The following is a 55,044-nucleotide window of genomic DNA, read 5'->3' as shown; positions in this document are numbered from 1 at the left end:
CGGCGATCCGGCCTGGCGCGCGTGCCTGGCCGGGATGCCGGCCGGCGACATTCCGGGGCGGCGCCGCTACGACCCGCCCGAGGACATTCCGGACGCCATGGTGATCCATGGCGAGCAGGACGAGCGTGTGCCCCTGCCCCTGGTTTTCGACTGGGCGCGGCCGCGGACGCAGCCGGTGGTCGTGGTCCCGGGCGCGGACCATTTCTTCTCGGGCCGGCTGCCGGTGCTGCGTGCGCTGGTCATGGCGCACCTGGCCGGCTGAGCGGTCAGGACCGCCGCTGCGTGATGGCTACCCCGGCGATGCAAAGGAACATGCCGCCCACCAGCGTGACGGTCAGGGGTTCGTCCAGGAACAGCGTGGCGGTAATGACGGCGAATGCCGTCTGCAGCAATCCATACGGCGCGACCCGCGCCATCGAGTAGCGGCCGATCAGCCAGAACCAGAGTCCGAAGCCGGCGATGCCTCCCAGGAACACGGTGTAGGCCAGGGCCAGCCAGGCCGAGCCGGGGGCGGACCGCAGCGCGTCGATCTGGCCGGTTTCCATTGCCAGCGACATGACGAAGATCTGCGGCAGCGCCAGCGTGGACATCCAGGCAACCAGCATGAACGGATCGAAGGGGCCGTAGCGCTTGGTCAGCACGCCGCCCATGGCCAGGCCGAAGGCCGCGCCGACGAACATGAGCGTGGGCAGCAGCGCGACCTGCGCGCCGGGATCGACGGTGGCCAGGGCCACGCCTCCGAACGCGATGACCACCCCCAGCAGGACGCGCACCGGCGGCCGCTCGCCCAGCAGCGGCCAGGCCAGCAGCACCGTGAACGGCGTCGCCAGCTGGATGGCCACGCCCGCCAGGCTGGCCTGGCCCTGCCCCAGGCCCATGAAGATCAGCGAGAAGTTCAGGCCGCCCATGAAGATGGAGATCAGCACGACGGGCCACACCTGGTCGCGCCGTGGCCTGGGCACGAAGGGCAGCAGGATGGCGGAGAGGATGGCGAAGCGCAGCGACACGAAGAACAGCGGCGGGAAGGCCGCGAGGCCGACCTTGATGACGACGAGCTGCGCACCCCAGATCAGCGGAGCCAGGATGGCGCAGGCAATGGCAATGGGAGGCATGGACGGAATCTACTGTGCGAGGTAGCCGCCGTCCACCGGAAGGATGTGTCCCGTGATCATCGAGGCGGCGGGGCTGGCCAGGAACAGCATGGCCTCGGCCACGTCCTCGGGTTCGGCCAGCCTGCCGAGGGGTGTCAGGGCATCGATGCGGGTACGGACATCGGCGGACAGTTCGCCGATGAACGAGGTGCGGGTCCAGGTCGGCGCCACGGCGTTGACCCGGATCCGGCGCGGCGCCCACTCGATCGCCAGCGACCGCGTCATGTTGACTACCGCGCCCTTGGCCGTATGGTAGGCCGCGTTGGGATACAGGCTCCCGCCGGACAGCCCCATGATGGACGCGGTATTGACGATGCAGCCGCCCGTCGCGTCCATGTTGCGCACCGCTTCCCGCGCGCACAGGAACGCGCCGGTCACGTTGATGTCCAGGACCTGTTTCCACATCTCCAGTTCCAGCTCCAGGGCGCCCTTGCGGATCGAGATGCCGGCGTTGTTGATCAGGATGCCGATGGGGCCGTGCTGCGCGCGGATGGAGGCGAACACGGGACCGATGCCGCCCGCATCCTGGACATCCAGTTCCCGGGCATCGCCGTTGCCCAGCGCCCGCGCGGCGGCCTGGGCGGCGGGGCCGTCGCGGTCGACGATCACCACCCGGGCTCCAGCTTCGCGCAGCAGTCCGGCGCATGCGAGGCCGATGCCGTGGGCGCCGCCGGTCACGACGGCAAGCTGGCCTTCCACCCGGTACCGATCCATCGTTCCCGGCCTTGACTTCGATTGCATGAAGAACGTCCCTTTCTCGTTGCGTTTGTGGTCAGTCGTCCAGCCGCAGGCCCGCCTGCTTGATGACGGCGCCCCAGGCGTCCGTGTCGCGCTGGATCCGGGCGGCGAACTGCCCGGGATCGAGGTCCGGATTCTCGTAGCCGAGCAGCCGGTAGCGTTCGACGATCTGCGGTGACTTCAGGACGGCGGCGACGTCGTCGCTGATGCGCTGCTTGATCGCCTCGGGCGTGCCGGGCGGCGCGAACAGGCCGACCCAGGCCTGCACGTCGTACCCCTTGGTGTCCGGGCTCTCGTCCACGGACGGCACCTGCGGATGGGTGGGCGAGCGCGCGGGCGCGGCGATGGCGAGATAGCGCAGCTTGCCCGCCTTCTCCAGCGGCCCGGCGCTGGCGTCGCTGCCCAGCGTCCATCCGACTTCTCCGGCGGCGACGGCGGCCATCAACTGGCCCATGTCCTTGAACGGCACGTGCAGCATTTCGATGCCTTTGAGCGATTGCAGCCGCAGTCCGCCCAGGTGTCCCGGGCTGCCCACGAACCACGATCCATAGGTCACCCGGCCGGGTTGCTCCCTGGCGGCCCGGACGATGTCCCCCAACGTCTTGTAGGGGCTGTTCGCGCCGACCACGACGAAGAACGCCGTGTTCAGGATCGGCCGTATCGGTTCGAAGTCCTTCCGCGGGTCGTAGGGCAGCTTGCGGAAGGTGTGCGGATGCGTCGCGATGTGGCTGCTGTCCGGCGCGATCAATTCGTAGCCGTCGGGCCTGGCCTGCTTGAACAGGCCGGTGGCGACGAAGCCGTTGCCGCCGGGGCGGTTGTCGACGATCACGGGCTGTCCCCATTTCCTGCCGAGCTGTTCGGCGATGGCCCGCAGCGCGACGTCGGGGCCGCTGCCCACGGAAGAGGGCGTGAGGATGCGGACGGGCTTCGTGGGAAAGGACTGCGCGTTCGCCGCCGTGGCGGCCATGGAAAAGATGCCGGCCAGGACGGCCAGCCGTATGTACAGGTTCATGGTATTGCCTCCCTTGGCGCTGCTACTCTAGGGGACGGGTACTCATTTGAGAAATTAAAAGATAAGATTTGTGATATCGAATCCACTGATGACTGAACATGCGCCCGACGGCCCGGCCCCTGACCCGGCAGATCGACCTCAACCTGCTTGAGCTATTCGACACCATCTACCAGACGCGCAACCTGACCGCCTGCGGGCAGCGGCTGGGCCTGTCGCAGCCGGCGGTCAGCTACGGTCTGGCCAAGCTGCGCGAGACCTACGGCGATCCGCTGTTCGTGCGCATGCAGCGGGGCGTCGTGCCGACGCCCTTTGCCGAACAACTGTCGATACCCGTCGCGTCCGCGCTGCAGACCGTGCGGACCACCATCGAAAGGACGGAGTTCAATCCCAGGGATGCCCATCGTTCATTCCGCATCGCCATGAGCGATGCCGGCGAGCGCTACTTCCTGCCCAAGCTGCTGGCCTACCTGGGCGACCATGCCCCCGGCATCACGGTGGAAAGCCTTTCGGCGGACCTGCGGGAACTGGGCGAGGGCCTGGCCTCGGGCGACATCGACATGGCCATGGGCTTCATTCCCGGCCTGGGCAAGCAGATACACCAGCAAACGCTGTTTCCCGAGCACTTCGTCTATGTGCGGCGCAAGAGCCGCGCCACCCAGGGCATGCCGTTGACGCTCAGCCAGTTGCGCAACTCGCGGCATATCCTTGCCGCTCCGCCCGCGACGCATCACCTGGCGGCGGTGGAGGGCGTGCTGCTCAGCCGGGCGGTGCGCGCCGAGATCGCGCTGCGCGTGCGCAGTTTCCTGTCGGTGCTTCCCATCGTGGCCGACACCAATCTCATCGCGCCCGTGCCCAGCAACTTCGGCCGGCTGGCCGTGCGCGAATCCAGGCTCGAGATCTGCGAGTCCCCGGTGAAATTCCCGGTGTTCGACCTGAACATGTACTGGCATCACCGCTATCACGCGGACCCCGCGCTGACCTGGCTGCGCGAGAGCCTGGTCGAACTGTTCGGCAGCAAGGAAGGCAAGCGTGGCCGGAAAAATAGCGCCTAGCGCCGCGCCGTCCTGCCGAACAGCGACACGATGCCATTCCTTAGCCACCGGTGGCCCGGATCGTTGTTCCAGCGCTTGTGCCAAAACTGCCGGATCGCCAGGGGCTCCAGCTTGAAGGGCAGCGGCAGGGCCGCCAGCCGGTTGGGCCCGGCAAGTTCCGCCGCCACCGAGGTCGACACCACCGCCAGGAAGGGGCTGTCGCGCAGGATCATGGGCACCGACAGATAGTGCTGGACCTCGGCCACGATCTTGCGCCGGCTGGCCCGCTCGCCCAGTGCCTTGACCACGAACCGGTCGCCCATCGCCGGCGCGCGGATGACCACGTGCGGCAGCGACAGGAAGGCTTCCATCGTCAGGCGCTTGCGCGCGGCGGGGTTGCCGGCGCAGGCCAGGCAGACCAGGGTCTCGTCCTTGAGCCGCTGCTGCACGAAGTCCCGTTCGCCCAGCGGCAGCATGCCCAGGGCCAGGTCGGCGCCGCCGGTCTCGAGTTCGGCGCCGTACTGGTCGCGCGGAACCTGCCGGCAGCTCAGGCGCACGCCGGGCGCATGTTCGTGCACCCAGGCCGTCAGCCGCGGCAGGAACATCAGTTCGCCCACGTCCGTCATCAATAACCGGAACTCCCGCACGGTCGTCCGTGCATCGAAGCCGCGCGATTCCTCCAGCGCATCGCGGATCAATCCCAGCGCGTTGCCCACGGGCGTGGCCAGCGCGGTGGCCAGGCTGGTCGGCTCCATGCCCTGGCGCGTGCGCACGAACAACTGGTCGTTCAGCTGCTGGCGCAGGCGGTTGACGGCCGCGCTGGTGGCGGACTGCGTCAGGCCCAGCCGCGATCCGGCCAGGGTGATGCTGCGTTCCTGCATCACGGCCATGAAGACCCGCAGGAGGTTCAGGTCCAGCCGGCCCGCCAGGACATCTACATCATCAATAGTGGACATGACGAAAATTTGTTTGAGCAATTCTGTCCGTATCAATAGCATGTTTTCTCACCCGATAGAAGCCGACAAGAAGGGGCAGGAGACATGTGGAGACGAAGCATGGTGTATGCGGTGTGCGCGGCCGCCTGTTCGAGCGCGCTGGCCGGGCCGGCGCGCGCCGATGAATTTCCGTCGCGGCCGGTGTCCATCTATGTGGCCAACGCGCCGGGCAGCCAGGCGGACCTGCTGGGCCGGATCCTGGCGCAGGGCATGGCCGCGCGCCTGGGGCAAAGCGTCATCGTCGAGAACCGCGTGGGCGCCAGCGGCTTCATCGCGGCGCGGGCCACGGCGCAGGCGGCGGCCGATGGCTATACGGTCATGCTGGGCAGCTCGGGCGTGATGGCCATCAACCCGCACGTGTACGCCAGCGTTCCCTACGACGCCCGGAAGGATTTCGCGGCCGTGGCCTACGTGGCGTCATCGCCCAGCGTCTTCCTGGTGTCCGCCGAGACCCCGGCCGGCAACCTGCGCGACTTCGCCGCGGCGGCGGCGAAGGCCGGGCGGCCGATCAATTTCGGATCGCTGGGCACGGGGGCGACGACCAACATCGTGTCGCAGCTCTTCGGGCACGCGGCCTCGCTGCCGGTGACCGAGATCGCCTACAAGAGCGAGCCCGCCATCATCAACGATCTGGTCGCCGGCCGGCTCGATTTCTCGATCCTGCCCATCGCGTCGACCGTTACCTACATCCGTTCGGGCAAGCTCAAGGCGCTGGCGGTCACCGCCAGGAAGCGGACCGATTTCCTGGCCGAACTGCCCACCACCATCGAGGCGGGCTATGCGCCGGTGCAGATGACGCAATGGTTCGGCCTGTTCGCGCCGGCCGCCACGCCCCAGCGGGCCGTGGACAAGCTGGCCGCCGCGGCCCAGGCCACGCTGGCCGATCCCGACACCCGGCGGCGCATCGCCCAACTGGGGGTCGAGCCCGGCGGGCTGGACCGGCCGACCTTCCTGCGCTTCTTCGCCTCGCAGTACGAGGAATACGGAACGATCGTCAAACAACTCGGCATCAAGGTCGATTGATACGGAGCAGTGCATGTTCTTGCGCAATACCTGGTACATGGCGGGCTGGTCGGGCGAGATCGAGGGCCGCATGCTGGCCCGGCGCATCGCCGATACGCCGCTGGTGTTCTACCGGCGGGAAGACGGCCGCCCGGCCGCCCTGCATGATCGATGTCCCCATCGCTTCGCGCCGCTGAGCCGGGGCAGGGTGGATGGCGGCGTCGTCGAATGCGGCTATCACGGGCTGCGCTTCGATGGCAGCGGAAAATGCGTGGGCAATCCGCATGGCGACGGCAGGATTCCGCTGGCGGCCGAGGTGCGCGCCTTTCCCGCCGTCGAGCGATACACGCTGCTATGGGTATGGCTGGGCGAGCCGGCGCTGGCCGACCCGTCCGCCATCCCGGACTTCTCCTTCCTGGACGATCCGGCGCGGCGCCGCGTGGACGGCTACCTGCACGTGCGGGCCAACTACCTGCTGGAGACCGACAACCTGCTGGACCTCAGCCACACCCAGTTCGTGCATGCCAACTTCCATTCCAGCGAAGCCATCCTGAAGGGCCGGCACGAGGTCAGGCAGGATGGGCGCACCGTGCACAGCAACCTGTGGTGCCCGGACGGCGAGGCCTCGCCCATGTTCGCCAAGCGCCTGCCCGGCTACGATGGGCGGTCGCCGGTGGACCAGTGGCTGGACATGCGCTGGGACCCGCCCTGCCTGCTGCGCCTGGACACCGGCGTCACACCCGCCGGGAGGCCCCGGGAAGAAGGGGGGCAGAGCTTCACCGCCCACATCGTGACGCCGGAGACGGAAACGTCCACGCACTACTTCTTCGCCCACAGCCGCAACTTCCGCGTCGCCGACGAAGAGATGGACCAGGCCATCGCGCAGTGGCAGCAGGTGGGCTTCGGCGAGCAGGACAAGCCCATGCTGGAGGCGGTCCAGCAGGCCATGGGCACGGCCGACTTGATGAGCCTGAAGCCTGTCCTGCTGCCCATCGACACGGCGGCGGTGCGGGCCAGGCGGGTGGTCAGGCAGTTGCTGGAGGAAGAGGCGGACGGCGGCGCGCCCGCCGCCGTCAGGGCAGGTGGCGCTTGAGGTCCGCTCCAAGGAACTCGATGAAGCGGCGGGTCTTGGCCGGCGCGCGCAGGCCGCCGGACCATACGGCATGGATGGGCACGGGCGGGACTTCGTAGCTTTCCAGCAGGGGCCGCACGCTTCCCGCCGCGATGAGGTCGCGCAGCTGCCAGATCGGCGCGAAGCCCAGCCCCAGGCCCTCGGCCACGGCGCTGGTGACGGCGGCCGTGTGGTTGGCGCGGAAGCGTCCGCCGACGCGCACCATGCGCACCTTGCCGTCGATGAGAAAGGGCCACCGGCCATCGGCATCCGAGGTGGTGCGCAGCACGCAGGCATGCTGGCGCAGCTCGTCCGGATGCCCGGGGGTGCCGGCCCGGTCCAGGTAGGACGGCGCGCCGTACACGACGCGGCGCAGCGCCCCCAGGCGCCGGACCCGCAGCCCGGAATCGCCCAGTTCGCCTATGCGCAGCGCCAGGTCGAGATTGGCGTCGATCAGATCGACGAAGCTGTCGGACAGCGCCAGCTCGACTTCGACCTTCGGATAGCGCTGCATGAAAGCCGCCACCACGGGCACCAGGTAGGCGGGTGCGAACTGCACGGAAGCGCCGATGCGCAACAGGCCGGCGGGCTCCACGCGGCGGTCGGCGGCGTCCAGCTTGGCGGCGCGCAGCGCCTCGAAGGCCGGCTTGGCCTTTTCATAGAACGCCGTCCCGGCTTCGGTGGGCGTGCAGCGGCGGGTAGTGCGGTGGATCAGTTCCACGCCCAGTTCGCGTTCCAGCGCCAGCAGTGACCGGCTGGTCGATTGCAGCGACCGGTTCAGCCGCGCCGCGGCGGCCGTCAGGCTGCCGTGTTCGTACACGCCCAGGAAGGCGGCAATGCCATCGGCGTTTTCCATGTGGATTATCCCGATAAACGTGATAGTGGCTGTGAAAACCAGTGTCTTATCATGAAATATGCACGAATGTAGCATCGACGCTTCGATATCCGTTTCGACGAGGACTGAGCGATGCAAGACGATTTCAAGGTGTTGAGCGTGGGCGGAGCGGGGCGCTTCGCGGGCATGGTCGTGCCGGAACTGGCGCGCCGGGGCGTGTCGGTGCGCGCCATGGTGCGCGGCGAGGCCGAGGCGCGCCTGGCGCGGGCCAACGGGGCGGCCGAGACGGTGGAGGCCGACCTGCGCGACCCGACCAGCCTGGACCGGGCCCTTCGCGGCGTGCGGGGCGTGTTCCACATCGGCCCGGTGTTCGCCGCCGACGAGGCGCAAATGGGCCTGAACATGGTCGCGGCCGCCCGGCGGGCGGGCGTGCGCAAGTTCGTGTTTTCCTCGGTCATTCAGCCCACCAACGCGGACCTGGATAACCATGCGAGCAAGATTCCGGTGGAAACCGCGCTGTTCGCCTCCGGCATGGAATACACCATCCTGCAGCCGGCCAACCTGTTCCAGAATCTGGCCGCCGCCTGGCCGGCCATCGCGGCGCATGGGCAGTACGTCGAGTCGACGCCGGTGGATCGTCCGCTGGCACGCGTCGACTACCGGGACGTGGCCGAGGTGGCCGCGATCGCGCTGACCGGGGACCGGCTGGCCCATGGCACCTTCGAGCTGTGCGCGGAAGGTATGTGGACGCGGGCGCAGATAGGCGAGATGGCGGCAAGGGCGCTGGGGCGGCCGGTGCAGGTCGCGCAGCTGGGATTCGACGAATGGGCCGAACGCGTGGCGTTGCCGCTCGATGCGCGGGAACGCGGCCAGCTGGCCGCCGTGCACGCGTACATCGGGGAACACGGGATGAGCGGCAACAGCCTCGTGCTGCGCGCCATCCTGGGCCGGCTGGCGCGTTCCATGCAGGCCTACGTCGAGGAGCTGGCCGCCGCCGGGCGCAAGGACCGCCGGGACGCGTGACGGCGGAAAAGGCGGCGCGGACTTGTGCTAACTTTCCCGCTCCGCCGCCCCTTTCTCCGCTCATGAACATACGCACGCAAAGCCTGGGTTTCGTCGTCGGCACGCTGAACCGGCGCGTGGTCTGGCGCCTGGCGCAACTGACCGGCCCGCACGGCGTGATGCCCGGGCAGTTTCCGGTGCTGCGCTGCCTGCGGGACGTGCGGGTCTCGACCCAGATGGAGCTGGCGCGCATGGTCGGCGTCGAGCAGCCGTCCATGGCCGCGACGCTGACCCGCATGGAGAAGAACGGCCTGATCGCGCGCGTGTCGGATGAACAGGACGCGCGCCGACGGTTGGTGTCCCTGACCGAGCGCGGAAGGGAAATGCTGGCCTTGATGACCGATTCGGCGATGGAGGTCTACAAGGACGCGTGCGAGGGCCTGACGCCCGACGAGGTGGCCGAGTTCCTGCGCATAGGCGCGAAGATGATCGAGAACCTGGAAGAGGACAAGTAGGGCGGCGGCCGCCGCCCCCGGCCATGGCTGCCGCTATTGCAGCTTGATCCCCGCCTCGTTCACCACCCGTTTCCACTTCGCCGATTCTTCCTGCAGGAAGCGCTGCAGTTCGGCCGGCGTGCTGCCGGCCACTTCCAGGCCCTGCGTCTGGGCGCGGGCGCGCAGCTCGGGCAGCGCCAGCGCGGTCTTCATTTCCGCGCTGAGTTTTTCGACGATGGCCTGGGGCGTGCCCTTGGGCGCGAAGATGCCCACCCAGGTATCGGCCGCGAATCCCGGCACGCCCGCTTCGGCCACGGTGGGCACGTCGGGCAGCGCGGGCGTGCGCCTGGTGCCGGTGGTGGCCAGCGCCTTCAGCTTGCCCGAGGCGATCAGCGGGATGGAGGCGGTCAGGTCCATGAAGCCCAGCGGCACGCGTCCGCCGATGATGTCCTGCAAGGCCTCCGGCGTGCCCTTGTACGGCACGTTGCGCATGTCCAGGCCGGCTGCCTGGCGGAACAGTTCGGCCGCCAGGTGGTGGCTGGTGCCCACGCCATTGGTGGCGTAGGTCAGCATGCCGGGCTTGGCCTTGGCCTGTTCGATCAGCTGCTTGATGCTGGCTATGCCGGCCTGCGGGTCGGCCACGACGACGACCGGCGCGCGCGCCACCATCGAGACCGCCACGAAGTCCTTGGCGGGATCGTAGTCCAGCGTGTAGAGGTTGGGATTGATGGCCATGGCGCCGGTCACGCCCACCAGCAGGTTGTAGCCGTCCGCCGGCGCCTTGGCGATGTAGCGGGTGGCGACGTTGCCCGCCGCCCCGGGCCGGTTCTCGATCAGGAAGGGCTGGTGCAGCTGGGCCTGGAGCCGTTCGGCCATGCTGCGCGTGATGGTGTCGGCCGAGCCGCCGGGCGGGAAGGGCAGCGCCAGCTTGACCGGCCGCTCGGGGTAGCCGGCCGCGGTGTCGGCCACGGCGGCGGGGGCCAGCAGGACGCCCGTCAGCGCCAGCCAGGGCGCGAGGGTGCGCGATAGCGTGTAAGCCATGTATCTGTCTCCTCCTTGTTGACCGCTCAGGCGGCGTCTTTGAAGTGCGGGATGATTTCCTGCGCGATGGCCTGCATGTTGGCGCGGACCATGCCGTCGGGCATGGTGCCGAACTGGGTCTTGGTCAGGGTGGTGCCGAAGCCCGCCAGGTCCTCGTACTCGGCCAGCTTCTCGCGCACGGTGGCGGGGCTGCCGATGATGACCAGTCCGGATTTCACCAGGTCTTCCACCGACTGCGGCTTGGCGCCGACCGCGCGCGTGGACTTGATGCGCTTCATGGCCTCGATGTTGGTGTAGCCCGGCGGCAGCAGCATTTCCATGGGCATCTTCAGGAGGCGGGTCATCAGGGCCTCCAGGTGCGGCTTGGCCTCGGCCATCGCGCGCTCGTCGGTCTCGGCCACGTAGATGCAGTTGGACCAGGCAAGCTGGTCGCGGCCCGCTTCGTAGCCGGCCTTGCGCGCTTCCTCGCGGTACATGTCGAAGAATTTCTTGACCGTGGCGATGGGACTCAGGGTCTGGCAATAGGTGTAGCGCAGTCCCGCCGCCCAGCGGATGGTGCTGCTGGACCCCTGCGACGGCACCCAGATCGGCGGGTGCGGGTCCTGGTAGGGACGCGGCCACGGGTTCACGTAGTTGAACTGGTAGTGCTTGCCCGTGTACGAGAAGGGGCCGGGCTGGGTCCATGCGCGCACGATCAGGTCGTGGGCCTCGGCGAAGCGCGCCTGCGACTCGGCCGGGTTGATGCCCATGGCGTGGTATTCGGCGCCGATGCCGCGCACGAAGCCGGCGATGAAGCGGCCGCGCGTCAGGTTGTCCAGCATGGCGAATTCCTCGGCCACCATCAGCGGGTTGTTCAGGAGCGGCAGCGCGCGGCCCAGCACGGCGATGCGCGCGCGCTTGACGCTGCGAGCCAGCGCGCCGGCCAGCACGCCCGGAATCGGCATCAGGCCGTATGCCGTCTGGTGGTGCTCGTTCAGGCAGACGCCGTCGAAGCCCAGCTGGTCGGCGTATTCCATCTGGTCCAGGTACTCGTGGTACAGCTCGGCGCCCAGCTGCGGATCGTAGTGGCGGTTGGAGAAGGTCACCCAGGCCGAGCCGTTCTTCTGGATCGCTTCCAGGTCCGCATGGCGATAGGGCATCAGGTGGAAATTGAAGAACTTCATGCGGGGCTCCCGGTCGAGGCGGTGAAACGGGTCAGCGCGGCCAGGGTCTCGGCCGGGCGTTCCAGGTGGGGCGCGTGGCCGCAATCGCCCATCTCGGCCAGCGTGGCGCGGGCGATGCGATCGCGCCAGGCGCGGCCGTATTCGGCGGGCAGGATGCGGTCGTTGGCGCCCCATACCACCAGCGTAGGCACGGCGATGCGATGCAGCCACTTGGCCAGGTCGGGATCGTGGCCGCGCGGCTGCCAGGTCAGGCGGGCGGTGACTTCCTTGTTGCGCACGGCCACGTCCAGCTCTTCCTCGGTGGGCGCGCGTTCGAGCACGCGCGCGGCCAGCGCGGGGTCGTGGTAGGTGTCGCGCACGAGATCGTCGTCGGTGCGCAGGAAGACGTCGGTGGCGGGCACGTCCGGCACGTGGATGCCCTGGGCCGAGATCAGGGTGAGCGAAGCCAGCGCGTGGCTGTTGCGCACCGCCAGTTCGGCCGCGATCCAGCCGCCCAGGTCGTAGCCGACCAGGTGCACGCCGCGCAGCTTCTGCTGGTCCAGGTAGTCCAGGTAGAAGTTGGCAAGGTCGCGCACGTTGTCCAGCCAGGCCGGCACGGCGGCGCCGCCGTAGCCGGGATGCTCGGGGGCGTGGCAGTCGTAGTGTTCGGCCAGCGCCGGCAGCCAGGCCTGCGATTCGGCCAGCCCGCCGGGGCCGTGCAGGAACAGGAGCGGCTGGCCTTGGCCGGCGCGCGCGACGCGCAGCGCGGTATCGCGTATGCGCAGGGTGGACGCATTCATGGCGGTCATGATGTCTCCTAGGTGGAAAAGGGGGCGCGTCAGGCGGCGGCGCGCATCGCGATGCCGGGCTGCGGCGCGCGCATGCGGTGGGCGAAGTCGGCCACCTCGCGGCCCAGCGTGCGCAGTTGTTCGTCCACGCGTGCGTCGATGCAGCGGCCGTCGGGCGCGAAGGCGGGATCGGTGCCGCCTATGCACACGCCCAGCGGCGTGGGCCAGCCGCGCAGCGCGTGCACGATGTCGCGCAGCGCGCCCAGCGTGGTGACGGCCGCCTGCCAGCCGGCGGCGTTGGCGATGCAGCCCACCGCCCGGCCGCTCAGGTAGGGCCGGGCGTCGGTGCGCAGGTCCTCGGTGTAGTCCAGCGCGTTCTTGACCAGGCCCGACAGGCTGCCGTGGTAGCCGGGCGAGGCCAGGATGACGCCGTCGGCCCGGCGCAGCTCGGCCACCAGGCGCAGTGCCGCCGGCGTGCGGCCGGGTTCGTGCGGGGCGTACATGGGCAGGACCAGGTCGTCGCCGGCCAGCAGGACGACCTGCGCGCCGGTGGCGGCCACGGCATCCAGCGCGTGCCGCAGCGCGCGCTCGGTGGACGAGTCGGGGCGCGTGGTGCCGCCCAGTGCCACCACGCGGGGCGGGGAGGTGTTCATGCCTGTCTCCGTTAATACATAGCTAGCTATGTATTACGCGCGCAAGTGGCCGGAATGTCAAGAGGCGGGTTATTCCATGCTCTTGCTCCAGGACTTGGGTGTCCGGGCCCATTCCTTCAGGAATTCCAGGAAGACCTGCACCCGCATGGGCAGGTTCTTGCGCGACGAGTAGATGGCGTAGACGTCCAGCCCCGAGGGGACGTAGTCGGGCAGGACGACCCGCAGTTCGCCGCGCTCGAGCTCGTCGGCGATCATGTAGTAGGGGTGCATGGAGATCCCCATGCCGGTCAGCGCGGCTTCCTTCAGGGCGTCGCCGAAGTCCGAGCGTAGCGGCCCCTGGACCCGGACGGACACCGGCCCCTCGGGACCGGTGAAGTTCCAGGTGGCGGTGGGCGATTTGTTCCAGTTGACCAGGCACTTGCAATGCTGGAGGTCGCGGGGATGGATGATGGGCGGGACCTTGGCCAGATAGGCCGGCGAGGCGACCAGCGCCTGGCGCGCCTCGGCCAGCGGAATGGCGATGAAGCTGGCATCCTTGAGCACCGGGACGATGATGATGCCCACGTCCAGTCCCTGTTCGACGAAGGTTTCCTGCTTGCGGACGGTCAGCAGGCTAAGGGCTATCTGGACGTCGGGATAGCGCTCGTGGAATTCGCCGATCACCGGCAAGAGGCGCTGCGTGCCGAAGGCGGGCGGCACGCCCACCCGCACCACGCCCGCCACGTCGCGCGACAGGTCGTGCACGGATTCGCGCAAGTCGTCGTAGCGCTGCAGGAGGTCGGTGCCGTTCTCCAGTACCTGCAGGCCGGCCGGCGTCAGCCCCAGCTGCTTGGTCGTGCGGTTGAGCAGCTTGACGCCCAGCGAGCGTTCCAGCCAGGCCACCTGCTTGGTGCAGGTGGCGCGCGATACGCCGAAGTGCTGCGCGGCGCCGGCGAAGCTGTTGCGCCGGGCCACCTCCAGGAACATGCGCAGGCAACTGAGCTGGTCCACGTGCTTGTCCTTGCCGGTTTCTCTTTAGGAAATTTCAAATTTAGCACCGCCGCCTTGTTGAGCAGGCGGGGCGAACGAATAATGCCCCCATCCATTGTTTCGCATTCGATACGAAAATCCGGAGACCTCCTATGACCCGACTCCCTTCGTCCCCCACCCGCCGCCGGCTGACCGCGCTGGCGCTCGTGCTTGCCGCCACCGGTCCCTGGGCCGCCGCGCCGGCCGGCGCGCAGGGTTTTCCGTCGCACCCGCTGCGCCTGGTCGTGGCCTATGCCCCGGGCGGCGCGACCGACATCGTCGGGCGGATGTTCGCCCAGGAGATGTCCGAAAGCCTGGGACAGACGGTGGTGCTGGAGAACCGCGCGGGCGGCGGCACCCTGGTCGGGACCGAGTCGGTCCGGCGTTCGCCGGCCGACGGCTATACGCTGCTTTTCGGCACCAACGCCTTCGTGATCACGCCGCTGCTGCATGACACCAAGACCTACGATCCCGTGGCCGATTTCCAGCCCATCGGCCAGGCCACCGTGCAATCGTTGGGCATCCTGGTGACGCCGGGGCTGAAGATCCGCACGGTCCAGGAATTCATCGCCTACGCCAAGGCCAACCCGGGCAAGGTGAACTTCGCCTCGTCGGGCAACGGCTCGGCGCAGCACCTGGCGGGCGAGGCCTTCGCCAAGGCGGCCGGCATCAAGATGGTGCACGTCCCCTACAAGGGTACGGGGCCGGCCATGGCCGACCTGCTGGCCGGGCGCGTGGACGTCATGTTCAGCTCCCTGGTGGGGAACATGGAGCACGTGGCCGAAGGCCGGCTGGCGCTGATCGCGACCACCGGCGCCAAGCGCTCGCCCGCCACGCCCGGCGTGCCCACGGTGGATGAAAGCGGCGTCAAGGGCTTCCAGGCCGAGACCTGGCAGGCCGTGCTGGCGCCGGCCGGTACGCCCGCGCCGGTGGTCGATCGGCTGAACGCCGCGCTGGCCAAGGCCGGCAAGTCGCCGAAGATCATCGAGACGCTGGCGGCGCAGGGCATGGAGGTGCGGACCACCGCGCCGGCCGAGCTGCGCGAACTGCTGGTGCGGGACACCACCCAGTACAAGGCCCTGCTGCAGCAGGCCAAGAACACGCTGCAATAGTCAGTTCCCGAACCGGCGCTGGCCCTGCTTCTCGTCCACCAGCCAGCGCCCGTCCGGTGTCCGGGACAGGCGCTCGTGGTGCAGGGAAATGGACAGGGGCGGCGGCATCGGGACCGGCCCCGCCTGCGGAGCCGCCGCGTCGACGCGGTAGACCAGCGTCATGTACCGCGCCGTGGCCCGGTCCGGGCCATCCAGGTCGATCACGAGGTTCTGCACCAGATGGGCCGTGGTGCGTCCGGCGGGCCGGTCGGCCAGCGCCGCGCGGACCTCGGCCGGGCCTTGCAGCGCCCGGCCCTGGCGATGCCAGACGCCGTGTGCGGACATGCAGGCGGCGACCGCGTCGAAGTCGCCGCCGTCCAGCGCCAGGTAGAAGCCATGGATGGCCTGCTGGCAGCCGGTCACCGCGGCCCAGTGTTCCAGATCGGTCATGGTGTCATCCTTGCACGAAAGTGTTGCGCAGCGTGCCCAGCCCGGTGATCTCGATCTCCACCACGTCGCCGGCACGCAGGTCGGGCGACTGGCCGTCGGTGCCCATCCAGACCACGTCGCCGGGGTACAGGGTCAGGTACTTCGTCATGGCGCACAGGAAGGTGGGCACGTCGAAGATCATCGCCGCGGTGGCGAAGTCGATGGTGGTCCGGCCGTTCACGCGCACCTGGGTGCGGGCCCGGGACGGATCGAAATCGGTGTCTATCCAGGGGCCCATGGGCTTGAAGGTGTCCGAGTTCTTGGCGCGCCAGAAGGTGCGGTCCGACCGCTGCCAGTTGCGCTCGCTGACGTCGTTGCCGATGGTGTAGCCCAGCACGCAGTCCAGCGCGTTCTCGGGCGTCAGGTGGCGGGCTTCCTTGCCGATGACCGCGACCAGTTCGCCTTCGTAGTGGATGGTGCGGGCATCGGGCGGCATCACCACGTCGTGGCCGTGCGGCACCAGGGCGTTGTTGGCGCGGTAGCCGATGTCCGCCTGCTTGGGCAACTGCGGCTCCTGGCCCCGTTTGCGGGCCGCCTCGATGGCGTGCTCGGCGTAGTTCAGGCCGGCGCAATAGAAGGTGCGAGGGACCACCGGCACTTCCAGCCGCACTTGGTCCAGACGGGTCCAGTCGTTCGTCGGCGCATAGCCGTCGAAGGGCGAGCCCTCGACCCGCCGTATGCGGTCGCCCTCGGCCAGTCCGTAGTGGGTGCCCGTCGAATCCGTGTATCTCAGCCAGCGCATGTCCGTCCTTCGTGGGTTGCCTGGCGCGGCGGGCGCGCCAGGAGGGTTTCGTCGATGTCCTCGATGCGGGGCGCGCCGCACAGCTTCATCGCGCGCACCAGTTCTTCGGTCAGGATCTGCAAGGCCCGGTTCGCGCCCGGTTCGCCGCCCGCGACCGCGCCGTACAGCGTCGCGCGTCCGACCAGCACGCCTTCGGCGCCCAGCGCCCGCGCCTTCAGGATGTCCACGCCGCGCCGCACGCCGCCGTCCAGCCAGACCGGGATGCGGCCGCCCACCGCGTCCGCCACGCCGGGCAATGCGTCCAGCGTCGCGCAGGCGCCGTCGAGCTGGCGTCCGCCATGATTGGACACCACCACGGCGTCGGCGCCCAGCCGCACCAGCCGGTCGGCGTCGTCCGGGCGCAGGATGCCCTTGACGATCAGCTTGCGCGGCCAGCGGTCGCGTACCTGCGCCAGGCGGTCCCAGTCGAACGAGGGATCGTAGTTGCGCCCCACCGCCGAGGCCAGTCCCGCCACCGAGGTCACGTCGCGCTGCAGGCCGATCAGGTTCTTGTTCACCGGCATGCCGTGGCGCAGCAGCGCCAGCGCCCAGCGGGGGTGAGCCGCGACGTCGCCAAAGCTGCGGTATGTGAGCCGGAAGGGAGTGCGGAAACCGTTGCGCACGTCGCGCTCGCGCTTGCCGCCCACCGGCAGGTCGACGGTGATGACCAGCGCCTCGTAGTCCGCCGCCCGCGCGCGCTCGATCAGGCCGTGGAAGAAGTCCTGGTTCTTCAGCACGTAGGCCTGGAACCACAGGCGGCCGGGCGCCTCGCGCGCGACTTCCTCGATCGACGCCGTGGCGCTGGTCGACAGGGTATAGGGGATGCCGTGCCGCGCGGCGGCCTTGGCGATGGCCAGGTCGCCGCCGTGGCGGCCGTAGCCGACGCCGCCTGTGGGGGCGATGGCCAGCGGGTAGTCGGCCGGCGCGCCCAGCACGGTGCAGCGGGTGGAAACCCGGGATACGTCCACCAGGGCGCGCGGCAGCAGGCGCACGCGCTCAAAGGCCTGGCGGTTGTCGGCCAGCGTGGCTTCGCTCTCGGCGCCGCCGTCGAAGAAATCGAACACCAGCCTGGGCAGGCGGCGGCGCGCCGCCGCCCGCAGGTCGTCGATGGACTGGGCGCGGCCGATGCCGCGATCGAACAGGGCCATGGCGCGCTCAGTGCGCGGCCGCGGCGCGCGCGGGGCGGATCGCGGCCGGCAGGAAGGACGGATCGAAGATGCGGTCGGCCATGACCTGGCAGCGCTTGATCAGCCGGTGCTCGTGGGGCAGGTAGTCGGGCCAGGCGTTGTGCAGCGTTCCGATGTGGTCCCACATCAGCACGTCGCCCTCGGTCCATTCGTGGGTGCACTGGTACTTGGCCTGCAACTGGTGCGCGAACAGGAATTCCAGCATCTCGTCGCTGCGGCGCGCATCGAGTTCGTTGATCCGGATGGCGTAGCCGGGATTGCAGTACAGCACCTTGCGTCCGGTGATCGGGTGGGTCAGGAACACCGGGTGCGTCGACGGCGGCCGCTTGGCGCGCTGCTCGGGCGTGAGCGGCGGCCGCTCGCTGCCGGGCCGCGCCCGCATGTTTTCCCAGAACTTGTTGAAGTCGTGGACCGCGGTGGCGCCCTCCAGCTCGCGCTTGACGTCGGCGGGCAGGTCCTCGCAGGCGGCGTGCATGTTGGCGAAGCTGGTCGATCCCAGCGCGCGGCCGTCGCGGCGCGGCACCTTCAGGGCGTGCAGCACGTTCACGAAACCCACGGTCGGGTTGTAGGACATGTCGGTGTGCCAGTCCTGGCCGGCGTCGGCGATGCCGATCAGCCGGCCGTTCTCGACGATATTGGAAAGAATGCTGACCTCGGGAATGCCGGGCTCGTTGGCGTCCGACACCGTCCGCTGCAGGCCGCCGAAACGGGCCGAGAAATCCCGCAGCTGCGCCGGCGTGATCGATTGCGCCGGAAAGCGCAGGACGCCGTGCGTGCCCAGCGCCGCCAGCAGCGTGGCGAAATCCTGCTCCGAAAGCGGCCGGGAAAGGTCCAGGCCGCGCACCGTGGCCCCGAGTATCTTTCCGGTGGGGACGATATCCGTCATCTTGAGTCCTGTCTGGCTGATCGATGGCGAAATGGTAGGCATCGACGGCCGGTTTGGACACCCCGCCGGGCGCAAACTTGTTATTTCCTGAACGGAAACAACGGGGAGGATCAGGCGCCCTGGGGCCGCAGGCTGCGGCTGATGCTGTGGATGGCCGAATACAGCGCCTGCCCCGCCGGGCTCAGGATCTTCTGCACCGGCATGAACGCGGAAATCGTCAGCGACGGCAGGGTCTCGGCCACCGGCACGATGGCCAGCATGCCCCCGGCCTGCGCTTCCTCGGCCAGGTAGCGCGGCACGAAGCTGGCGATGTTGCCGTGCTCGATGATCTGGATGGCGCCGCCCACGGATTCGCAATGCATGACGCACTGGGGCGGCGGCAGGCCGGCGTCGACGAAGGACCGCTCGATGACCATGCCCGGTCCGTCGGCAGGCCCGGTAACGAGCCAGGGCACGTCGGCCAGTGCCCGCAGCGACTTCGCCCGCGCCTTGGGGTGGCCATGCCGCACCGCCACCACCAGGTCCAGTGTGAACAGCGGATCGTGCCTATAGCCTTCGCCGGGGCCGCCCGCGGGCAGCGGGCCGATGGCGAAGTCCAGGCCCTTCTCGCGGAACAGGTCCATGACCGTGGGGTAGGTGGCTTCCTGCAGATGGATGTAAACGTCGGGGAAGCGCAGCCGCATGATCTCGATCGCCCGCGGCACCACCAGCGCGAACGGCGCCGCCGACGAGGCGATGGACAGCTTGCCCGACAGGTCGCCGACCAGTTGCCGGATGTGGGTGTGGGCGTCGGCCGCCGCGCGCACGATGAAACGGGCGTGTTCCAGCAGGGCCTGTCCGTAGGGGGTCAGCTCGACGCCGTGCGCCGACCGCGTCAGCAGCGTGGCGCCCACCGACAGCTCCAGTTGCTGCAAGGCCCGCGTGATGGCGGGCTGGGTCAGGTCCAGCAGCTTGGCCGCGGCGCTGATGCTGCCCGCCTCGGCCACCGCCGCGAAGGCCCGGAGCTGGTGGAGCTGCATGTTCAGGCCGGACGCGGCGTCGGCCGGGCGCCGCCGGCCTGGTTCCGGCAGTCATGCGGGAGCGCGGACGGCGCGGCGGCGGGGGCGGAATCCAGGTTCATGATCGTCTCGCGGGGTAGGCGCCAGATACAGTCAGGAGGGCGAGGATACGCGCCCGCGCGACTCAGGTAAACACGCTCAGGAATTTCTCGTTGAGCTTGCGGTCGTGGTAGAAGATGCCCGTGCCCAGCTCCTCGGCCGTCCACTTGATCACCGGTTTGTCCGGGTACCAGGTATAGCCGCCGGCGAACACCTCGTTGCGGTTGCCGCTCGGATCGAAGAAGTACACCGTTTCGCCGCGCGTGATGCCATGGCGCGTCGGCCCGATGTCCAGCGATACGCGCCGCTTGGAGATGATGTCGGCCGCCTTCAGCACTTCGCCCCAGTTGTCCAGCAGGAACGAAACGTGATGTAGCTTGTTCTTGACCGGCTGCTGGATGAAGGCCACGTCGTGGGCCTTGGTCGCGCAGCTCAGGAAGGCGCCTATCATCTGCTCGTCCGGCCCGGCCACGACCGCCTCGGTAAGGTTGAAGCCCAGCACCTCGGTGAACAGCTTGAACGTGCCGGCCAGGTCGTCGCCGTACAGCAGGCAGTGGTCGAAGCGGCGTGCGCCCATGCCGTGCATGTCGTCCGGCCACGGATCGGGGTTCAGATAGCCTACCGCGCACCCGGGCGTCTCGCGGTGCGCGTACAGTTCCATCACGTGTCCGGTCGGAACGGTGAAGCGAAAACGCCGTCCCGTCATCGGATGCTCGCCTTCCCTCATCCAAACCATGTCGGTCGCCAGGCCGCTGGCTTCGACATCGGCCGAGAGTTTGTCCAGCGTGGCTTCCGAGTCCACTTTCCAGCCCATGTAATCCATGCCGGCTTCATCGGCCTCGCGCAGCACCACGCTGTGGTGGTCGGCTTCGTCCCAGGCTTTCAGGAACACCCGCGCGCTGCCGTCGGCGGCGGTGTCGCGCATGACTTCCCTGAGCCCGATGGTATCGACGTAATGCCGTACCGCCGGCTCGATCTCCAGAACCCGTATGCAAACGTGTCCCGGCCGCATCACTCCTGTGATCGCCATGATGGTCTCCTTGCTGTCGTTGTCAGGTAGGGGGTACAGGCGGTCGGGCCGCCGGCGTCAAATGACGGGTCACGCAGCGCCGCATCCTGTCCAGCGCTTCGATCTCGATGTCGCTGCGCGGCACGACGCGGCAGGCCAGTACCACGCCGGCCGCCTGCTCGTCGGCGCTGACGCAGGCGCGGCTCATCTTCGCGGCGTGGTAGTCGCCCCGGACGATCCGGCTCTTGCATACGCCGCACCCGCCGCCGCGGCAGCCGACCGGAATGCCCTTGCGGCCGAGCGCCTCCATGCCGGCCAGCAGTGTCTGCGAGCCGCCGCAGGCATAGCGTTCGCCTGTATCGAGGATATGGACTTCGAAGCGCTGCTCGGCCGGATGCATGGGATTCCTTGCGAGAGGTTTACCACTGGCCGATGTGTATGCCGGGCGGCAGGTTGTCGGTCATGGCCTCGATGCGGTCGAGGTCGACGGCGATGCGGCGCTTGAGCGTCAACTGATGCGCCAGCAGCCGCGCCGACATCGATTGCCGCACCGGCTCGAAGGCGGGGTCCGCGCCCAGGTCGTGGAACTCGTCCGGATCCTCGGCCAGGTGAAAGAGCTGCGGGCGGTAGCCGTTCCAGGCCACCAGCTTCCAGTCGGCGGTGCGCACCATCCAGCCCCGGCAGTCGGCGTCGCGGGGCCGGCCCAGGACATGGCGCGCGCGCCGCGTCGCATAGTCCAGTTCGCTGAAGACGCAGTCGCGCCAGTCGTGCGCGGCTTCACCGCGCACCAGCGGCAGCAGCGAGCGGCCTTCCACCCGATGGGCCTGCGCGGGCAGGCCGAGCGCGTCCAGGATGGTGGGAACGACGTCCACCGCGGCGGCGAAACGGCCATCGCGCGTGCCGCGCGTGGCGTCGGCGGCGGGCGACGGATCGACCACGATCAGCGGTACGCGCTGGACGACGTCGTGGAACAGTTCCTTTTCGCCGAAGCCGTAGTCGCCCAGGAAATCGCCGTGATCGGAGGTGAAGACGATCAGCGTCTGGTCCGTCTGGCCGGTCTGCTCCAGGACTTCCAGCACCCGGCCCAGGTGGTCGTCGATCTGCCGGATCAGGCCCATGTAGGCCGGACGCACGTGGCGCACCACGTCCTCCTGGTCGAAGCTGCGGCATTCGTCATGCGAGCGGTAGGCGGCCAGCACCGGATGCTCGTTGGCTTCGGAGGCGCGATTGCGCCGGATGGGCGCCTGCTCGGCGCGGCGGTACATGTCGTGATAGGGCGCCGGCGCGATGTAGGGCCAGTGGGGCTTGATGTACGACAGGTGCAGCGACCAGGGTTCGTCGCGATGCCGGCGGATGAAATCGATGGCGGCGTTCGAGACGTAGGCGGTTTCCGAGTGCGGCTCGGCCACGTGGGCAGCCAGGTGCGCGTGGCGCATCTGCCAGCCGCTGGCGACCGAGCCGTCCGGATGACGGCCGGAGTTGGCGTGCTGCAGCCACGGGTCGTCGCCCGCGTAGCCGGCCGACTCCAGGTAGCGCCGGTAGTCCTCCTTGCCGGTGGGCAGGTCGCCCTCGTGCCGGCAGACCACCTCGAAGCCGCCTTGCAGCAGGCTGGCGGCGGAACGATCGGCGGCGCCGCCGCGCCAGGCCGCCGTCGCCTCGGCCGACGGCTCGAAGTGGGTCTTGCCCGCCAGGTGGAGCGCGCGGCCGGCCTGCGACAGGTAGTCGCCCACCGTCAGCTCGCTCATCGGCATGGGGATGAAGTTCCAGGTCGCGCCGTGGGAGGACGGATAGCGGCCGGTATAGAAGGACATGCGTGACGGTCCGCATACGCCCGACTGCACGTAGGCCTGGGTGAAGACCACGCCGCGCGCGGCCAGGGCGTCCATGTTGGGCGTGCGCAGCCAGGGGCTGCCGTAGCAGGACAGGTAGTCCGCCCGCAGTTGGTCGCACATGATGAAAAGGACGTTGCGCATCCTGGTATCCGGAAGAAGTCGGTCGTTCGGCAGTCAGTCGATCTTGATGGCGGTCTGGCGCACCAGGTCCGTCAGCCGGGCCTGTTCGCTGGCAATCAGCGCGCCGAACTGCTCGGCCGTGGTGCTCGGGACCGGCTCGGCGCCCGCGTCGGCCAGCGCCTTGCGCGTCTCGGGATCGGCCAGGATCTGGTTCAGCGCCCGCGTGAATCCGGCGATAGCGTCCTTGGGCGTTTCCTTGCGCATGACGAAGCCGTCCCAGTTGCGCACGTCGAAGCCCTTGAAGCCCTGTTCCTCCATGGTCGGCACGTCAGGCAGGCCGGGCAGCCGGCTGTCGCGCGAAGCGATGGCCAGCGCCTTGACCTTGCCGCCCTGGATCTGCGCCGCCGCCACCGTGCTGGTCAGGAACATGAAGTTCACCCGGCCCGCCACCAGGTCGGCCAGCCCGGCCGTGAACTGGTTGTAGGGCACGTGGGTGGCCGTGACGCCGTAGCGCTGCTTGAAGAGCTCGCCCGCCAGGTGCGCCGGCGTGCCGTAGCCGCCCGAGGGAAAGCTGTAGGCATCGGGCTTGGCGCGCAGCAGCTCGATCAATCCCTTCACGTCGTGCACGGGCAGGGACGGCGTGACGACCAGCACGCTGTAGGTCCAGTCGTACTGCCCGACGGGCGCGTAGTCGCGGGCGAAGTCCTTGTTGAACGAGGACAGCAGCGCGGGGCCGACCACCACGGGCGTGAGCAGCGTCATCGCGGTATAGCCGTCGGCGGGATAGCGGTCGAGGTCGCCCGCGGCCAGGCTGCCAGAGGCGCCGGGCTTGTTGTCGACGTAGAAGGTCTGGCCCAGCTTGACGGTCAGCTTCTGCGCGATGATGCGGCTGCTGATGTCGGGCGGCGTGCCGGCGTTGTACGGCACGATGATGCGCACCGGGCGGGCCGGCCAGGTTTCCGCCTGCGCGCCGATGGCGGCCAGGCCGAGCGTGGCGGCCAGCGCCAGTTTCCCGAACGTGAAGGTCATGGATGTCTCCTGTGCTTGAACCGTGGTCTTCTTGGGTTGGCCCGGCAAGTCGTTGGCGGGACTTTCGCAGTCCGCCGCGGGCCCGGCAAGTCGTTGTGCGCATGGGCCATAACCGGAAGACATGGTTGACAAGTCCTCGCCTTCTCCGGAGAATTTGATAATGATTTTCATTATCAATTGATTGGCGGGTGCGTTATCCGCCTCTTGTTCCCTTCTTCCCGTGTCGTCAGAAGTCATTTCCCCGTTCACCGTGGACCTGCTCTATCGCGAGCACCACGGATGGCTGCAGCGCTGGCTGGCCCGCCGGCTCGGCAATCCGGCGCAGGCCGATGACCTGGCCCAGGACACCTTCATCCGGGTGCTGGGCCATGAACAGGACCTGGTGCAGTTGCGTGAGCCACGCGCCTACCTGGCGACCATCGCGCGCCGGCTGGTGATCAACCTGCGCGAACGGCAGACCCTGGAGCAGGCGTATCTGGAGGCCCTGGCCAACATGGGCGAGGCGCTGGCGCTGTCGCCGGAAGAGCGCTGCCTGTTGCTCGAAACCCTGTGCCAGATCGATGCCATGCTGAGCGAGCTGCCCGCCGCGGTGCGCCGTGCCTTCCTGCTGTCGCAGGTCGAGGGCCTGGAGTATGGCGCGATCGCCGGCATGCTGGGCGTCTCGGTCAGGACCGTGCAGCGCTACGTGTTGCGCGGCCTGGAGCAATGCATTCTTGCCGCGCCATGAGGCGCCCGGGCGGCGCGTCGTGAGCGCTGGCGCGCGGCCTGCTTCCATCCAGCTCATCGATCGCCGCGCCGCCCGCGAGGCGGCGCGCTGGCTGCTGCGCCTGCGCGGCGCGGGTGCCGGCGAGGGCGACCATGTCGCCTGCCTGGCCTGGCGCTCGGCACGGCCCGAGAACGAGGCGGCCTGGCAGAAGGCGCAGCGCCTGGGCCAGCAGCTCGACGCGATGCCGTCCGGCCTGGCCATGCCCGTCCTGGACCGGACCAGCCGCCAGCGGCGCGCCGCGCTCAAGAAGCTCGCCCTGCTCCTGGCCGGCGTGCCGGCGGGGTGGCTGGCCTATCGCGAAACGCCCTGGCGCGCCTGGGCCGCCGACTATCGCACGGCGGTCGGCGAACGGCGGCGCGTGGTGCTGGCGGACGGCAGCATCCTCGACCTGAACACCGCAACGGCGGTGGACGCGGTGTTTGGCGCCGAGCGCCGGCTGCGCCTGCGCGGCGGCGAGATCATGATCGCGACGGCGCCGGATCCGCAGGCGCCGCCCAGGCCTTTCGTGGTCGATACCGGCGCCGGGCGGGTACGCGCCATCGGTACGCGCTTCATCGTCAGGCAGGCAGCGCGCGATACGTTCGTGGCCGTATTCGAGGGAGCGGTAATGATCCAGCCCGCCGCGCCGGATGCGTCGGCGCTGAGACTGGAGGCGGGGCAGGAAACCTCGTTCGGCGCGCAGGGCGCCCGGGCGCCCGTGCCGCGGGATCCGCGCCGGGGCGACTGGTCGCGGGGCGTCCTGCGCGCCAGCGGCATGCGGCTGGCCGATTTCTGCGAAGAATTGGGCAGGCACATGCACGGCGTGCTGCGGTGCGAACCGGAGGTCGCCGACCTGCGCATTTCCGGCGTGTTCCAGTTGGCCGACCGCGAGGCCGCGCTGGCCGCCGTGCCCACCATCCTGCCGGTCCGCATCCGAAGGCTGACCCGGTATTGGGTTTCCATCGGGCCGCGCGATTGATGTTGTCCGGTTTTCGTTTCTGGCTGGTCCTACCAGACAAGAGGTGAGCATTTTGTCGCTCACGACCCGCCAGAAAGGACCCCGATGGCCGTTCGCCGCCCCGCCGTACCCGTAGCCCTGACGCCGGCCGTCTATCGCCTCCCGCATCCGGCATGCCTCGCGCCTTCCATGCTGGCATTCGCCGTGGCGTGCTCCGGCCTGCTGTCGGGGCCAGCCTGGGCGCAGTCCGTGACGGCCCCGGGCACGGCCGTCACGGCGGCCGCGCCGCGCGAGTACCGCGTGCCGGCCGGAGCGCTGGACGCGGCGCTGGCGCAGTTCGCCGAAGCCGCCGGGGTCACGGTGCTGTTCGAGCAGGCCAGCGTCGCCAGCCTGAGGTCGACCGGATTGAACGGACGCTACACGGTGCGGGAGGCCATCGAGCTGCTGTTGCAGGGGACGGGGCTCGAAGCGATCGAACGCGGCGCCGGCGTCTACGCGCTGCGGCCCGTGTCCGGCGCGCCGTTGTGGGCGTTGCCGACGATCGAGGTGATCGGCCAGGCGGAGCACGATCCCAAGGACGAGGCCTACCGGACCGCGGGATCGCGCAGCGTGCTGACGCGCGACGACATCGAACGGTTCCGGGGCACCTCGGTGGGCGACATCTTCCAGGGCATGCCCGGCGTGCTGGTCGGCGAGAACCGCAACAGCGGCGGGCTGGACGTCAACATCCGCGGCATGCAGGGCCAGGGCCGGGTGCCGGTACTGGTGGACGGTACGCGCCAGGAAACCACGGTGTATCGCGGCTACGCGGGCGTGGCGTCGCGCAGCTACATCGATCCCGACCTGATCGGCGGCCTGTCCGTCGAGAAGGGGCCGACCATGAACGCCCAGGGTACGGGAGCGACCGGCGGCCTGGTCATCATGCGCACGATCGAGGCCGACGACATCGTGCGCGACGGCAAGGATTTCGGCATCCGGCTGCGCGGTACCGCGATCGGCAACAACAGCGGCTCGGTGCCCGCACCGGGTACGCCGGCGGGCTACAACACCGGTTCGGCGTCCGGCCAGACCAGCGGGGTGTTCCGTACCGATTGCGTGATCGCCAGCCTGTGCGAGGGCCCGTTCGACCTCGCCAATGCCGACGGCCCGAAGGAAAGCATGAACCGTCCGTCCATGCTCAAGCCGCGTGGCTGGGCCGGCAGCCTGGCATTGGCCAAGCGCTTCGAGATGGTGGACGTGGTCGCCGCCTATGCGCGGCGCCAGCAGGGCAATTACTACGCGGGCACGAAAGGGCCGGTGCCCCGCCTGGACCTGTCCGACCGGCTGAACCGGGGGTTCTACACCGAAGTGCGTCCCAGGCTGGAGGGGGCCACGCGCTTTCGCGCGGGCGAGCAGGTGGTCAACACCAACTTCGAGAGCGAATCCTATCTGCTCAAGAGCCGCTTCTATCTGCCCGGCGACCACGAAACGGAGCTGAGCTTCATGCGCTACGACAGCACCTACGGCGAGATGATGCCGTCGCAGCTGCTGTGGCTGGGGCAGGTCCGGCAGACCGAAGGCAGCCGCGTCGATGCCAGAACCTACGCCATCCGCCATCGCTGGAATCCCGAGGGCAATCCGCTGTACGACGTCAAGGTCAATCTCTGGCACACCGATACCAAGAGCCTGAACCGGAACTACTCGGACGAGGACCTGAACCTGGGCTTCGGCGCGGGCGCGGAAAAGTACCGGCGCTGGGGGCTGGACCTGAGCAACGCCATGCGCTTGGATCGCCTGGGCGGCATCCGCCTGGAGTACGGGCTGTCGCTGCAACGCGAGACCGTGAACGGCACGGCGCAGGGAAACGAACTGGTCGGCAGCGGCGGCCGCTCCGGCAATCGGCGCGAGGTCAGCGCCTTCGGCAACATGCAATGGCGCGTGCTGCCCACCGTTACCCTGGACGCCGGCCTGCGCTATACGCGTTTCCGGTCGGCCGACGACAAACCGCGCATCGTCGACGCCGAGAGCGCCTACTGCGTCAATCCCGGCGCCGACGGGTACTGCGACCCCGTCATGATGACCAGCAAGGAGAGCGGCGCCGCGCCCCAGCTAAGCCTGCTATGGGAGCCGCGACCGGGCCTGCAGTTCTATGCGCGCCATGCCGAGGCGCTGCGCATGCCCAGCCTGTTCGAGACCACGTCGGGGTTCTCGGTCTCTCCATCGCAGGACATCCACCTCAAGCCCGAGCACGCGACCAGCCGGGAAGTCGGCATCAACCTGCTCAAGGACGGGCTTTGGCGGCCCAGCGACAAGTTCCGCCTGAAGGCCGCCTACTTCCGCAACCATACCAGGGACTATCTGACGCGCACGTTTCCCAACACCTGGGAGGAAGGCTCGGGCAAGCAGTTCTTCAGCCTGCGCAACATCGAGAGCGTGAGCTTCCACGGCTTCGAGCTGTCGGGTTCGTATGACGCCGGCACGTTCTTCATCAGCGGCGGCGCCACCCGGTACACCTTCATCGAGACCTGCCATTTCGGCAGCTACCGGCGCTACACCTGCACCGACTACGGCATCGCCAACAGCTACGTCAACAACATGATTCCGCCGAACTGGCACGCCTCGGCCACCGCCGGGGTGCGCCTGCTGGACCGGCGGCTGACCATGGGCCTGCGCGGCACGTTCATGGGCAAGCGCAACCAGGTGCCGGAATTCAACGACGACACCCAGCAGGGCCTGAACGCCGTCGTGCCGTGGCACGGCTACCAGATCTGGGACCTGTTCGCGAGCTACCGCATCAACGACCGGGTCAGCGTCGATTTCAACATCGACAACCTGACCGACCGCTACTACCTCGATGCGCTCAGCCTCGGGCTGGTGCCGGCGCCGGGCCGCACCGCGCGGCTCAGCGTCACCATGCAGTTTTGATTTCACGCTGTTCCTTAAAAAAGGAAAACCTTGTCATGATTCTTTTCCGCAATCTTCTGCTGGGCGTCGGCGCATCGCTGCTGATGGCCTCGTGCGGAGGCGGTGGCGGCGGCGACGATGGCGGCACCGCCACGCCGGCCGACCGGCCCACCGCCGTGGCCCGGGCCGATGCCACCAGCGTTCCTGCAGGCCAGGCCGTCATGCTGGACGGGTCGGCCAGCTCGACGCCCAACGGCGGCAACCTGGCCTATCTGTGGAGCATCGACCAGCGGCCGGACGGCAGTACCGCCATGCTGTCCGACGAGCGGGCCGCGCAGCCCGTCTTCACGCCCGACAGGGCGGGCGCCTACCGGATCAGCCTGGTCGTCGACGACGGCAAGGCACGCAGCGCGCCGGCGCTGCTCGACCTGCGCGCCACCAGCGTCGACCCGGTGGCGGTGGTGACGCCCCAGATCAGCCAGTTGTTGGCCTCCACCGTGCAGCTCGACGGCTCGGCCAGCCTGCCTCCCGAGGGCGGCAGCAGCGCGGGGCTCGCCTATGCATGGACCCTGGCCGAGAAGCCCGAGGGCAGCAAGGCGGCGCTGGACGATTCCAGGATCGCGCAGCCGCGCTTCGTGGCCGACAAGATCGGCATCTATCGCGCCGTGTTGACGGTGTCCTACGGCAGCCGCGTCAGCGCGTCTGCCACGACGACGGTCACCATAGGCGTGGCCAACTCCCGGCCGGTACCGAACGCCGGCAGCGACATCGCCGGCGCCGTGCGCGGCACGCGCGTCGCGCTGGACGGCAGCGCCAGTACCGACGCCGATGGCGATGCCCTGCAATACCGCTGGCGCTTCGCGTCCCGGCCCTATGGCTCGCGGGCCGTGATCGACGATGTCTCGAGCGTGCGGGCCTCGTTCGTGCCGGATTTCGCCGGCACCTACCGGATCAACCTGAGCCTGTTCGACGGCCAGTCGACCAGCCTGAGCCCGGCCACCCTTACCGTGCAGGTCGCTCCGCCGGCCGGCGCGCCGAACGCCAAGCCGATCGCCGTCATCACGGCGCCGTTCGGCAAGACCTTCGAGGCCGAGCGGGGCACTGCCATCAGCCTGACCGGCGCCTATTCGATCGATGCCGACGACGGCATGATCGCCTACGCCGCGCGCGAGTGGACGCTGCTGTCGGCGCCCGAGGGCTTCGATCGCGCCGCCAACTGGAAAGGCACTTCGTTCGTCGGTACGCACTATGGCAACTACCTGGTGCAATTGCGCGTCCAGGACTCGCACGGCGCATGGAGCGACGCGGTCACCCAGGCCTATACCGTCGTCAATGGCGCCAACCGCCCGCCGCGCGCCATCGCCAAGGTGGCGGGCGCGGGCAACTCGGTGGGCGTGGGCGGCACCGTCACGCTGACCGGCGAGGACAGCACCGATCCGGACGGCAACCGCCTGGCCTACCAGTGGACCCTGCTCGATCGCCCCGACGGCAGCGCGGCGACGCTGGGCAACGCCAATGCGGTCAACGCCAGCTTCGTGGCCGACAAGGCCGGACCCTATCTGTTCAGCCTGCTGGTGACCGACGAACACGGCTTTCCCAGCTCGGACGGCATTTCGGTCAACCCGGTCGAGCTCACGGTGGTGGCGCGGACGCGGAACCAGCCCCCGATCGCGCGCCTGGTAGCCAAGGAGTTCCTGGGCAACGCCAACAGCGCGATCCTGGCGACGGCGAACTACAGCGCGGAGCAGCCGATGGTGCTGGGCGAGTTCATGGCCGCCAACCCGTGGAGCGCGGGCGAGTTCATGCAATGGAATTCATTCCTGCTCGAGCCCAACGGCTATGATCCGGACGGCGATGCGATCACCTACCTGTGGACGCTGCCGCAGTTGCCCGCCGATGCGCGTTTCGCCATGCCGCTGGCGAATTACTTCTGCGCCGCCAACGCCGGCAATTATCCCGGCGCTTCGGTGATCGCGTTCGAGGACTGGATGAATGCGGGGCTGGCCCTGCGGCAATGGTCGTGCAACCGCCTGGGGCTGGCGCCGATGACGGCCGGCAAGTATCAGGTGCAGTTGGCCATCAGCGACGGCATCGACATCGCCGGTCCGTACACCCTGGACCTGTACGCGGCCGCCCGCGCGAACTACCCCAGCCTGCTGCTGGAAGACCTGCGCACGCACCACCAGTGGTCCAACGACGACCAGATGCTGGTCAACAGGCAGGACGCGGACGCCAAGGCCTTCCAGCGGCTCTTCCCGTTCGACGGCTTCGGCCCCACCTTGCCGGGCGCATTGGGGCTGGACAGCTTCCGCGGCGACCTGGTGGTCAAGACCTTCCGGTTGACGGCCTATGGGGGCGACTACGCCATCGCCGACCTGCGGGCGGTCGACGCCGGGGGCACCGAGACGCCGAAGTTCGTGGGCCTGGCCGATAACCAGGTCATCCGCCGCGGCGAAAGCGTGGAGTTCCAGCTGGTGTGGCCCATCACGGCAACGCCGCCTGGAGCCGGCGGGCTGGTCACCGGCCGGGACGGCATGACGTGGTCCTTCCGCGTCGCCGGGAAGGACGGGTGGACGTTCAGCTACAACCCGACGAACAACTACAACAACAATTATTGAAGGGGGGCCGCTTCAGATCGTGGCGAGCTTCGGATATCCGTGGCCTGAAGCGGCGAGACCGGCCCGGGGGCCGCTGCCTATAGTTCGGCATCGGCATCAAGCGAGGCGGCCCCATGAAGCACCAGACCACGATTCCCATGACCCGCCAGGACGGATCGGCGACGTCGGGGTATTGCGCGATGCCGGCCTCCGGCCACGGCCCCGGGCTGGTGCTGTGCCATGAGATCTTCGGCATCAACGAGACGATGCGCAAGCTGGCCGAGCGCTATGCCGAAGAGGGATACGTGGTGCTGGTTCCGGACCTGTTCTCGCAGATCCGGCCGGGAGTCGACCTGGGCTACGGCGAAGAGGACCACGCCCAGGCTTTCGCGCTGCTGGAACGATTCGACGTGGGCGTCGGCCTGGCCGACGTCGCGCTGGCCGCGCGGATACTGCGGGAATCGCCCGCCACGACGGGGCAGGTGGCGGCGGTGGGCTACTGCCTGGGCGGGCGGCTGGCCTATCTGGCCGCCGCCGGGGCGCTGGTCGACTGCGCCGCGGGTTTCTACGGCGTGGGCATCGAGGCGCACCTGGACCATCCGCCGGCGCGGCCGCTCATGCTGCATTTCGGCGACGCCGACCGCTACTGTCCGCCCGAGACCGTGGCGCGCATCGCCGCGCACCTGGCCGGATCGCCGGATGCCCGGGTGCACCGCTATCCGGACGCCGACCACGCCTTCGCCCGCCAGGGCAGCGCGCTCTATCGCAAGCCCGCGGCCCTGGTCAGCTACGAGCGCACGATCGCCTTCCTGCATGAGCACATCGGGCCCCGCTACGACCTGTCGTCGCTGTGGGATCGCCACACCGAGCTGGAGTTCGACGTGCGCGACGCGGCCGAAACCATGCGCACCATGGTGGCCGAGCCCTACGTCAACCATATCCCCACCCTGACCGGCGGCGTCGGCGCCCGTCAGCTCTACCGCTTCTACAAGCACCATTTCATCCCGTCCACGCCCCGGGACACCCGGCTCATTCCCATCTCGCGCACCGTGGGAGCGACCCAGATCGTGGACGAGCAGCTGTTCTGCTTCACCCACGACGAAGAGATCGAATGGATGCTGCCCGGGATCGCGCCCACCGGCCGCCGTGTGGAGATCCCGCTGGTCGCGGTCGTCAAGTTCCGCGGCGACAAGCTCTGCCACGAACACATCTACTGGGACCAGGCGTCGGTGCTGGTGCAGATCGGCGTGCTGGATCCCGCGGGCCTGCCCGTGGCGGGCCGGGAAACGGCGGCGAAGCTGCTGGATGAAAGCCTGCCGTCGAACGTCCTGATGCGGTCCTGGGCGCGTAGCGAAGGGATGGACTGACAGGGATCCTTGCGTAAGGAGGTTGTGTTGTACACGAACGAACAATTGGCGGACATGGTGAAGCCGGACAAGGTGCACCGCGCGGTCTACGTGGACCCCGGCATATTCGACCTGGAGATGGAGCGCATCTACGGCCGCGTGTGGGTCTACGTCGGGCACGAAAGCCAGATCCCGCAAACCGGCGACTACGTGACGAGCCGCATCGGCAGGCAGGACGTGATCCTGGTCCGGGCGGCGGACGGCAAACCCCATGTGCTGTACAACCGCTGTCCGCACAAGGGGGCGCAGATCGTGCCGCCAGGAGACGGGCACGTGGACCGGCACTTTCGCTGCCCCTACCACGCCTGGACGTTCCGGCTCCACGGCCCGATGCTGTCGGCGCCGCTGCGGGCCGGCTACGAAGGCACGGCCTTCGATCCCGCCGACGAGGCGTTCTGGCTGCGGCGCGTTGCCCGCGTGGCCAGCTATCGGGGCTTCGTCTTCGCCAGCCTGTCCGAGGGCGGCGATGACCTGGTGGATTTCCTGGGCGGCGCCAAGGCAGCGATCGACAACCTGTGCGATCGTTCCCCCGTGGGCGAGGTGGAGGTGGCCGGCGGCGTGTTCCGCGTCTGGCAGAACTCCAACTGGAAGATCTTCTACGAGAATCTGCACGACACCATGCATGCCGCCGTCACGCACGAGTCTTCCGTCGTCGCGGCCCGGGACGAGTACGAGGCTTCGATGGCCGGCCAGGACATGCCGTTCGTGCTGCACATCATGGCGGGCAACGGCGAGCCCTATCAGTTCTGGGAAAAACTCGCGGTGCACGCCTTCGACCATGGGCACGGCTACATGGAAGGGATCTTCGATCCCGGCGGCACGGACCGGGATCCGACCAGCCGCGCCCACCACGAAAGCCTGGCCGCCGCGGTGGGCGAGGCGCGGGCCCGGGAAATACTGGGCATGAACCTGCACAACACCATCATCTACGGCAGCGGGTCGCCCCATACGGTGTTCCAGCAGTTCCGCGTCATCCGGCCCGTCGCGGTCGATCGCACCATGGTCGAGATCATTACCTTCCGGCTCAAGGGGGCGCCCGAGGCCGTGTTCGAACGCGCCGTCACCTACGCCAATACCATCAACTCCCCGTCGTCCAACGTGATGCCCGACGACGTGGAGCTGTACACCCGGGTGCAGAAAGGCAACCGGCTCGACGGCGGGGACTGGGTCAGCATGCACCGCTACTGCGGTACCGACCGGGACATCCCGGGCGGGAAGGTCGCGGTCAACGGCACGAGCGAGCTGCCCATACGCAACCAGTTCGCGGCCTGGAAGGCCTTGATGACCGAGGGCGGGACAGGATGCGGGGAGGCGGCATGAACGGGATCGGCGCGGTGGAAATGGACGAGGCGATCCGGCTCAAGCATCGGGTCGAGCAGTTCCTGTTCCTGGAGGCGCGGCTGCTCGACGCCAATGCCTGGGACGAGTGGCTGCGGCTGTTCACCCCCACGGGCATGTACTGGGTCCCGCGCATGCGCGGCCAGCAGGACGCCCGGACCCAGGTTTCGCTGTTCCACGAGGACGCGCTGCTGCGCAGCGTGCGCGCGCGCCGGCTGGCCAACCACCGGAACTGGTCGCAGCAGCCGCCGACGCATGGGGCGAGGACGATAGGCAACGTATCGGTTACCGACCCGGGCCCCGGGACGATCGTGGTCCGCTCGTCGTTCCAGATGCTTGAATGGCGGGCCGACAACCCGCGCGCGTTCGGCGGCAGCTATACGCATACGCTGCGCGAGGATCCCGCCGCGGCCGGGTCGTTCCGGATCGAGATGAAACGGGTGGACCTGGTCAACTGCGACGCGATCCACGAGAACCTCCAGGTGTTCCTGTGACGTCTCTCGATTTCTCGCGCCCCGTCGTCCTGGCGCTGCACTACCAGAACGAGGTCCTGCACCCGGATGGCAGGTTCGCCTTCGGCGTGGCCGGCGACGGCGCCGCGCAGCCGGCCGTGGTGCGCGGCGCGCGCGGCCTGCTGGCGCTGGGGCGCCGGAGGCGGTGGCCGGTGGTGCACGTGCGCATCGCCTATCGCCCGGATTTTTCCGACGTGACGCAGAACTGCGCCATCTTCAGGACGGTGGTGGCGCAGGCGGTCATGGCCGACGGGAGCTGGGGCGCGGAATTCCTGGAGGAGCTCGCGCCCATGCCGGGCGAACCGGTGGTGACGCACAACCGCATCAATGCATTCTTCCGCTCCGGCCTGGAGCCGATGCTCGATGCGATGCGGCCCTCGCTGCTGCTCGTGGGCGGGGTGGCGACCAACTCGGTGGTGGAGCACACCGTCCGGCACGCGACCGACCTGGGCTGGCAGTCGGCCGTGGTCGAGGACGCTTGCGGCGCGGCCAGCCAGGCGGTGCACGCGGCCGCGCTGCACAACCTGCGGCTGCTGGCCGAGGTGTGCCGGCTGGACGAGATCCAGAAGCTGGCCGAAGCATGAAGGAGGAAGGCGCGATGAACGACCTGCATGGCAAGGTCGCCCTGGTGACGGGCGGCGCAAGAAGCCTGGGGGCTGGTATCGCCGGGGCGTTCCTGCGGGCCGGCGCGTCGGTGGTGGTGGCCGACATCGACGCCCGGGCCGGCGAGGCGCTGGCCACCCGGCTGCGCACGCAGGCCAGGTCCGGCCAGGCGGCCGGCTTCGTCCACACGAACCTGGCCGAGGATGGCGATCTGGTCCGGCTGGTGGAGAGCCTGGATCGCGAGTTCGGCCGGCTCGACTGCCTGGTCAACAACGCCTGCATCTACGACGACGCGGGGCTGGCCTCGACCCGGGAGCAATGGCTGCGTTCGCTGAACGTGAACGTGGTCAGCGGGGCGCTGCTGGTCGGGCACGCGGTGCCCTTGCTGCGCCGGGCCGAGCATCCGGCCGTCGTGAACCTGTCCAGCGTCGCGGGCAAGGTCGGCCAACTGGGCCGGCTGCTGTATCCCGCGTGCAAGGCCGCCATCCTGCAGGTGACCCGCAGCATGGCGGTGAACCTGGCGCCGGAGGGCATACGCGTGAACGCCGTGACGCCCGCATGGACGTGGTCCGAGGCCCTGGTTGCCCAGGTGGCCGGAGACCGCGAGCTGGCCGATCGCGTCGCGTCCACCTTCCACCCGCTGGCGCGGGTGGGGAACATCGAGGACGTGGCCGCGGCCGTGCTGTTCCTGTGCTCCGGCGCGGCGGGCTTCGTGACCGGCGCCGACCTGCCGGTGGACGGCGGCTACGCGGTGCTGGGCCCCGACCAGGGGCGGTCCCCCGCCTATTGGTTCCAGGCCGCGCGCCAGGCGGAGTGAGGGCCGGGGCGGCCCGCTCAGGGTTGCCCGCGCGCCTGCCGGCGCAAGGTCTCGTTGGGGGATTCGCCGTAACGTTCCCGATAGGCCGCGGCGAAGCGACCCAGGTGCGGATAGCCCCAGCGATACGCCACTTCCGACACGCTGTCCGCCCTGCCGCCCTTGAGTTCGTCGCGGATCCTTTGCAGGCGCATGGCGCGCAGCGCGGCCATGGGGCTGACGCCGTGCTGGTCCTGGTAAGCCCGGGAAAGCGTGCGTACGCTGACCCCGGCATGGTTGGCGATGTCCTGCAGGGAGACGGCGTCCTGTACGCAGGATTCCATGAATTCCTGGGCGCGCCGCACGCAGCGCGGCAATACCCGGCGGGCATCCGGCGCCGGCCGGTCGCGCAAGCCCTGGACCTGCGAGTTCAGCAGGTGCCCGACCAGGGCCTGCTGTGCGATCTTCAGCCCCATCGGGCCGCCCGGCGCGGCCAGGTGGGAACAGAAATACTCGATCAGCGTGCGCAGCCCCTGGGCGGGCGCGGTGTCCAGGGGGATCTCGCGGGCGAAGTCGATCGGATCGTCGACCGGCCTGCCGGTCAGATGTTCATACACCTCGTACAGCAGCGCCTTGGGAATCTTGATCAGCAACTGCGTGGTCGCAGTTCCCCACTCCAGCTCCAGGGAAACGTTCGAGGGCATGATCAGAGTGTCGCCCGGCCGCAGGGACCATTGCCCTTCCCGGCACCGGACGCTTACTTCGCCGCGCAGCGCGGACTGGACCAGCAGGAAGTCGCGCGACGGCGCGGTTTCCACCGCCACGGCGCCGCCGTATTCCAGCAGGCACATCTGCAGGCCGGCCGTGACGGCGCCGTACAGGCGCGCGTCCAGGTGGCTGGCGCGCGGGGTCAGCCGGTGTTCGTTCAGCACGCCGGCCACGCCCGAGCGGACCTCGTCCAGGTCCGACGAGGACAGCAGGACGTGGTTCTTGAGCACGTTTTCCGAGTGGGCGAGAAATCCGCCTGCCATGTCTTGCTCCCTTGCGCCGGCGCCGCGCCGATCGCCTTCGAGCCTACTCCATCTTGATGCCGGCGTCGCGTATCAGTTTCGTGAAGCGCTCCTGCTCCCGGGCCATGGCCTGAGCGACCTTGTCCGGGTTGCTGGGCGCCACGATCAGCCCGCGTTCGGCGAAGCGGTCGATGAGCGCGCGGTTGCGCAGGGCCTCGGCTACTTTCTCCTGCATGCGGTCCACCGTGCTCCGGGGCGTGGCGGCATGGACGAACAGGGTGAAGTGGGTGGGGATCAGGAGATCGTCCGGCGCACCCACTTCGCGCAGGGTGGGAACGTCGGGCAGCAGCGGCGATCGCTGCGCGGCGCCGATGGCCAGCGCCCGCAGCCTGCCCGAACGGATGTGCTCGAGCACGGTTTCCTGGCCGGTGATGACACAGCCGAGTTCGCCTCCCAGCAGGCCGGCCACGGCCGGCGCGATGCCCCGGTAGGGGACGTCGACCATGCCGATGCCGTAGTGCCGCTTGATCAGTTCCAGGCTGAGGTGATGCACGCTGCCGATGCCCGCCGTGCCCACCGTCAGCGCGCCGGCCTTGCCACGGGCGAACGCCAGCATCTCGTCCCAGGTCTTGTAGGGCGCGTTCGCGCGGCAGACGAATACCAGGTCGACGCTGGCGACGTCGGTGACGCCGACGAGATCCCTGGGGTTGTAGGGAAGCTTGGCCAGCAGCGCGGGGTTGACCGTCAGGGTCAGGCGATCGTAAAGCAGCAGCGCGGCGCCGTTGGGCGGCGCGTTGGCCACGGCGGCGGTGCCGATCACGCCGTTGGCGCCGGGCTTGTTCTCGACGATGACGGTCGATTGCGTGGCCGCGGCCAGCCGCTCGCCCAGGCTGCGCGCGAGCACGTCGGGGCCGCTGCCGGGGGATGAGGGCACGATGATGCTGACGGGGCCGGTGGGCCATCCCTGGGCGCGGCTGCCGTTGGCGGCCAGCGCGAAGGCGCCGATCGATGTCCAGAGCAGGAGGCGTCCCAGCCGGGGGAAGGTAAGGGGCCAGACCATGGTGAATCTCCGTGTGAGGTTCCTACGGGGTTGTCGGGGCCGCCCGCCATCCGGCGGGGCGGTCTACGCGATGCGGGTGGGCAGGGGGGAACGGCTGGCCAGGGCCATCATTTTCCGGACGAGGGCTTCCATCAAGCCCGCGCGGGTATCCGCGTGGCGCGGGTCGTGCCACAGGTTCACGCGTTCGTGCGGATCGTTCTCGAGGTCGTACAGCTCTCCCCACTCGGCGCCCAGGTAGACGCTCAGCCGCCACCGGCGGGTGATCAGCGTGCGCAGCCGGACCGGGCTGTCGAAGCCGCCGAACACGCGCTGGATCTCGTCCTCGATCAGGACGGCGTCGTGTCCTTGCCAGCCGGGGTCGTCCAGCGCGGGCAGCAGGCTGATGCCCTGGATGTCGTGGTAGGGCGCCGTGTCGGTGCGGTGCAGCAGGGTCTGCGCCAGGTCCAGCGTGCCGTGCAGGGCGGCGCTGCGCCGTCCTCCCGGGACGCGCGGGTCGGCCCAGATGAAGGGCACGCGCACCAGCCCCTGGTAATGCAGCGGGCCCTTGAACAGCAGGCCGTGGTCGCCCATGAAATCGCCGTGGTCGCTGGTGAAGACCACGATGGTGTCGCCGGCCTGCCCGGTGGCTTCCAGCGCTTGCAGGATCTGGCCGATGCAGTCGTCCACCAGCGTGATCATGCCGTAGCTCAGCGCGATGGCTTCCCGCGCCTCGCGCGGTGTGACGGCCACCACGCGCGGCGTGTCCAGGTTCGCCCGGCCGGCGGCGCGCTCGTCGTGCAGCCAGCGCAGATGAGGCGGCGCGTCGGCCGCCGGCGGGGCACAGGTGGGCGGAACGGCGATGTCCCGGGGGTCGTACATATCCCAGTACCGGCCGGGCGGCGTGAAGGGATGGTGCGGGTCCGGGAACGAACATTTCAGGAAGAAGGGCTGCGCCGCGCCGCGCGCCGCGTGCGCTTCCAGATAGGCGGCGCCGCGCTCGGCGATGTAGCGGCTGGGGTAGCACGCTTCGGGCAGGCGCGTGCGCCAGGCCTGGGGAGTGACGTAGCGGTCGTCGGCCTGGGCGTGCCGGCGGCCGCGCAGGCTTTCGGCACCGGGCAGGCGCTGCGCCAGCCAGCGCTGGTAGTCGCCGAAGGCCTCGTCGCCGTGCTCCATGCACAGCTCGACGTGATCGAAGCCGTAGTAGGGCAGCCGGATGCGATGCGCCGGGTCCCGCCAGCGGCTGGCGAGTTCCTGTTCGTAGGCCGCGCCGTCGCGGCGGTCGCCGGTGGCGTCGGGATGGGCCTCGACCACGGTCCGGCCCTCGTGCGGCGCGCGCTGGACCAGCGGCGGGATGTCCTGCATGTTCTGCAGATGGCTCTTGCCGATCAGCGCGGTGCGGTAGCCGCGCGCGCCCAGCAGGGTGGCGAAGGTCGTGTCGTCCAGGCGCAGCGGGATGCCGTTATGTCGGACGCCGTGCAGCGACGGCATGCGGCCGGTCATCAGCGTGCTGCGGTTGGGCATGCAGATCGGCGAGGCGACGTAGAAGCGGTCGAACAGCGTTCCCTTCGCGGCGATGCCGTCGATGTGGGGCGTGCGGACCTGCCGGTTGCCGTAGCACCCGAGGTGGTCGGCCCGGTGCTGGTCCGTCATGATGAGCAGGATGTTGGGCTGTCGCATGGGGCGTCCGCGGTTTCGTCAGCGCAATGTAGAGATGCGCCATGGGGGCGGCAATCCGAATCGGGCCACGCCTGTCCGGCACTGGACATTTTGCGGATAGGGGGTTTGTTTCCGGGTAAACGATAGGTAGGGTCTGGTTGTGGCGGCGGCGGATCGCGATCTATTATTTCGAAAAGATAAAATCTTTTATAAAAAATGGAGTCCGGCATGGCGCGACACGATGCGTATCGGGAAGAGGTGATCGGCAGGGCCAATGTGGGCGACACCCCGGAGCTGGTGGCGTACTACGAGGAACTGGCCAGGCACGAGACCGGCGCGCTCTGGACCGTCGCCAACAAGATCGAGCCCTGGCAGCCCAAGTCGGACTCGGTGCCGGTGGTCTGGCGCTACCGCGACCTGCGCGAGCACGTGCTGCGCTCGGTGGACCTGGTCACGCCGGAGCAGGCCGGCCGCCGGGTCGTCTACCTGAACAACCCCGGCCGGCGCGAGGTGTCGGCGGCGGTGGGCTGGCTGTACTCGGGGCTGCAGGTCATGCATCCCGGCGAGGTCGCCTCGGCCCACTGCCATTCCTCCAGCGCGCTGCGCTTCATCATGGAGGGCAGCGGCGCCTACACCATCGTCGACGGCCACAAGATGACGCTGGGCGCGAACGACTTCGTGCTGACGCCCAACGGCACCTGGCACGAACATGGCGTGAGCGGGGACGGCACGCCCTGCATCTGGCAGGACGGCCTGGACATTCCGCTGGTCAACGCGCTGGAAGCGGGCTTCTACGCGGTGCATCCGGACCTGAACCAGGCCGTGACCCACCCGGTGGACGATTCCACCGCGGCCTGGGGCGGGGTGGCGCTGCGGCCCCATGGCGAGACCTGGAACAAGCCGTATTCGCCGCTGTTCAAGTACGAGTGGGAACCCACCTACGAAGCCCTGCGGCGCTACGCCGCGACCACCGACGGCAGCCCGTACGACGGCGTGCTGATGAACTACACCAACCCCGCCACCGGCGGCCCGGTCATGGCGACCATGGGCGCCAGCATGCAGATGCTGCGCCCCGGCGAAAAGACCAAGGCCCACCGGCATACGGGCAGCTTCCTCTACCAGGTGGCCAAGGGCAAGGGCTATTCCATCATCAACGGCCGCCGCTACGACTGGCAGGAGCGCGACATCTTCTGCGTGCCGTCCTGGGCCTTCCACGAACATGCCAACGCGTCCGACCGCGACGACGCCTGCCTGTTCTGCTTCAACGACCTGCCGGTCATGCATGCGCTCAAGCTTTACCGCGAGGAAGCGCTGGCGGAAAACGATGGCCACCAACCGCTGATCGGCTAGTCCACCCCTGATTCGATGCTTGTCATACACCGCGGGTCCGGCCCGCGGCGGGATTCTTGTCGCCTCGCGCGACCTTACGGAGAACAGAAATGCGTCTTGTGACCTACCGCACCACCACCGCCGAGCAAGCCCGCCTGGGGGCGGTGGTGGGCGACCGCGTGGTGGACCTGGCCCGCCTGGGGGCCGTGGCCGGTGTGCCGCTGCCCGACGACATGCTGGCCTTCATCGACCTCGGTCCGGACGCGGTGCGGTCGGCCACCGAGCTGCTGAAGGCCCACGAAGGCAAGTGGCCGGTGGGCACGGCGATCCCGGCCGGGAACGCGCGCCTGCTGGCGCCCATCCCGCGTCCGCGCAAGAACATCTTCGGCATCGGCCTGAACTACGTCGAGCACGTGGAAGAATCCAGCCGCACGCTGGATACCTCCAAGGACCTGCCCACCAAGCCCGTGATCTTCTCGAAGCCGCCCACCAGCGTGATCGGCCCCGGCGAAGCCATCGAGCACAACGCGAAGATCACCCAGCAGCTGGACTGGGAAGTGGAGCTGGCCGTGGTCATGGGCCGCCGCACGCACCGCGTGGCCGAGGCCGATGCGCTGGACTACGTGTTCGGCTACAGCGTGATGATCGACGTCAGCGCGCGCGACTGCCGCCGCGCCGGCCAGTGGATCTACTCCAAGGGCCAGGACACCTACGGCCCGTTCGGCCCCTGCATCGTCACGGCCGACGAGATCCCCGATCCGCACGTGCTGGACCTGTCCCTGACCGTCAACGGCGTGACCAAGCAAAGCTCCAACACGCGCCACATGCTGTTCAAGGTGCCGCACCTGATCGCCGACATCAGCGCGGCCATGACCATGGAAGCGGGCGACATCATCGCCTCCGGCACGCCCGAGGGCGTGGGAGCCGGCCGCACGCCGCAGGAATGGCTGTGGCCGGGCGACGTGGTCGAGGCCCATGTCGAGAAGATCGGCACGCTGCGCCATCCGGTGGTGGCCGTCTAGAGTCCAAACCCCCGCGTCCGCGCGGGTCCATTCCAGCTGTTGCAGTACATCCATAGGGAACAACAATGGTCAGGAACATGATCCGGGGCGGACTGTGCGCGCTCCTTTTCGCGGGCGCCGGCGCGGCGCAAGCCCAGACGCCGGTCAAGATCGGCTTCATCACCACCCTGTCGACGCCCGCCGGCTACATCGGCGAGGACGAGCGCGACGGCTTCAGCCTGGCGATCAAGCAGGGCGGCGGCAAGCTGGGCGGCGTGCCGGTCGAGCTGGTGGTCGAGGACGATGCCCTGAAGCCCGCGAACGCCAAGCAGGCCGTGGACCGCATGCTGCAATCGGGCATCAAGCTGTATACCGGCGTGAACTTCTCGAACGTGCTGGCGGCGGTGGCGCCTAGCGTGCTGCGCGATGGCGCCTACTACGTGAGCCTGAACGCGGGGCCCTCGACGTTCGCCGGCGAGAAGTGCGACAAGAACTACTTCGTCGCTTCTTTCCAGAACGATGCCTACCACTCGGCCGGCGGCGCGGCCGCCAACGAGCTGGGCTACAAGCGCGTGGTGCTGCTGGCGCCGAACTACCAGGCGGGCCGCGATGCGTTGGCCGGTTTCAAGCGCACGTACAAGGGCGAGGTGCTGGCCGAGATCTACACCAAGCTCGACCAGTCGGACTTTTCGGTGGAAATGGCGCGCGTGCGTTCGCTGGCGCCCGACGCGATCTACCAGTTCCATCCGGGCGGCGCGGGCATCAACTTCGCCAAGCAGTATGCGAACGCGGGGTTGACCAAGACCGTTCCCATGCTGATGCCGTCCTTCTCGATGGATGGGCGGATGCTGGCCGCTTCGGGGGCGTCGGCCGAGGGCCTCTACACGGTCGGCATGTGGACCACGGAAATGGACAACCCGCAAAGCAGCGCCTTCGTGAAGGCCTTCACCGAGGCCTACGGCCGCAAGCCGACCGACTACGGCATGCAGGCCTATGACACCGCGCTCTTGATCGCCTCGGCCCTGAAGGCCGTGAACGGCGACCTGTCCAAGGGCGATGCCTTCCGTGCCGCGCTGGCCAAGGCCGACTTCCAGACGCTGCGGGGCAAGTTCCGCTTCGACACCAACCGGCATCCCGTCCAGGACTATTACCTGATGCGGATCGAGCGCAGCGGCAACGGGTTCGCGCCCAAGATCGTGCGCAAGGTGGTCAGCGACGGGCGCGACGCCTACGTGGGCCAGTGCAAAGGCTGACATGGCGCTGCTATTCGAACAGCTGCTGAACGGCCTGCAATTCGGCGCCATGCTCTTCATGCTGGCGTCGGGCCTGACCCTGATCTTCGGCATCATGGGGGTCATCAACCTGACCCACGGGTCGTTCTACATGGTCGGCGCCTATTGCGGTGCGTTCGCGCTGGCCCATACCAACTCCTTCGCCGCCGGCGCGGTGGCGGGCCTGGCCGGCGCCGCGCTGTACGGATTGCTGGTGGAGTTCACGGTGATCCGGCGCCTGTACAAGCGCGACCACCTGTACCAGGTGCTGGCCACCTTCGGGCTGATCCTGTTCACCAACGAGGCGGTCAGCATGATCTTCGGGCGCCAGCCGCCCATGGTCGAGATCCCGGATTTCCTGCAGGGCACGGTGCCGCTCGCGCCGGGCTTCCAGTATCCGCTGATGCGCCTGGCCTTCATCGTGGTGGGCGCGCTGGTGGCGCTGGGGCTGTGGTTCCTGATCAACCGGACGCGCGTGGGCATGCTGGTGCGCGCCGGTGCCGACGACCGCGAGATGGTGGACGCGCTGGGCATCGACATCCAGAAGCTCTACAGCGTGGTGTTCGGCCTGGGCGCGCTGCTGTGCGGCCTGGCCGGAGTGATGGCGGCGCCGCTGCTGGCGGTGGAGATCGGCATGGGCGAGCGCGTGCTGATCACGACCTTCGTGGTCATCGTGATCGGCGGCGTGGGCTCGGTGCGCGGGGCGATGGCCGGCGCGCTGCTGGTCGGCATGGTCGACAGCCTGGGCCGCGCCTATTTCCCGCAGCTGCTGGGGGCGATGCTGTCGCCCGAGGTGGCCGACATGCTGGCGGCCGGGCTGGTATCGGCCAGCGTCTACGTACTGATGGCATTGGTGCTGATCTTCCGACCGAAGGGACTCCTGGGATGAACCGGATGAGTGGAATCGCGGTACCCGGGCGCGGCGCGGCGGGCTTGTTCACGCAATGGAACCGCCGGGCCGTGTTCGGCTGGGTGGGCCTGTTGCTGCTGGCCCTCGTGCCGGTGGCTTCGCACGCCACCGACACGCCCTACCTGATCAACGCGATGACGCGTTTCGTCATCTACGGGCTGGCGGCGGTCAGCCTGGACCTGGTGCTGGGCTACGGCGCACTGATCAGCTTCGGCCACGCCATGTTCTTCGGGCTGGGCGGCTACGTGGTGGCCATCGTCACCTTCCATGCGGTCGAGGCCGGGCCGCTGTTCGGCTGGGCCGGCAGCACGCAGGCGCTGGTCGTCTGGCCCATCGCGCTGGCTTGCTGCGCGCTGCTGGGCTGGGGCGTGGGCTACCTGGCGCTGCGCACCAGCGGGGTGCAGTTCATCATGATCACCCTGGCCTTCGGCCAGATGGTGTACTTCATCCTGGTGTCGCTGCAGGTGTACGGCGGCGACGACGGCCTGATGATGTCGCAGCGCAGCCAGTTGCCGGGCATCGACCTGGCGGACCCGGTCAGCTTCTATTACGTCAGCCTGGCGGTGCTGGCGCTATGGACCCTCTTCTGCGTGAAGCTGGTCAACTCGCGCTACGGCATGGTGCTGCAGGCGCTGCGCCAGAGCGAGCGGCGCGCGGTCAACCTGGGCGTGGCGCCCATGCCGTACCGGCTCAGCGCCTTCGTGATCTCGGCGGTGGGCACCGGCATGGCCGGCATCCTGTGGGCCAACTACGCGGAGCTGGTCACGCCCGACATGGCGGCGTGGACCAAGTCGGGCGAACTGATGGCCATCGTCATCCTGGGCGGCGTGGGCACCCTGCTGGGGCCGATCGCCGGCGCCGCCGTGTTCCTGGGCCTGGAGCAGGCCTTGTCGGCCTGGACCGAGCACTGGATGTTCATCATGGGTCCCATCCTGGTGCTGGTGGTGCTGGCCGGCAAGCACGGGCTCTTCGGCCACTGGCTGGGGAAGCGCCATGGATAGCGCGGTCATGGAAGAAGTGTTGCTGGACGTGCGGGGCCTGCGCAAGTCCTTCGGCGCGGTGGCGGCCACGCAGGACGTGGACCTGACCGTGCGGGCGGGCGAGATCCATGCGCTGATCGGTCCCAACGGCGCGGGCAAGTCCACGCTGATCACGCAGATCTGCGGCGAGATCCGGCCCGATGCGGGCCAGATCCACCTTGCCGGGTGCGACGTGACGGCGATGCCGGCCTACGAGCGGGCGCGGCGCGGCCTGGGGCGGTCGTTCCAGATCACCCAGCTGTGCCTGGAGTACACCGCCATCGAGAACGTCATGCTGTCGCTGACGGTGGGCCCGCGCACGATCTTCTCGATCTGGTCCGATCCCCGGCGCGACGCGAAGCTGGCCGGGCGCGCGCAATCGTGGCTGGAGCGCGTGGGGCTGGCCGACCGTGCCGACGTGCCGGCGGCCGACATGGCCCATGGCGAGCGGCGCCAGCTGGAACTGGCGGTGGCGCTGGCGCGCGAGCCGCGCCTGCTGCTGCTGGACGAGCCCATGGCCGGCATGGGGCCGGAGGAATCGGCGCGGATGACGCGGCTCCTGGCCGGCATGCGCGAACGCTACGGCATCCTGTTGGTGGAGCACGACATGGACGCGGTGTTCGCGCTGGCCGACCGCATCAGCGTGCTGGTCTACGGCAAGCTCATATTCACCGGCAGCTGCGACGAGGTGCGCCAGCATCCCGAGGTGCGCAGCGCCTATCTGGGAGACACGGCATGCTGAGCGTGGACGGCATCCGGGCGGGATACGGATCGAGCGAGGTGCTGTTCGGCCTGTCGTTCGAGGCCGGGCAGGGCGAGGTCGTGTCGCTGATCGGCCGCAACGGCATGGGCAAGACCACCACCGTGCGCACGCTGATGGGCATGCTGCCCGCGCGCGCCGGCCGCGTCGCCATCCAGGGCCGGGACCTCGCCAACCAGGCGCCGCATACGGTGGCGCGGCTGGGCGTGGGCCTGGTGCCCGAGGGGCGGCGGGTGTTCGGCTCGCTCACGGTGGAGGAAAACCTGGTCGCCACGCGCCGCGCCAGCCGCGGCGCCACGGCGTGGGACCTGCCCCGCATCTATCAGCTCTTTCCCCGGCTGGGCGAGCGGCGCCGCCAGTCGTCGCGCACGCTGTCGGGCGGCGAACAGCAGATGCTGGCCATCGGCCGCGCGCTGATGACCAATCCGCTATTGCTGGTGCTGGACGAGGCCACCGAGGGCCTGGCGCCCATCATCCGCCAGGAGATCTGGCGCTGCCTGGACGTGCTCACGCGCGAAGGGTTGACCATCGTGGTGATAGACAAGAACCTGGCCGAGATGCGCGCGCTGGTCGACCGCCACCATATCGTCGAGAAAGGGCGGGTGGTGTGGGCGGGCACGCCGGACGAGCTGGCGGGCCAGCCGGAACTGGCCCAGCGCTATCTGGGACTCTGATCAAGGACGCGAGAACATCATGCTGAATCTCCCCCGTTTCAAGGCCGCGGCCGTGCAGGCCGCCCCGGTTTTCCTGGACACCGACGCCACCGTGGACAAGGTGTGCGCGCTGATCGAGGAAGCCGCCGGCAACGGCGCCTCGCTGGTGGCCTTCCCCGAGGTGTTCGTGGCCGGCTACCCGTACTGGAACTGGATCATGACGCCCATCGAGGGCAGCCCCTGGTTCGAGAAGCTGTGCCGCAGCGCCATCGAGATCCCCGGTCCCGAGATCCGGCGCATCGCCGCCGCCGCCCAGGCCTGCAAGGTGCACGTGGTGGTGGGCGTGAACGAGCGGGCCGCGCACGGCCTGGGCACGATCTACAACACCCTGGTCACCATCGGCCCCGACGGCAAGCTGCTGGGCCGCCACCGCAAGCTGGTGCCGACCTGGGCCGAGAAGCTGACCTGGGCCAACGGCGACGGTTCCTCGCTGCGCGTGCACGACACCGCCATCGGCCGGCTGGGCGCGCTGGCCTGCGGCGAGAACACCAACACGCTGGCGCGCTTCGCGCTGCTGGCGCAGGGCGAGCTGGTGCACGTGGCCAGCTACATCTCGCTGCCGGTGGCGCCGGCCGACTACGACATGGCCGAGGCCATACGGGTGCGCGCCGCCGCCCACAGCTTCGAGGGCAAGGTCTACACGGTGGTGTCGTGCTCGACCATCTCGGAAGAGATCGTCGAGGCCATGGCGGCCTCCCATCCGCACACCCGCGACCTGCTGCGCCGCTCGAACAGCGCGTTCTCCGGCATCCTGGGGCCGGACGGCCGGGTCATCGGCGAACCACTGATCGACCGCGAGGGCATTGTCTACGCCGACGTGGACCTGTCGCGCTGCATCCAGCCGCGCCAGATGCACGACATCATCGGCCACTACAACCGCTTCGACGTGTTCGACCTGCGCGTGAACCGGCGCACCCAGCAGCCCGCGCAGTTCCTGGACGATCCCGATCCGCTGCCGGGCGAGTCCCTGGACGCCGCGCAGCCGTCCGCGAGCGTGCCCGGCGGCGGCGAATTATCATCTGGGAAGTTCTGAATCCACCGCCCGCCGTATGGCGGCGGGCCTTGCCCAGGAGAAGCGAGTTGAAACCACGAGTGAAGGCGACCCGGCAGGAGTCCGGACTGCCTTACGATGCGCCGGACGGCGAGGTCGAGGAAATCACCCTGGCCGAGCAGGTCTACCGTTCGCTGCGGCGCGATCTCATCTCGGGGGACATCGAGCCTGGGCAGTCCCTGCGCCTGGAGTTCCTGAAACAACGCTACGGCATCAGCTTCTCGCCCATCCGCGAGGCGCTGAACCGCCTGCAGAGCGAACGCATGGTGGTGTCGACCGCCTCGCGCGGCTTCCGGGTCGCGCCGTTCTCGCGCGAGGAAATGTGGGATGCGGCCGAGACCCGCATCCTGATCGATTGCGAGGCCATGCGCCGTTCGCTCAAGAACGGCGACGACGTCTGGGAAACCCGCCTGGTGGCGGCCTACCATGCGCTCAACCTGGCCGCCCGGCGCGTCCACGACATGCCGGCGCCCGACGACGAGGCCAGCGAGCTGCTGGAGCAGCGCCACCTGGATTTCCATCGCGCCCTGATCGCGGCCTGTGGCTCGCGCTGGCTGATGGAGCTGTCGGTGCAGTTGTACACCCAGACCGAACGCTACCGCCGCCCCACGCTGCGCGGCCGCTCGGGCTGGGGCGACGTGGGCCGCGACGTCGGCCGCGAGCACCAGGACCTGATGGATGCCGCGCTGGCGCGCGACAGCAAGCGCGCCGTCGCGCTGCTGGCCGAGCACTACCGCAAGACGGTGGCGCTGATCGAACGCTTCGCGCCCTTCAAGGACCTTGCCTCCGGCGAGACCGGCGAACCGTTGGCAACCTCCTGAGCACGGCGGCCGTGGGCGTCAGGCCCGGTGGGCGGGCCGGGGACTGGTCTCCGCATGCTCGATCTGCAGCTTCACCAGGCGGGTCATCAGTTCCAGCTTGAGCGCGCACGCCTCGGGTTGGTCCCACAGATTGCGCAGTTCGTGGGGATCCCGCTCCAGGTCATAAAGCTCGCCCCAGTCTCCCTCGGCGAAGACGCTCATGCGGTGGCTGGACGTGACGACGGTGCGGACCTTGACCGGTTGATCGAATCCCAGGAAGGCGCGCTGCTGGTTCTCCTCGATCAGCACTGCATCCCGTCCGCTCGCGCGGGGCGCGCCCTGGCGCGTGACCAGCGGCCGGCCCTGGGAGCCGTTCGGAGGCATGATGCCCGCGCGCTGCAGGATGGAGGCGGGCAGGTCGATCGCGCTGGCCAGGTCGTCCCTGGTGCATGATTGCCGAGCCGGAGCCCCGCCCGGCTCGCGCCAGATCAGGGGTACGCGGACCAGTCCCTGGTAGTGCAGCGGTCCCTTGAGCATGATGCCATGGTCGCCCATCAGGTCTCCATGGTCGGACGTGAAGACGACCACCGTGTTCTCGTCGGCGCCCACCGCGCGCAAGGTCTGCATCACCATGCCGATGCGATCGTCCACATTGGTGATCATGCCGTAGGTCAGCGCGATCATTTCCCTGACCTCCCGCTCGGAGGCGGCGAACAGCCGAGGGCCGTCCAGGGCGGCCTGGCCGCGCTGGCGTTCCTCCCGCAGCCAGCGCACATGGCGGGGTTGATCGGCGTGGGCCATGCTTTCCGGCAGCGGCATCGCCGCCGGATCGTACATATCCCAATACCTGCCCGGCGGCGTCCAGGGGTGGTGCGGATCGGGAAACGAACATACGAGGGCGAACGGCTGCCCGGGCCGCTGTCGGGCATGCCGCTCCAGCCACGCCGTGGTCTGGCTGGCGACATAGTGCGTGGGATAGGCTTCTTCGTCGAGGTGGGTGCGCCAGGCCTGCGGCGCCACGTAGCGTGGATCGCGCAGGCCGTGTTCGCGTCCCATCCGCGCGGCCGCTTCGGGATGCTCCCGTTGCAGCCACCGGAGGTAGTCGCCGAAGCACTCGTCCGCATGGTTGTTGCAGTACACGACTTCCTGGAATCCGTAATAGGGCAGGCGCAGGCGGTGATCCGGATTCTCCCAGCTCGATCGAAGCTCCTGCCTGTACAGCGCCGGATCGACCGTGCCGCGCCGCGCTTCCGCGAGCGACGCGGACGGCGACGAGATGCCCGGTTCCGGCACCGGCGGCGGCAGCATGGAAGGATGGTCCTCGAGCGGCTGGAAGTGGCTCTTGCCGATCAGGGCCGTGCGGTAACCCGACTCGGCCAGCAGGTCCGCGAACGTGACGGTTTCCAGGGGCAGCGGGATGCCGTTGCCCCGCACCCCGTGCACCGACGGCATCCGGCCGGTCAGCATGGAGCTTCGGTTCGGCATGCAGACGGGATTGGCGACGTAGGCGCGTTCGAAGCGCATGCCGTCGCCGGCGAGCTGGTCGATATGCGGCGTGCGTACGATCGGGTTGCCGTAGCAGCCGAGGTGGTTCGCGCGATGCTGGTCGGTGATGAAGATGAGAAAGTTCGGACGCGCTGCGGTCATCGTTCGTATCCGTCCATTGATTTGTCTTGATGCTCGAGCTAACATGTTAACATGTCAATGTCGTGGATGAGGCCGGTCATGAAGCGTCGATCTTTCATTGCATCTGGCGCCGCCGGCGCCTGCGGCGTGGGGCGGGTCCCCTCCGCTTTCGCCCAGGCTCGATCGGACGCGCTGCTCAAATGGGTGGTCGGCTTCGCCCCGGGCGCGGGCAGCGACACGGTGGCGCGGACCATTGCCCAGTTCGTCGGGCGGGGACTGGATGTCCCGGTCATCGTCGAAAACAAGCCCGGCGCGGCGGGGGGCATCGCGGCCGCCGCGGTGGCCAGGGCGCCGGCGGACGGCAACACGGTCCTGACCGTCGACAACGCCATGATGACGTCGATTCCGTTCCTGTACGAAAAAATCGGCTACGACCCCGCGCGGTCCTTCACGCCGCTCGTCATGATAGGCACGCTGCCGTTCGTGCTGGCCGTGCCGGCACAGCGGGGCGTCGCGGATGCGCCGGCGCTGTTCCGGCAACTGCGCGCCAGGTCCGGCGCGTTGTCCTATGGGTCGCCCGGCATCGGTTCCCCGCACCATCTGGCAACGGAAATGCTGCTGGAATCGATAGGCGCCACGGCGCTGCACGTTCCGTACAAGGGGGTGGCGCCCCTCGTGACCGACCTGCTCGGGGGGCAGCTGGACTTCGCCCTGCTCGGCGTTGCCGGGGCCCTGCCGCATTTCCGGTCGGGCGGGCTGCGCCCGCTCGCTATCGGCCGCGCGGCGCGACTGCCGGAATTGTCCAGGGTGCCGACGCTGCGGGAAGCCGGGGTGGAGAAATTCGATGCGACTGCCTGGCAGATGGTCGTCGCGCCGTCGGGCACGCCCCCGCCGCGCGTGACGGAATTGACGGCGGCGCTACGCAAGGCACTGGCCGATCCGGAGGTGCGCTCGCGCCTGGCCGCGATGGGAGTTGAACTGGACACGGAGCCGCTGCTGACGCGCGCAGGCGGGCTGCGAGCCTATCTGGATGGAGAAATCGGCGCCGGCCGTGATCTGATCAGACGCCGCGGGATCAAGGTCGAGTGAGAAAATGTCGGTCGAGCCGGTGTACGATTTCCTTCCACCCGGATTAGGAATCGACCCGCATGCCCAGCCAGCCTGACCTGCTGTTCGCCGACCTGGCGCAGCGCGCCGTGCAGTACAACGCCCGCGCCTCGGTGCCCGACTTCGACGCCTGCGTGTGCGAATACGCCGAGCTGGCCGAGGCGGCGCGCGAGCGCTGCGCCGCGGTACGCGACCTGCAATACGGCATGGGCGCGGCCGAACGCCTGGACATCTTCCTGCCCGCGGCCGCGCGCCAGCCGGCGCCCGTGTTCGTGTTCATCCACGGCGGCTACTGGCGTTCGCAAACCAAGGAAGACGCGCCCATCATGGCGCCGGCGTTCAACGCCGCCGGCGTGGCCGTGGCGCCGGTCGAATACACGCTGCTGCCCGAAGCCACGCTGGGCGAGACCGTGCGCCAGGTGCGTTCGGCCGTGGCCTGGATTTACCACCATGCCGACCGCTACGGGCTGGACCGCGACCGCATCCACGTGGGCGGCAGTTCGGCGGGGGGCCACCTGGCCGGCATGCTGGCCGCCACCGGCTGGCAGGACAAGTACCGCGTGCCCGACGACGTGATCAAGGGCGTGCTGGCGCTGAGCGGCCTGTTCGACCTGCGGCCGCTGTGCGACATCAACATCAACGAATGGCTGCGGCTGTACCCGGACCAGGCCGAGCGCCTGAGCCCGATGTTCTCGCCGCCGCGCCGCGGCTTGCCGGTGATCACGGCCGTGGGCGGGCTGGAGACCGACGGTTTCAAGCACCAGACCGCTGCCTACGAGGCCGCGTGCCGCGAGGCCGGAGCGGAGGTGACGCGGGTCGAGGCGGCGCACTGCAACCACTTCAACCTGCTGTGCGAACTGGCGAAGGCGGATAGTCCGCTGACGCGGGTCACGCTGGAGATGATCGGGTCAGAGCCGTCATGAACCAGCCCGCCTCGCCTCGTTCGCCGCTTGCCACGCCGGCCCAGGCCGAAGGCTACCTGCCGCATGCCCTGAGCCGGCTCATGAACGGACTGAACGCGCGCCTGATGAAGGCGCTGCGGCCCACCGACCTGACCATCCAGCAGTTTCGCGTCATGCAGTTCCTGCGCTGGGTGGACGTGGCCTCGATCAGCGAGATCTGCAAGGGCACCGTCATCGAGCAATCGGTGGTCAGTCGCATCGTCGACCAACTCCAGCAGCGTGGCTTCGCCTCGCGCAGCCGCAGCGCCGCCAGCGGCCGGGTGGTCGAGGTCAGGCTGACGGCGGTGGGCGTGGCGGTGTACGACGCGCTCGATCCGCAGGCGCGCAGGATCGTCGAGGTTACCGCGTCGGTGCTCGAGCCGGCCGAGCAGCGGCAGTTGCATGCCTTGCTGGGCCGCTTGTTCGAACAGGTACAGAAGCTGGAACAGGAAGACGGCGACCAGGCCTGACCACCGTCAGGCGTGCAATTGCTCCAGCACCTTGCCGCGCGTCTCGATGCCCAGCCAGGCCACGGCTAGCGCCGTCAGCAGCGGCACCGCGCCCAGCACGTAGAACGCCAGGTCCATGCTGCCCTGGGCCATCAGCGCGGCCACGATCATGGGCGCGATCATGGCCGAGAGCTTGACCCAGGTTCCGCCCAGGCCGCATCCCAGCGCGCGGATGCTGGTGGGATACATCTCGGGCGTATAGACGTAGGAAATGATGAAGCCGCAGGCCAGGAAGCCCCAGGCCAGCGAGCACAGCGTCGCCACGACGTAGATGCTTTGCGCGGACAGCGCGCCGGCCAGCGCCAGCGTGACGGCGCACAGCAGGAAGGCGGCGACGATGACGGGCTTGCGGCCGAACCTGTCCACGGTCAGCGCCGCCACCAGCGAACCCACCACGCCCAGCGCCGATGCCCCCAGCGACAGGTTCAGCGCCTGTTGCAGCGGCACCTTGTAGACCGTCTGGTAGATGGTGGGCAGCCAGGTCGACAGGCCATACTGGATGAAGCCGCAAGAAGACCACAGCAGCGCCACGACGACGTTGCGGCTCAGGTAGGCCCGGCTGAACAGGTCGCGCACGGTGCGGCGCGGATGGGACGCGAGCATGGCGTCGTAGCGGTGCGCGTCTTCCGGTTCGGCCAGCGCCACGCGGGCGCTGGATTCGAAGCGCGCCAGCGCGGTGTCGGCATCGGCCAGCCGCCCCTTCTCGGCCAGCCAGCGGGGCGACTCGGGAATCACGCGCGGCAGCACGAACATCAGGATCACGGGCACGCCGCCCAGGTAGTACATGATCTCCCAGCCGTGGCGCGGTACCAGCCACGCGCCCAGGGCGGCCGAGGCCAGCAAGCCGATGGGGTAGATGATCTCGTACAGCAGCACGAAGCGGCCACGATTGCGGGCGCGGGTGATCTCGTTGATGTAGGTGGCGGCCACCGGCAGCTCGCCGCCCAGGCCTATGCCCTGTATCACCCGCAGCAGCAGGAAGATCTCGAACGAGGGCGCGAAGCCGCAGGCGATGCTGGTGATGCCGATGATGCCCGAGCTGTAGGCAATGGCGCGCACACGGCCGTGGCGCTGAGCGTACAGGGGAAAGAGAAAGGTGCCGATCAGCTGGCCGACCGCCGCCGCGGCGATCAACAGGCCGATCTGCGTCGAATTCAGGCCCCATTGCTTGATCAGCAGCGGCAGCGTGGTGGCGATCGCGATGGCGTCGAAGCCGTCGAAGAAAGTGGCCATGCCCACCAGCAGCCGCGCGCGTATCTGCATGCTGCTGGCGGTCAGGCGCTCGATGCGGGCGATGATGTGGCCGCTGGTCAAGAGCGGCGCGCGCCGGCCGTCGGCCGCGGCGCCCAGGGAAAGATCGGAAACACCCATGAGTATCCCCTGTCGGGTTGATCGTGAATGGCGGGAAGGCCGGCGGAGCGAGGCCGTGCTTCAGGTTCCGGTCGGGGAATGGTGGGCGGTGCGCATGCGCTGCTGGAGCAGCCAGTGCGAGCGGCCGGCCAGGTTGAACGTGAAGGACCGCAGCCGTTCCGGCCACCGGCCCACCGCGCCGTAGAAGCGCGAGACGCGCTGCGTGTGTTCGGTCAGCGGCCGTTCGCGCGCTTCCCAGCGCCGCAGCGCGCTGCCCAGGTCGGGGTCCTGGTCCACCGCGACCGCCAGGCCCAGCGCGTTCATCATGGCGCAGCCGCCGCCCTGGCCCAGGTTGGGGGCTTGGGCGTGCGCGGCATCGCCCACCACCGCCACCCGGCCCGACGACCACGTGCGCAGGTGAATGGTCTCGAACGGATCCCAGCGCCCCAGCGTGCCGATGCGCTCGAGCAGCGGCCGCAGGTGCGGAAACGAGGCGCCCCAGGCGCGCGTATCCAGCGGCAGGGCACGGCCGGCGGTGTCGTCCAGCAGCGTCGTCAGCGCCAGATACAGCCATGGCTTGCCGCAGGGTACGTACAGCAGCCGGCGCTTGCCCGACCAGTGTTCGACGATCTCGTCGGCGGCATCGACGGCGTCGCCGCGCCGGGGCATCAGCACGCGGATGGCACCGTCGCCCATGGTGACGCGCGACTTCAAGAGGCCCAGCGCATCGCGGATGCGCGAGTTCACGCCATCGGCGGCGACGACCAGGTCGGCGGTGGCGCGCTCGCCGCTGGCCAGCGTCAGTTCGCCGCGCGGCGTGGCCGACACCACCTCGGAGTTCATGACGATTTCGGCGCCGGCGCGCCGCGCCGCCTGGGCCACCGCTTCCAGCAACTGCTGCCGGACCACGGTGTAGACCCGGCCGTCCTGGCTGGTGTTCAGGCGGGCCAGCAGCCTGCCCTGGGCGTCGCGGGTCTCGCGTGCCGGGGCCTGGTGCCCGCCCGCCACGGCTTCGTCGTAGGCGCCGATGGCGCGCAACACCTTCAGGCCGTTCTCGAAGATGAAGATGCCGGCGCCGGCGGTGCGCAGGCTGCCCGCCCGTTCATGCACTCGGACCGACCAGCCGCGCTGCGCCAGCGCGGCCGCCGCGGTCAGGCCCGCGAAGCCGGCTCCGGAGATTTCTGCGTGACGCCTTGCCATCTGCTGACTCCTGGGGGGCGAGCGGTTCTCGCCATGACGGCTAAGTTAGTCCCTTTGTTTTATATATGCAATTACATTTAAATGTTTGATGACTAGGAAAAACACCAATAAAAGGTTAAACAGGATTAATTTTCTATTTAAATGTAGTTGCATGTATTTGATGCGTGAGCTACCTTGTCCCCTATCGCGGCCGGCATCGGTCCATCTCGCTCCGGAGCATCCATGGCGTTCGACGATCTGCCGTCACTTCCCCCCTTGCTGCACGCCGGCGCGGCCGACTATGCCCGCCGCGCGCTGGCCGCGACCGCTGAAGTCATGGCACGTCACCGCGTCCTGGCCGACCAGCCCTACGGCGACGACTACTGGCAGAAGGCCGATGTCTACCTGCCCGAT

The 55,044-nt window shown here is 68.9% G+C and carries 54 protein-coding genes (2 of these 54 only partly in view); 29 read left to right on the top strand and 25 right to left on the bottom strand.

The genetic code is table 11. From position 1 onward, the window contains the following. On the top strand, nt 1-262 hold the 3' end of the coding sequence (locus EGT29_RS27110) for an alpha/beta hydrolase (RefSeq protein WP_124691916.1). The gene continues 392 nt to the left of window position 1, outside the view; 262 of the gene's 654 nt are visible here — the last part of the coding sequence; its start codon lies beyond the left edge, outside the window; it ends in the stop codon at nt 260-262. Nucleotides 263-266: 4 nt separating this feature from the next. On the opposite strand, the gene EGT29_RS27105 is transcribed toward EGT29_RS27110, so the two are convergent. The 3 genes from EGT29_RS27105 to EGT29_RS27095 are packed head-to-tail and all read right to left on the bottom strand — an operon-like array spanning nt 267 to nt 2,901. Then, complete coding sequence (locus EGT29_RS27105; protein WP_124691915.1) at nt 267-1,112, bottom strand: DMT family transporter; 846 nt, start codon at nt 1,110-1,112, stop codon at nt 267-269. A 9-nt stretch (nt 1,113-1,121) separates the two neighbouring features. Continuing rightward, nucleotides 1,122-1,892, bottom strand: coding sequence for an SDR family NAD(P)-dependent oxidoreductase (locus tag EGT29_RS27100; RefSeq protein ID WP_238160225.1), 771 nt, complete (start codon nt 1,890-1,892; stop codon nt 1,122-1,124). A gap of 31 nt (nt 1,893-1,923) precedes the next feature. Next, the gene (locus EGT29_RS27095) at nt 1,924-2,901 is read right to left on the bottom strand and encodes a tripartite tricarboxylate transporter substrate binding protein (protein WP_124691914.1); all 978 of its coding nucleotides are present in this window, start codon (nt 2,899-2,901) and stop codon (nt 1,924-1,926) included. 98 nt (nt 2,902-2,999) lie between these two features. Between EGT29_RS27095 and EGT29_RS27090 the strand changes: the two genes are divergently transcribed. Continuing rightward, nucleotides 3,000-3,953 (top strand): LysR family transcriptional regulator, encoded by a 954-nt coding sequence (locus EGT29_RS27090; RefSeq protein WP_124691913.1) that lies wholly within the window; start codon nt 3,000-3,002, stop codon nt 3,951-3,953. Here the strand turns inward: EGT29_RS27090 and EGT29_RS27085 are convergent. Beyond that, nucleotides 3,950-4,888, bottom strand: coding sequence for a LysR family transcriptional regulator (locus EGT29_RS27085; RefSeq protein ID WP_161567999.1), 939 nt, complete (start codon nt 4,886-4,888; stop codon nt 3,950-3,952). The two genes, EGT29_RS27090 and EGT29_RS27085, sit on opposite strands and share 4 nt — an antisense overlap. A gap of 84 nt (nt 4,889-4,972) precedes the next feature. On the opposite strand from EGT29_RS27085, the gene EGT29_RS27080 reads away from it, so the two are divergent. Continuing rightward, on the top strand, nt 4,973-5,950 hold the full coding sequence (locus EGT29_RS27080; protein WP_124691911.1) for a tripartite tricarboxylate transporter substrate binding protein: 978 nt from the start codon (nt 4,973-4,975) through the stop codon (nt 5,948-5,950). A gap of 13 nt (nt 5,951-5,963) precedes the next feature. Next, nucleotides 5,964-7,022 carry an aromatic ring-hydroxylating dioxygenase subunit alpha gene (locus EGT29_RS27075; RefSeq protein WP_124691910.1) on the top strand — a complete coding sequence of 353 codons (1,059 nt, stop codon included), beginning with the start codon at nt 5,964-5,966 and terminating at the stop codon, nt 7,020-7,022. Here EGT29_RS27075 and EGT29_RS27070 read toward each other — a convergent pair. Beyond that, nucleotides 7,003-7,896, bottom strand: coding sequence for a LysR family transcriptional regulator (locus tag EGT29_RS27070; protein ID WP_124691909.1), 894 nt, complete (start codon nt 7,894-7,896; stop codon nt 7,003-7,005). The genes EGT29_RS27075 and EGT29_RS27070 overlap by 20 nt on opposite strands. Before the next feature lie 111 nt (nt 7,897-8,007). On the opposite strand from EGT29_RS27070, the gene EGT29_RS27065 reads away from it, so the two are divergent. Then, nucleotides 8,008-8,898 (top strand): NmrA family NAD(P)-binding protein, encoded by an 891-nt coding sequence (locus tag EGT29_RS27065; RefSeq protein WP_124691908.1) that lies wholly within the window; start codon nt 8,008-8,010, stop codon nt 8,896-8,898. A gap of 62 nt (nt 8,899-8,960) precedes the next feature. Next, nucleotides 8,961-9,392, top strand: a complete 432-nt coding sequence (locus EGT29_RS27060; RefSeq protein WP_124691907.1) for a MarR family winged helix-turn-helix transcriptional regulator — start codon at nt 8,961-8,963, stop codon at nt 9,390-9,392. A 33-nt stretch (nt 9,393-9,425) separates the two neighbouring features. Here EGT29_RS27060 and EGT29_RS27055 read toward each other — a convergent pair whose 3' ends face one another. From EGT29_RS27055 to EGT29_RS27035, 5 genes are all read right to left on the bottom strand, one after another. Continuing rightward, nucleotides 9,426-10,412: a tripartite tricarboxylate transporter substrate binding protein gene (locus EGT29_RS27055; protein WP_124691906.1), complete on the bottom strand. Its 987-nt coding sequence runs from the start codon at nt 10,410-10,412 to the stop codon at nt 9,426-9,428. Nucleotides 10,413-10,438: 26 nt separating this feature from the next. Next, entirely contained in the window at nt 10,439-11,575 is a 1,137-nt protein-coding gene (locus tag EGT29_RS27050) for an LLM class flavin-dependent oxidoreductase (RefSeq protein WP_124691905.1), read from the bottom strand. Continuing rightward, the gene (locus EGT29_RS27045) at nt 11,572-12,363 is read right to left on the bottom strand and encodes an alpha/beta fold hydrolase (RefSeq protein ID WP_202865574.1); all 792 of its coding nucleotides are present in this window, start codon (nt 12,361-12,363) and stop codon (nt 11,572-11,574) included. The genes EGT29_RS27050 and EGT29_RS27045 overlap by 4 nt, the downstream gene beginning before the upstream one ends. 29 nt (nt 12,364-12,392) lie before the next feature. Beyond that, nucleotides 12,393-12,995, bottom strand: coding sequence for an NADPH-dependent FMN reductase (locus EGT29_RS27040; protein WP_124691904.1), 603 nt, complete (start codon nt 12,993-12,995; stop codon nt 12,393-12,395). A gap of 69 nt (nt 12,996-13,064) precedes the next feature. Then, nucleotides 13,065-13,985 (bottom strand): LysR family transcriptional regulator, encoded by a 921-nt coding sequence (locus EGT29_RS27035; protein WP_124691903.1) that lies wholly within the window; start codon nt 13,983-13,985, stop codon nt 13,065-13,067. Between the two features lie 131 nt (nt 13,986-14,116). Here EGT29_RS27035 and EGT29_RS27030 point away from each other — a divergent pair, with 131 nt between their 5' ends. Continuing rightward, nucleotides 14,117-15,115 carry a tripartite tricarboxylate transporter substrate binding protein gene (locus tag EGT29_RS27030; protein WP_124691902.1) on the top strand — a complete coding sequence of 333 codons (999 nt, stop codon included), beginning with the start codon at nt 14,117-14,119 and terminating at the stop codon, nt 15,113-15,115. Here the strand turns inward: EGT29_RS27030 and EGT29_RS27025 are convergent, their stop codons facing one another. The 9 genes from EGT29_RS27025 to EGT29_RS26985 all read right to left on the bottom strand — a co-directional run bounded on the left by EGT29_RS27025 (nt 15,116) and on the right by EGT29_RS26985 (nt 23,524). Beyond that, a complete protein-coding gene (locus EGT29_RS27025; RefSeq protein ID WP_124691901.1) occupies nt 15,116-15,544 on the bottom strand; it encodes a nuclear transport factor 2 family protein in 429 nt (142 codons plus the stop codon). It abuts the gene before it with no gap. 4 nt (nt 15,545-15,548) lie between these two features. Then, a complete protein-coding gene (locus tag EGT29_RS27020; protein WP_124691900.1) occupies nt 15,549-16,325 on the bottom strand; it encodes a fumarylacetoacetate hydrolase family protein in 777 nt (258 codons plus the stop codon). Further along, a complete protein-coding gene (locus EGT29_RS27015; RefSeq protein WP_124691899.1) occupies nt 16,313-17,512 on the bottom strand; it encodes an alpha-hydroxy acid oxidase in 1,200 nt (399 codons plus the stop codon). The genes EGT29_RS27020 and EGT29_RS27015 overlap by 13 nt, the downstream gene beginning before the upstream one ends. 7 nt (nt 17,513-17,519) lie before the next feature. Next, nucleotides 17,520-18,437 carry a TauD/TfdA family dioxygenase gene (locus EGT29_RS27010; RefSeq protein ID WP_124691898.1) on the bottom strand — a complete coding sequence of 306 codons (918 nt, stop codon included), beginning with the start codon at nt 18,435-18,437 and terminating at the stop codon, nt 17,520-17,522. 110 nt (nt 18,438-18,547) lie between these two features. Further along, nucleotides 18,548-19,456, bottom strand: coding sequence for a LysR family transcriptional regulator (locus EGT29_RS27005; RefSeq protein WP_124691897.1), 909 nt, complete (start codon nt 19,454-19,456; stop codon nt 18,548-18,550). 163 nt (nt 19,457-19,619) lie between these two features. After that, nucleotides 19,620-20,564, bottom strand: a complete 945-nt coding sequence (locus EGT29_RS27000; protein WP_124691896.1) for a catechol 2,3-dioxygenase — start codon at nt 20,562-20,564, stop codon at nt 19,620-19,622. A 22-nt stretch (nt 20,565-20,586) separates the two neighbouring features. Beyond that, the gene (locus EGT29_RS26995) at nt 20,587-20,943 is read right to left on the bottom strand and encodes a 2Fe-2S iron-sulfur cluster-binding protein (protein ID WP_124691895.1); all 357 of its coding nucleotides are present in this window, start codon (nt 20,941-20,943) and stop codon (nt 20,587-20,589) included. A gap of 19 nt (nt 20,944-20,962) precedes the next feature. Then, nucleotides 20,963-22,516, bottom strand: coding sequence for a sulfatase-like hydrolase/transferase (locus EGT29_RS26990; RefSeq protein ID WP_124691894.1), 1,554 nt, complete (start codon nt 22,514-22,516; stop codon nt 20,963-20,965). A gap of 33 nt (nt 22,517-22,549) precedes the next feature. Then, a complete protein-coding gene (locus tag EGT29_RS26985; RefSeq protein ID WP_161567998.1) occupies nt 22,550-23,524 on the bottom strand; it encodes a tripartite tricarboxylate transporter substrate binding protein in 975 nt (324 codons plus the stop codon). A 220-nt stretch (nt 23,525-23,744) separates the two neighbouring features. On the opposite strand from EGT29_RS26985, the gene EGT29_RS26980 reads away from it, so the two are divergent. From EGT29_RS26980 to EGT29_RS26940, 9 genes are all read left to right on the top strand, one after another. Beyond that, nucleotides 23,745-24,251 carry a sigma-70 family RNA polymerase sigma factor gene (locus tag EGT29_RS26980; protein ID WP_124691892.1) on the top strand — a complete coding sequence of 169 codons (507 nt, stop codon included), beginning with the start codon at nt 23,745-23,747 and terminating at the stop codon, nt 24,249-24,251. Between the two features lie 19 nt (nt 24,252-24,270). Further along, the gene (locus tag EGT29_RS26975; protein ID WP_238160224.1) at nt 24,271-25,248 is read left to right on the top strand and encodes a FecR domain-containing protein; all 978 of its coding nucleotides are present in this window, start codon (nt 24,271-24,273) and stop codon (nt 25,246-25,248) included. Between the two features lie 168 nt (nt 25,249-25,416). Next, nucleotides 25,417-28,131, top strand: coding sequence for a TonB-dependent receptor (locus EGT29_RS26970; protein ID WP_124691891.1), 2,715 nt, complete (start codon nt 25,417-25,419; stop codon nt 28,129-28,131). 35 nt (nt 28,132-28,166) lie between these two features. Beyond that, nucleotides 28,167-30,728: a PKD domain-containing protein gene (locus EGT29_RS26965; RefSeq protein ID WP_124691890.1), complete on the top strand. Its 2,562-nt coding sequence runs from the start codon at nt 28,167-28,169 to the stop codon at nt 30,726-30,728. Nucleotides 30,729-30,841: 113 nt separating this feature from the next. Then, complete coding sequence (locus EGT29_RS26960) at nt 30,842-32,074, top strand: dienelactone hydrolase family protein (RefSeq protein ID WP_124691889.1); 1,233 nt, start codon at nt 30,842-30,844, stop codon at nt 32,072-32,074. 24 nt (nt 32,075-32,098) lie between these two features. After that, nucleotides 32,099-33,433, top strand: coding sequence for an aromatic ring-hydroxylating dioxygenase subunit alpha (locus EGT29_RS26955; protein WP_124691888.1), 1,335 nt, complete (start codon nt 32,099-32,101; stop codon nt 33,431-33,433). Beyond that, nucleotides 33,430-33,945 (top strand): aromatic-ring-hydroxylating dioxygenase subunit beta, encoded by a 516-nt coding sequence (locus tag EGT29_RS26950; protein WP_238160223.1) that lies wholly within the window; start codon nt 33,430-33,432, stop codon nt 33,943-33,945. Before EGT29_RS26955 ends, EGT29_RS26950 begins: the two co-directional genes overlap by 4 nt. Next, a complete protein-coding gene (locus tag EGT29_RS26945) occupies nt 33,942-34,547 on the top strand; it encodes a cysteine hydrolase family protein (RefSeq protein ID WP_124691887.1) in 606 nt (201 codons plus the stop codon). Before EGT29_RS26950 ends, EGT29_RS26945 begins: the two co-directional genes overlap by 4 nt. Nucleotides 34,548-34,561: 14 nt before the next feature. Continuing rightward, nucleotides 34,562-35,383, top strand: a complete 822-nt coding sequence (locus tag EGT29_RS26940) for an SDR family oxidoreductase (protein WP_124691886.1) — start codon at nt 34,562-34,564, stop codon at nt 35,381-35,383. A gap of 17 nt (nt 35,384-35,400) precedes the next feature. On the opposite strand, the gene EGT29_RS26935 is transcribed toward EGT29_RS26940, so the two are convergent. From EGT29_RS26935 to EGT29_RS26925, 3 genes are all read right to left on the bottom strand, one after another. Then, on the bottom strand, nt 35,401-36,390 hold the full coding sequence (locus tag EGT29_RS26935) for an AraC family transcriptional regulator (RefSeq protein ID WP_124691885.1): 990 nt from the start codon (nt 36,388-36,390) through the stop codon (nt 35,401-35,403). Between the two features lie 43 nt (nt 36,391-36,433). Continuing rightward, on the bottom strand, nt 36,434-37,429 hold the full coding sequence (locus tag EGT29_RS26930) for a tripartite tricarboxylate transporter substrate binding protein (protein ID WP_124691884.1): 996 nt from the start codon (nt 37,427-37,429) through the stop codon (nt 36,434-36,436). A 63-nt stretch (nt 37,430-37,492) separates the two neighbouring features. After that, the gene (locus EGT29_RS26925; protein ID WP_124691883.1) at nt 37,493-39,085 is read right to left on the bottom strand and encodes a sulfatase; all 1,593 of its coding nucleotides are present in this window, start codon (nt 39,083-39,085) and stop codon (nt 37,493-37,495) included. A gap of 207 nt (nt 39,086-39,292) precedes the next feature. Here EGT29_RS26925 and EGT29_RS26920 point away from each other — a divergent pair, with 207 nt between their 5' ends. From EGT29_RS26920 to EGT29_RS26880, 9 genes are all read left to right on the top strand, one after another. Next, entirely contained in the window at nt 39,293-40,414 is a 1,122-nt protein-coding gene (locus EGT29_RS26920) for a cupin domain-containing protein (RefSeq protein ID WP_370282661.1), read from the top strand. Nucleotides 40,415-40,503: 89 nt separating this feature from the next. Continuing rightward, nucleotides 40,504-41,415, top strand: coding sequence for a fumarylacetoacetate hydrolase family protein (locus tag EGT29_RS26915; protein ID WP_124691881.1), 912 nt, complete (start codon nt 40,504-40,506; stop codon nt 41,413-41,415). A gap of 65 nt (nt 41,416-41,480) precedes the next feature. After that, nucleotides 41,481-42,647, top strand: a complete 1,167-nt coding sequence (locus EGT29_RS26910; protein WP_124691880.1) for an ABC transporter substrate-binding protein — start codon at nt 41,481-41,483, stop codon at nt 42,645-42,647. 1 nt (nt 42,648) lies between these two features. After that, nucleotides 42,649-43,554 carry a branched-chain amino acid ABC transporter permease gene (locus tag EGT29_RS26905; protein ID WP_124691879.1) on the top strand — a complete coding sequence of 302 codons (906 nt, stop codon included), beginning with the start codon at nt 42,649-42,651 and terminating at the stop codon, nt 43,552-43,554. A 5-nt stretch (nt 43,555-43,559) separates the two neighbouring features. Next, entirely contained in the window at nt 43,560-44,576 is a 1,017-nt protein-coding gene (locus tag EGT29_RS26900) for a branched-chain amino acid ABC transporter permease (RefSeq protein WP_124691878.1), read from the top strand. Nucleotides 44,577-44,583: 7 nt separating this feature from the next. Continuing rightward, on the top strand, nt 44,584-45,336 hold the full coding sequence (locus EGT29_RS26895; RefSeq protein WP_124692533.1) for an ABC transporter ATP-binding protein: 753 nt from the start codon (nt 44,584-44,586) through the stop codon (nt 45,334-45,336). Continuing rightward, nucleotides 45,330-46,028, top strand: coding sequence for an ABC transporter ATP-binding protein (locus EGT29_RS26890; RefSeq protein ID WP_124691877.1), 699 nt, complete (start codon nt 45,330-45,332; stop codon nt 46,026-46,028). The genes EGT29_RS26895 and EGT29_RS26890 overlap by 7 nt, the downstream gene beginning before the upstream one ends. Nucleotides 46,029-46,047: 19 nt before the next feature. Continuing rightward, nucleotides 46,048-47,100 carry a carbon-nitrogen hydrolase family protein gene (locus EGT29_RS26885; RefSeq protein ID WP_124691876.1) on the top strand — a complete coding sequence of 351 codons (1,053 nt, stop codon included), beginning with the start codon at nt 46,048-46,050 and terminating at the stop codon, nt 47,098-47,100. Nucleotides 47,101-47,147: 47 nt separating this feature from the next. Further along, nucleotides 47,148-47,939: a GntR family transcriptional regulator gene (locus EGT29_RS26880; protein ID WP_124691875.1), complete on the top strand. Its 792-nt coding sequence runs from the start codon at nt 47,148-47,150 to the stop codon at nt 47,937-47,939. A gap of 18 nt (nt 47,940-47,957) precedes the next feature. Here EGT29_RS26880 and EGT29_RS26875 read toward each other — a convergent pair whose 3' ends face one another. Then, nucleotides 47,958-49,565 carry a sulfatase gene (locus EGT29_RS26875; protein WP_124691874.1) on the bottom strand — a complete coding sequence of 536 codons (1,608 nt, stop codon included), beginning with the start codon at nt 49,563-49,565 and terminating at the stop codon, nt 47,958-47,960. A 78-nt stretch (nt 49,566-49,643) separates the two neighbouring features. On the opposite strand from EGT29_RS26875, the gene EGT29_RS26870 reads away from it, so the two are divergent. Genes EGT29_RS26870 through EGT29_RS26860 form a run of 3 tightly spaced genes read left to right on the top strand, consistent with a single transcriptional unit; the run spans nt 49,644 to nt 52,062 of the window. Then, on the top strand, nt 49,644-50,633 hold the full coding sequence (locus EGT29_RS26870; protein ID WP_161567997.1) for a tripartite tricarboxylate transporter substrate binding protein: 990 nt from the start codon (nt 49,644-49,646) through the stop codon (nt 50,631-50,633). 59 nt (nt 50,634-50,692) lie between these two features. Continuing rightward, complete coding sequence (locus EGT29_RS26865) at nt 50,693-51,574, top strand: alpha/beta hydrolase (protein WP_124691872.1); 882 nt, start codon at nt 50,693-50,695, stop codon at nt 51,572-51,574. Beyond that, a complete protein-coding gene (locus tag EGT29_RS26860) occupies nt 51,571-52,062 on the top strand; it encodes a MarR family winged helix-turn-helix transcriptional regulator (protein ID WP_124691871.1) in 492 nt (163 codons plus the stop codon). The genes EGT29_RS26865 and EGT29_RS26860 overlap by 4 nt, the downstream gene beginning before the upstream one ends. 6 nt (nt 52,063-52,068) lie before the next feature. On the opposite strand, the gene EGT29_RS26855 is transcribed toward EGT29_RS26860, so the two are convergent. Together EGT29_RS26855 and EGT29_RS26850 are read right to left on the bottom strand one after the other, a co-directional pair. Further along, a complete protein-coding gene (locus EGT29_RS26855; protein WP_124691870.1) occupies nt 52,069-53,472 on the bottom strand; it encodes an MFS transporter in 1,404 nt (467 codons plus the stop codon). A 60-nt stretch (nt 53,473-53,532) separates the two neighbouring features. Further along, nucleotides 53,533-54,651, bottom strand: coding sequence for an NAD(P)/FAD-dependent oxidoreductase (locus EGT29_RS26850; RefSeq protein WP_124691869.1), 1,119 nt, complete (start codon nt 54,649-54,651; stop codon nt 53,533-53,535). 222 nt (nt 54,652-54,873) lie between these two features. On the opposite strand from EGT29_RS26850, the gene EGT29_RS26845 reads away from it, so the two are divergent. Beyond that, nucleotides 54,874-55,044, top strand: the beginning of a protein-coding gene (locus EGT29_RS26845; RefSeq protein WP_124691868.1) for an alpha/beta hydrolase. The gene runs 702 nt beyond the window's last position; 171 of the gene's 873 nt are visible here — the first part of the coding sequence; the start codon lies at nt 54,874-54,876; the stop codon falls past the right edge of the window.

It is taken from the genome of Pigmentiphaga sp. H8 (assembly GCF_003854895.1).
Lineage (GTDB): Bacteria > Pseudomonadota > Gammaproteobacteria > Burkholderiales > Burkholderiaceae_B > Pigmentiphaga.
Note: the sequence above shows the minus strand (reverse complement) of the source record. Positions and strands in the feature narration are given on the sequence as shown.

What these genes read in the sequence shown, in the direction of transcription:
- EGT29_RS27080 (WP_124691911.1), top strand. Translation starts at nt 4,973, where the DNA reads ATGTGGAGACGAAGCATGGTGTATGCGGTGTGCGCGGCCGCCTGTTCG.
- EGT29_RS27005 (WP_124691897.1), bottom strand. Translation starts at nt 19,456, where the DNA reads ATGCAGCTCCACCAGCTCCGGGCCTTCGCGGCGGTGGCCGAGGCGGGC.
- EGT29_RS27050 (WP_124691905.1), bottom strand. Translation starts at nt 11,575, where the DNA reads ATGAAGTTCTTCAATTTCCACCTGATGCCCTATCGCCATGCGGACCTG.
- EGT29_RS27045 (WP_202865574.1), bottom strand. Translation starts at nt 12,363, where the DNA reads ATGACCGCCATGAATGCGTCCACCCTGCGCATACGCGATACCGCGCTG.
- EGT29_RS26850 (WP_124691869.1), bottom strand. Translation starts at nt 54,651, where the DNA reads ATGGCAAGGCGTCACGCAGAAATCTCCGGAGCCGGCTTCGCGGGCCTG.
- EGT29_RS26865 (WP_124691872.1), top strand. Translation starts at nt 50,693, where the DNA reads ATGCCCAGCCAGCCTGACCTGCTGTTCGCCGACCTGGCGCAGCGCGCC.
- EGT29_RS26885 (WP_124691876.1), top strand. Translation starts at nt 46,048, where the DNA reads ATGCTGAATCTCCCCCGTTTCAAGGCCGCGGCCGTGCAGGCCGCCCCG.
- EGT29_RS27030 (WP_124691902.1), top strand. Translation starts at nt 14,117, where the DNA reads ATGACCCGACTCCCTTCGTCCCCCACCCGCCGCCGGCTGACCGCGCTG.
- EGT29_RS27090 (WP_124691913.1), top strand. Translation starts at nt 3,000, where the DNA reads ATGCGCCCGACGGCCCGGCCCCTGACCCGGCAGATCGACCTCAACCTG.
- EGT29_RS26905 (WP_124691879.1), top strand. Translation starts at nt 42,649, where the DNA reads ATGGCGCTGCTATTCGAACAGCTGCTGAACGGCCTGCAATTCGGCGCC.
- EGT29_RS26950 (WP_238160223.1), top strand. Translation starts at nt 33,430, where the DNA reads ATGAACGGGATCGGCGCGGTGGAAATGGACGAGGCGATCCGGCTCAAG.
- EGT29_RS26930 (WP_124691884.1), bottom strand. Translation starts at nt 37,429, where the DNA reads ATGGTCTGGCCCCTTACCTTCCCCCGGCTGGGACGCCTCCTGCTCTGG.
- EGT29_RS26895 (WP_124692533.1), top strand. Translation starts at nt 44,584, where the DNA reads ATGGAAGAAGTGTTGCTGGACGTGCGGGGCCTGCGCAAGTCCTTCGGC.
- EGT29_RS27085 (WP_161567999.1), bottom strand. Translation starts at nt 4,888, where the DNA reads ATGTCCACTATTGATGATGTAGATGTCCTGGCGGGCCGGCTGGACCTG.
- EGT29_RS27040 (WP_124691904.1), bottom strand. Translation starts at nt 12,995, where the DNA reads ATGAACACCTCCCCGCCCCGCGTGGTGGCACTGGGCGGCACCACGCGC.
- EGT29_RS26875 (WP_124691874.1), bottom strand. Translation starts at nt 49,565, where the DNA reads ATGACCGCAGCGCGTCCGAACTTTCTCATCTTCATCACCGACCAGCAT.
- EGT29_RS26910 (WP_124691880.1), top strand. Translation starts at nt 41,481, where the DNA reads ATGGTCAGGAACATGATCCGGGGCGGACTGTGCGCGCTCCTTTTCGCG.
- EGT29_RS27105 (WP_124691915.1), bottom strand. Translation starts at nt 1,112, where the DNA reads ATGCCTCCCATTGCCATTGCCTGCGCCATCCTGGCTCCGCTGATCTGG.
- EGT29_RS27010 (WP_124691898.1), bottom strand. Translation starts at nt 18,437, where the DNA reads ATGACGGATATCGTCCCCACCGGAAAGATACTCGGGGCCACGGTGCGC.
- EGT29_RS26925 (WP_124691883.1), bottom strand. Translation starts at nt 39,085, where the DNA reads ATGCGACAGCCCAACATCCTGCTCATCATGACGGACCAGCACCGGGCC.
- EGT29_RS27025 (WP_124691901.1), bottom strand. Translation starts at nt 15,544, where the DNA reads ATGACCGATCTGGAACACTGGGCCGCGGTGACCGGCTGCCAGCAGGCC.
- EGT29_RS26915 (WP_124691881.1), top strand. Translation starts at nt 40,504, where the DNA reads ATGCGTCTTGTGACCTACCGCACCACCACCGCCGAGCAAGCCCGCCTG.
- EGT29_RS27100 (WP_238160225.1), bottom strand. Translation starts at nt 1,892, where the DNA reads ATGCAATCGAAGTCAAGGCCGGGAACGATGGATCGGTACCGGGTGGAA.
- EGT29_RS26970 (WP_124691891.1), top strand. Translation starts at nt 25,417, where the DNA reads ATGCTGGCATTCGCCGTGGCGTGCTCCGGCCTGCTGTCGGGGCCAGCC.
- EGT29_RS27095 (WP_124691914.1), bottom strand. Translation starts at nt 2,901, where the DNA reads ATGAACCTGTACATACGGCTGGCCGTCCTGGCCGGCATCTTTTCCATG.
- EGT29_RS26940 (WP_124691886.1), top strand. Translation starts at nt 34,562, where the DNA reads ATGAACGACCTGCATGGCAAGGTCGCCCTGGTGACGGGCGGCGCAAGA.
- EGT29_RS27060 (WP_124691907.1), top strand. Translation starts at nt 8,961, where the DNA reads ATGAACATACGCACGCAAAGCCTGGGTTTCGTCGTCGGCACGCTGAAC.
- EGT29_RS26870 (WP_161567997.1), top strand. Translation starts at nt 49,644, where the DNA reads ATGAAGCGTCGATCTTTCATTGCATCTGGCGCCGCCGGCGCCTGCGGC.
- EGT29_RS27070 (WP_124691909.1), bottom strand. Translation starts at nt 7,896, where the DNA reads ATGGAAAACGCCGATGGCATTGCCGCCTTCCTGGGCGTGTACGAACAC.
- EGT29_RS26860 (WP_124691871.1), top strand. Translation starts at nt 51,571, where the DNA reads ATGAACCAGCCCGCCTCGCCTCGTTCGCCGCTTGCCACGCCGGCCCAG.
- EGT29_RS27065 (WP_124691908.1), top strand. Translation starts at nt 8,008, where the DNA reads ATGCAAGACGATTTCAAGGTGTTGAGCGTGGGCGGAGCGGGGCGCTTC.
- EGT29_RS26935 (WP_124691885.1), bottom strand. Translation starts at nt 36,390, where the DNA reads ATGGCAGGCGGATTTCTCGCCCACTCGGAAAACGTGCTCAAGAACCAC.
- EGT29_RS26985 (WP_161567998.1), bottom strand. Translation starts at nt 23,524, where the DNA reads ATGACCTTCACGTTCGGGAAACTGGCGCTGGCCGCCACGCTCGGCCTG.
- EGT29_RS26990 (WP_124691894.1), bottom strand. Translation starts at nt 22,516, where the DNA reads ATGCGCAACGTCCTTTTCATCATGTGCGACCAACTGCGGGCGGACTAC.
- EGT29_RS27000 (WP_124691896.1), bottom strand. Translation starts at nt 20,564, where the DNA reads ATGGCGATCACAGGAGTGATGCGGCCGGGACACGTTTGCATACGGGTT.
- EGT29_RS26960 (WP_124691889.1), top strand. Translation starts at nt 30,842, where the DNA reads ATGAAGCACCAGACCACGATTCCCATGACCCGCCAGGACGGATCGGCG.
- EGT29_RS26965 (WP_124691890.1), top strand. Translation starts at nt 28,167, where the DNA reads ATGATTCTTTTCCGCAATCTTCTGCTGGGCGTCGGCGCATCGCTGCTG.
- EGT29_RS27075 (WP_124691910.1), top strand. Translation starts at nt 5,964, where the DNA reads ATGTTCTTGCGCAATACCTGGTACATGGCGGGCTGGTCGGGCGAGATC.
- EGT29_RS27020 (WP_124691900.1), bottom strand. Translation starts at nt 16,325, where the DNA reads ATGCGCTGGCTGAGATACACGGATTCGACGGGCACCCACTACGGACTG.
- EGT29_RS26995 (WP_124691895.1), bottom strand. Translation starts at nt 20,943, where the DNA reads ATGCATCCGGCCGAGCAGCGCTTCGAAGTCCATATCCTCGATACAGGC.
- EGT29_RS26900 (WP_124691878.1), top strand. Translation starts at nt 43,560, where the DNA reads ATGAGTGGAATCGCGGTACCCGGGCGCGGCGCGGCGGGCTTGTTCACG.
- EGT29_RS26920 (WP_370282661.1), top strand. Translation starts at nt 39,293, where the DNA reads ATGGCGCGACACGATGCGTATCGGGAAGAGGTGATCGGCAGGGCCAAT.
- EGT29_RS26890 (WP_124691877.1), top strand. Translation starts at nt 45,330, where the DNA reads ATGCTGAGCGTGGACGGCATCCGGGCGGGATACGGATCGAGCGAGGTG.
- EGT29_RS27015 (WP_124691899.1), bottom strand. Translation starts at nt 17,512, where the DNA reads ATGGCCCTGTTCGATCGCGGCATCGGCCGCGCCCAGTCCATCGACGAC.
- EGT29_RS26855 (WP_124691870.1), bottom strand. Translation starts at nt 53,472, where the DNA reads ATGGGTGTTTCCGATCTTTCCCTGGGCGCCGCGGCCGACGGCCGGCGC.
- EGT29_RS27055 (WP_124691906.1), bottom strand. Translation starts at nt 10,412, where the DNA reads ATGGCTTACACGCTATCGCGCACCCTCGCGCCCTGGCTGGCGCTGACG.